A 55,001-nucleotide genomic window follows, 5' to 3' on the forward strand; every position below is an offset into this window, starting at 1 on the left:
CGAGGCGTCGTCGCCGTCACCGCCGCCGCACGCGGTCAGGGTCAGGGTGGCGGCGGCGAGCAGGGCCGCCGCCGCGAAGGTCTTCTTACGCATGTGCAGTCTCCCGGGGGACGCCCCCGGCCCCCGTCCGGCGTGTGGGCCGGACGGGAAGCCGGGGACGACCCGAGGTATGGGGTTCGGGACGGGTCAGGCGGCGGTGCGCCGACGGCCGGCGAGCACGCCGTAGGCCACGCCCAGCGCGCCGACGACGATGCCGACCACGCCCAGGACGCGGGCGGTGGTGTCGCTGCTGTCGGCGGGCTCGGCGGCGGACGTCTTCGCGGAGGCGGCCTCGGCGTCGCCGGAGCCCTTGTCGGCGGAGGCGGAGCCGTGGTGACCGCCCTCCTCGGCAGCGGACAGCTGGAGCACGGGCGCCGGGTTCTCGGGCTCCTCCTGGCCCTCCTGCGGCACCTCGATCCAGCGGACGACCTCCTTGTTGGAGTACGTCTGCACCGCCTTGAAGACGAGCTGGTCGGTGTCCTCGGGGAGGGTGCCGACGGACAGCGGGAACTTCTGGAAGAAGCCGGGCTCGACGCCCTTGCCGTCCGCGGTCCAGGTGACCTTGCTGACGGCCTCGGTGATCTTCTTGCCGTGCAGCTCCAGCGGCTTGTCCAGGGTGGACTTGGTGACCTCGGCCTTCCAGCCGGGCACCGGCTGCGGCATCACGGACGCCAGCGGGTGGTCGGTCGGGAAGGTGACCTCGAGCTTGGTGGTCGAGGCGTTGTCGCGCTCGTTGGGCACCTTGAAGTCGACGACCGCGTAGCCGCCCTTGGCGGCTTCGCCCTCCGGCTGCACGCTGACATGGGCGAACGCGGGCGCGGACAGGACGAGGACGGCGGTGCCGGCGAGGGTGCCGGCGGCGGCGAGACGAGAGGCCTTCATTCGGAGCACTCCACTGTGGGTGAGATACGGGATTTCCGGTGGTGAAGAGGAGTACGCGTGCGCGGAGGTGCCTGATCACGGGTGATCGGCGGGAAAACCGGTCACCGTGACCGGCGTGCCGGACCGCCCCTCGGTCGGGGCGGGCGCACGCGCGCGTGCCGCACGACGGCGGCCTCTTCACCCCCCCCCGATGGGTGGAGTGGTGGTCGCGTCGTGTCAGGCGGCGAGGCAGAGCGCGGCGGCGGCCGGCGGGCCGCGCCTGATCACGGTGTGCTGGAGCGCGACGGTGCGCGGGGCGGGGAGGGCGTGTCCCTCGGCCCGCGGAGGGCGCGGGCCCGCCTCGGGCGCGCCGGGCAGCCCGGCCCGCAGGGCGCGCACCAGCGCGAGCGCCCCGCGCAGGGAACGCACGAGCGCGCCCTCGGCGACCGCGTGCGCGGACAGCGCGGACATCTCGGCGAGCCGCAGCACCGCCAGGTCCCCGCGCCGCAGCAGCCACCCGGCGACGAGCGCCGCGAGCAGGTGGCCGAGCAGCATCGGCAGGGACGGCAGCAGCGACACGGACGTCGTGTCCACGGCCGAGGCCAGGGCGTCCGCGTGGACGTGCGCGGCGTGCGTCCCGGTCCCCGGGGCGACCCGGGCGTCGGTGAGGATCCGCTCGGCCTGGACCGGACTGATCGCCGCGGCGGCGGTCCCGCAGACGAGCCGCGCCGCCTGCTGGACGAGCGCCGCGTCGGACACCGGACCGGAGGAGCCGGAGGAGCCGGAGGAGCCGGAGGCCGCGGAGGACGCCCCGGCCGTCACCACCCCGTGCTGTCCGAGCCCGAACAACGTGTGCAGGACGGTCTGTCCGCCGGCGAGCAGCGCGGCCGTGCCGGGCAGCGAGCGCACCCGGCCGGTGAGCGGCACCGTGACGAGGAGGACCCCCAGGAACCCGGCGCCCAGCGTCCACAGCGGGACCGAGGCGCACGAGCCGAGCGTGTGCCCGACTCCGGCCAGCACGACGCAGACCGCGGCGAAGACCGCGGCCCGCGGTACCCGGAGATCGCTTCCGGCGCGCGCTGTGCGCGGGTGGGGGGCAGACATGGCGGGCTCATCATCGCACTGGCCCCACGGCCGCCATACGGCAGGTCCGCAAGATGACTTACGGCCGGAAGATCACGTTCTGGTGTGGCCCGCCACCACATACACCGATTCATGCATAGGCGCATCGACCATATGGGCGGCGTCACGTCACGGATGTGCTTACGGCCGGTCACTCGCGGCAATACGTATCGGTATGTCGAGCCGCGGCCAGGAGGCTGGAGCATGAGCATCTGGTGGTCACTCCATCTGCGGCGCGATGCCGCGAGCGTGCCGCTCGCCCGGCGCCTGCTCATGGGCACCATGGAGACCGCGGGGGTGGACCCGGACGTCTCCTACGACCTCTCCGTCGCCCTCAGCGAGGCCTGCGCGAACGCCGTCGAGCACGGCGGCGCCACCGCCCCCGACGGCTCGCCCCAGGCGTACCGCGTCACGGCCTACCTCGACGGCGAGCGGTGTCACATCGAGGTCGCCGACTCCGGCCCCGGCTTCACCCCACCACGCCGCGCCACCCGCCAGGTCGCCTCCGACGCCGAGCACGGCCGGGGCCTGTGCCTCATCGAGGAACTCGCGGACCACGTCCACTTCGGCAGCCCGACGGGCCGCAGCGGTGCCGTGGTCAGCTTCGAGAAGATCCTCAAGTGGAAGAAGGACCCGGCGCTCGTGGCCGTCTGAGCCACCCGGTCACGCCGCCGGCACGACCACCCGCTCCCCCGCCCGGCCCTCCTCCCGCCGCCCCAGGGCGTGCCGGGTCGCCGGGCCCATCGCGTAGGACGCCGCCAGCATCACCGCGCCCAGCGTCAGCCAGCCCGGTGTCCCCCAGTCGACGAGCAGCGACGTCAGCAGGAGCGGGCCGAGGGTCCGGGCGACGGTGACGCCGGTGCCGAACAGGCCCTGGTACTCCCCGGTGCGCCCCTGCGGGGCCAGGTCGAACGACAGCTGCCAGGACCCCGCCGACTGCCCCATCTCGGCGACCACCTGGAGCATCGCGCCCAGCACCAGCACGCCGACGCCCAGCCACAGCGGGGCCCCCGCGCTCGGGGCGAACGCCCCGCACGCGGCGAGCATCACCCAGCCGGCCCGGCGGATCGCCCGCGTCGCCGTCGCCGGTCCCGTGACGCCGCGCGCCACCCGCACCTGGAACGCCATCACAGCACCGGTGTTGAGCACGAACAGCGCGGAGACCATCCAGGCGGGGGCGTCGGTCCGCCGCGTGATCCACAGCGGCAGGACGAGACTGAGCAGCGGAAGCCGCAGCAGCAGCACGGTGTTGAGCAGCGCCAGCACCGCGTAGGGACGGTCCCGCAGCACCCCGAGTCCTCCGGTCCGCCGCGCGGCCCCGGCCCGGACGGCGGGCAGGCGCAGCAGCAGCCCGGCGCACAGCAGGAAGCTCAGCCCGTCCAGCGTGAACACCGCCAGGTACGCCGTCCGCGTCCCGGCGTGCAGCGCGAGCCCGCCGAGCCCGGCCCCCACCGCCAGACCGGCGTTCAGCGTCGACTGCAGATGCGCCAGCAGCCCCGTGCGCTCCCCGGCGGACACCAGCCCCGCGAGCAGCGCCTGACGGGCCGCCGCGAGGCCGGACTGCGCGGCGGCGTACACGCAGGCGACCAGGACGAACGGCACGAAGCCGCGCACCACCGTGAAGGACGCCACGGCCAGCCCGGTCGCCAGGGCCAGCAGCACCGCCGTCCCGCGCGGCCCGCGCCGGTCGGCGAGGCGCCCCAGCGGCACCCCGGCCAGCGAGCCGACCGCCCAGCCGACCGTCAGCCCGAGGCCCACGCGGGCGGGGCCGAGCCCCACGATCTGGGTGAAGTAGAGCGCGGACGTCGTGTAGTAGGCGCCGTCGCCGACCGAGTTGCTCAACTGGGCCAGGGCGAGGACGCGGCGGGGACCGGCGGGCGGGAGAAGTCGCGTGGTCATACGACGACCGTAGAGAGGCGGTGGGCCTGCAACGAGGCCCAATCCAGCGGCCTTTCAGGGGTCCAATCCGGCCTCGTCAAGGACCTGCGCCAGCACCTCCAGCGCTCCCCGGTACGCGCCCTCCCGGGGCGTGCCGTACCCCACGACCAGCCCCTGCGGCCTGCCCGTGTCCGGCGTGTGCCAGTGGTCGCCCAGCCGTCCCACCGCGAGCCCGTGCGCCCGCGCCCGCCCCAGCACGCGCTCCTCGTCGTCGACCTCCACGAGCGCGTGCAGCCCGGCCGCGATCCCCCGCACCCGTGCGCGCGCCCCCAGCCGGTCCAGGAGCTGGTCCCGGCGCCGCCGGTAGCGCAGCCGGCAGGACCGCACGTGCCGGTCGTAGGCGTGACTGTCGATCAGCTCGGCGAGTGCCAACTGCCCGAGGGACTCGGTGTGGTGGTCGCTGTGCAGCTTGACGTCGGCCACGGCGTCCACAAGGTGCGATGGCAGCACCATCCAGCCGAGCCGCAGCGCGGGCCCGAGCGTCTTCGACGCGGTCCCCAGATACGCCACCTGCCCCGGCGCCATGCCCTGGAGGGCGCCGACCGGCTGCCGGTCGTAGCGGAACTCCCCGTCGTAGTCGTCCTCCACGATCAGGGCGCCCCGCGCGCGGGCCCACTCGGTGAGCGCCCGCCGCCGCTCCGGGTGGAGCGTCACCCCTGTCGGGTACTGGTGGGCGGGCGTCACGACGACGGCCGCGCAGTCCCCGGCGGTGCGGGCGCCCCGCCCGTCGACCTCCAGCGGCACCACGGCACCCCCGTGCCGCCGTACGACCTCCCGGTGGAACGGCAGACCGGGGTCCTCCATGGCGACCGGGCCGCCGTCGAGCACCCGCGTGAGCAGCGCCAGCCCCTGCACGTACCCGGAGGTGATCACGATGCGCTCCGGGGGAGCGACCACCCCACGGGCCCGGCCCAGATAGCCCGACAGCGCGGTCCGCAGCTCGATCCGCCCCCGCGGGTCGCCGTAGTCGTAGGCGGGGGAGGGCGCCCTCGTGACCGCCGAGCGCAGCGCCCGCAGCCAGGCCGCCGCAGGGAACGTCCCGACGTCCGGGCTGCCGGGGCGCAGATCGAAGCGCGGCGCACGCGCGGGCTCCCGCGCCCCGGGCTGCCCCGCCTCGACGGGCGGCAGCGCGGCGACCCGGGTGCCCGACCCCTGGCGGGCGGTCAGGAACCCCTCCGCGACGAGCTGGTCGTAGGCGGCCTTCACGGTGTTCCGTGAGACGCCGAGCTCCCCGGCGAGCTGCCGGGTGGCGGGCAGCCGCTCCCCGGGCGCGAGCCGCCCGTCCCGTACGGCGTCCCGCAGGGCGCGCTCCAGGCCGGCCCGGCGCCCCTCGCCCGCGGCGACCGCGAGATGCAGGTCCACCCCCACCCCCCAGCAGAAGCGATGACGGCCGGGCGCCCCTCGGGGCACCCGGCCGTCCTCCGTCCGTCAGCCGCCGGACCTCAGCCCTTCAGCGCGGCCATCCAGCTCTCGACCTCGTCCGAGCGGCGCGGCAGCCCGGCGCTCAGGTTCCGGTTGCCGTCGGCGGTGACGAGGATGTCGTCCTCGATCCGCACGCCGATCCCGCGGTACTCCTCCGGCACGGTCAGGTCGTCGGCCTGGAAGTACAGACCCGGCTCGACGGTCAGCACCATGCCGGGCTCCAGCGTGCCGTCGACGTACGACTCCACGCGCGCGGCGGCGCAGTCGTGGACGTCCATGCCGAGCATGTGCCCGGTGCCGTGCAGCGTCCAGCGGCGCTGGAGACCCAGCTCCAGGACCCGCTCGACCGGACCCTCGACGAGCCCCCACTCGACGAGCCGCTCGGTGAGCACCCGCTGCGCGGCGTCGTGGAAGTCGCGGTACTTCGCGCCCGGCTTCACGGCCGCGATACCGGCCTCCTGCGCGTCGTACACCGCGTCGTAGATCTTCTTCTGGATCTCGGTGTACGTGCCGTCGATCGGCAGCGTCCGCGTGACGTCGGCGGTGTAGTACGTGTGCGTCTCGACACCGGCGTCCAGCAGCAGCAGGTCGCCGGAGCGGACGGGGCCGTCGTTGCGCACCCAGTGCAGGGTGCAGGCGTGCGGGCCGGCGGCGCAGATGGAGCCGTAGCCGACGTCGTTGCCCTCGACACGCGCGCGGAGGAAGAACGTGCCCTCGATGTAGCGCTCGGAGGTCGCCTCGGCCTTGTCGAGGACCTTCACGACGTCCTCGAAGCCGCGCACGGTCGAGTCGACGGCCTTCTGCAGCTCGCCGATCTCGAAGTCGTCCTTGAGGAGGCGCGCCTCGGACAGGAAGACCCGCAGCTCCTCGTCGCGCTCGGCGGTGACCTTGTCGGTCAGCGCGGCCTCGATGCCGGCGTCGTACCCGCGCACGACCCGGACCGGGCCGGTGGCCTCGCGCAGCGTGTCCGCCAGCTCGCGGACGTCGGAGGCGGGGATGCCGTACAGCTTCTCCGCCTCGGTGAGGGAGTGGCGCCGGCCGACCCACAGCTCGCCCTGGCCGGAGAGCCAGAACTCGCCGTTCTCCCGGTCGGAGCGCGGCAGCAGGTAGATCGTGGCGTCGTGGCCGCCGGCCACGGGCTCGAGGACGAGCACGCCGTCCTCGGTCTGGTTGCCGGTGAGGTACGCGTACTCGACGGAGGCCCGGAAGGGGTACTCGGTGTCGTTGGAGCGCGTCTTCAGGTTGCCCGCCGGGATCACCAGGCGCTCGCCCGGGAAGCGGGCGGACAGCGCCGCGCGGCGGGCGGCGGTCTCGGCGGCCTGCGGGATGGGCCGCAGGTCGTGCAGCTCCGTGTCGGCCCAGCCGGACTTCATGTTCTCGGCGAGCTCGTCGGACACGCCCGGGTACAGGCCGTTCTTGCGCTGCTTGATCGGCTCTTCCGTCTCTTCCGGGGTCTCCGGGGTGAGCTCGTCGGCCACGGTCATCCTCCTCGATACGGCATTCGACCCCGTCCATCGTACGGTCGCGCCCGCCCGTGCCGGGGGTGCGGGACGAGCCGTCCGCCGCTGCTATGGCGCAGGCCACGCGCCTGTTATGGGACGGTCACCGAGGGCCCGCGGGGCGTCACGCGAAGCGAGCGGCCAGCAGGACGACGTCCTCGTCGCTGTCGGTGCCGTCCAGTCCCTCGGGCAGCACGGTCCGCAGCACGTGGTCGGCGACCGCCTCCGGGTCCTGCCGCAGCGCCCGGGGCACCCCGGCGGCCGCCGAGTGCAGCCGCGCGAAGGCCCGGTCGGTGGGGTCGCCGGTGCGGTGCAGCAGCCCGTCGGTGTAGAGCAGCACCGTCTCGCCGGCCTCCACGGTCAGCTCCACGCTGGGCGCCTCCCAGCAGGCCAGCATCCCGAGCGGCGCGGACACCGACGTCTCCACGTACTCGGTGCGCCGGTCCCCGATCAGCAGCGGCGGGCTGTGGCCCGCGCCGGCCAGCGTGATCTTGCGCAGGGCGGGCTCGCAGTACGCGAACAGCGCGGTCGCGGACCGGGCCGGCTCGGTGAGCCGCAGCAGCAGCTCCAGGTCGGACAGGACCGCCACCGGGTCCTCGCCCTCCATCACGGCGTACGCCCGCAGGCTGGCCCGGAGCCGGCCCATGGCGGCGACGGCGCTCGGCCCCGACCCGGTCACCGAGCCGACCGCGAGGCCCAGCGCGGCGTCCGGCAGCGGCAGCGCGTCGTACCAGTCGCCGCCGCCGCGCGGCCCCGTGCCGTGCCGCACGGCGAGCTGCACACCGGCCGTGCGGGGCAGCCGGGCGGGCAGCAGCTCCTCGGTCATGGTCCGCATGGCCGCGCGGGTGCGCTCGACCTCGACGAGCCGGGCCAGGTGCGCGGCCGCGGACCGGGTGTAGAGGCCGACGAGGTGGCGCTGGCGCTCGGCCGGTTCGGCGGGCTCGTCGTACAGCCAGACGGCGGCGCCGAGGCGCCCGGCGCCGTCGGTGGACAGCGGCAGGGCGTAGCTGGCGGCGTAGCCGAGGCGGGCGGCGACCTCGCGGTGGCGCGGGTCCAGTCCGTCCTCGGCGAGCAGGTCGGGCTCGGTGATCTCGCCGTCGCCGCCGGGCAGCCCGTCGAGGATCCGTCCGTACGACATCGCGCTGCGCGGCACGGTCTCGATGTGCCCGAGGTCGGCGCGGGCGAGGCCCAGGCCGATGGTGGTGTCGGGTCCCTGTCCGTCGCCCGGTTCCAGGACGACGAGACCGCGCCGGGCGCCCACGAGGGCGGACCCGGCGCGCAGCAGTTCCTGGAGGGCTTCGTCGAGCGAGTCGGTGCGGACCAGGCGCTCGGTGAGTTCGTGCAGGGTCGTCAGGTCCGACACCCAGCCGGCGAGACGGTCCTGGAGCAGGGCGCCCGGCGGGTGCGGTGAGGCGACCGCCGGGGCGTCCGGGGCTGCGGGCGTGGGCGCGACAGTGTGTGCGGGTGAGGGAACCGTTGAATCGATTCCGGCCACTTTCGGAGGGTGAGGGGCGTTCATGGCGTCCGGCTTTCCGACCGGTGCGTACTGCTCAAAAGCATCGCAAACCCCCATGTCATTCTGCGCCGCCAGCAGTGTCTCCACATGTACACGCACTCGTGAGGGGATGTCCAGCATTGTCCTGCGGGGATTCCTGGTGTCCATGGGCTGCGTGAGCATTCCGCGTACACCTCTTGCGTCAAGGCGAAGTTGGCTTGAAACTGCCTCAGGGAACGGGGTATTGCGGTCGACTGGTTTCGCTCCACGGAGCGTCACAGCGGTCGTTATGGGTACGTACTCGGTGAAGACCAGGGGTGGTTGACGACCACCCGGAACCTGGTGACGGAGCCGAGCGTCCTAGCCACCGACGATCGTGCCCCATCCTCCCGTGGCGGAGGCGAAGAGAAATACGCGCGACGCAAAACGCCAGACTTCGCCACCCCACGCCATGCCCATGCTTCTGGTAGACGCAGTATGGACGAGGCCGCCACGGATGCAGTCCACGTTCGGCCCATAGGGGTGTCCCTTGCCCGGAGCAGGGGTGTGATGCGCCAACAGGTACGCACAGTGAAGTGATCGACACATGGTGTGATGTGGTCCTCGGTGTTGCCAGCGGTGCAACGGAAAGGAACGAGCGCTCATGCGCGAGATCCTCGGAAGGCGACGCAGGCTCCTGCGCGGTGACGGGAAGTCTGAGCTGATCAGCGCGGCCCTGACCTTCGCGACGCAATGGCGATGGCCCGTGCTCCCGGGCGTGACGGCACCCCCGCAGGGGCGGGGCCGCTGCGGATGTCCCGACCCCGAGTGCACGGTGCCCGGAGCCCATCCCTTCGACCCCGGCCTCCTCGCGGCCACCACCGACGAGCGCATGGTGCGCTGGTGGTGGGCCAACCGGCCGACGGCCCCGATCATCCTCGCCACGGGCGGCACGGCACCCTGCGCGGTCAGCCTCCCCGCCCTGCCGGCCGCCCACGCCCTGGCCGCGCTCGACCGGATGGGCATGCGCCTCGGCCCGGTCGTCGCCTCGCCGGCCCGCTGGTCGATCCTGGTGAAGCCCTACTCGATGGAACAGCTCGGCGAGCTGCTGTACGCCAAGGACTTCGTCCCCGGCTCGCTGCGCTTCCACGGCGAGGGCGGCTATCTCGCCCTGCCGCCCTCCGAAACGGGGCTGGGGCCGATCAGCTGGCAGCGCGCCCCGCTGCCCGGCTCCGCCTCGCCGTGGGTGCCGGACGTGGAGGCCGTGGTCGACGCGGTGGTCGAGGCCCTCACTCGTACGGGTGTGAGCGCGCCCGAGTTGTAGGGCTGTCCGGCGCGCGCGGACCGCGCGCGGGCCCCGGATCGTTAGATTCCGCCCTATGCCGCGTCATTCCAGGGGAAAAAGGGCACCGTCGTCACATCGTCGCGGGCCCCACCAGCGAAGAGTCCGTCTGATCGCCCTCGCGTCCGTCGCGGCGGCCGCGATCGCCCTGCCACTGGCCTGGGCGGCCGCCGGCCAGGTCGTCGAGGCCGGCCGGTCCACGGCCGACGCCCCCGCGAAGGACGCCCCGGCGCGCCCCTCGCGCGACGGCGCCGCAGACCCGTCCCCCCGCGCCGACGCGAAGGCGCCGTCGGTCGCGCCGTCCGGCCTGCTCGGGCTCGGCATCGCCACGGCCGTGCGCTGCGGACCCGAACTCACCTCGCCCGAGGGCGTCGAGGCGCAGACCTGTGTCCTCACGCAGGGCGAGGAGGCCTGGGCGCGCACCTACTACCGCAACGCCACGGGCGGCGCCCTGGACTCCGTGCTGAGCCTGATGGGGCCGGAGGGGCGCACGATCCGGATGCGCTGTGCGGTGGGCGCCGGGGACGACCCGGGGACCTGCGAGACGCCCCGTCAGCGCACCCGCGCGGGAGCCGACGGCTACACGGCGGTCACCGAGTTCGCGGAACGGGCCGGACGCCAGGCGCTGTTGCTGCGTTCCGCCAGCAACTCCGCTCCCGCGTCCGCGGGGTCGACCACGGGCGGTTGACACATGGCGGCGTTCCGTAAAGGGCCGCGCACATGGAAAGACCCGGTTGCTGGCGACGGGGGATGCACCAGCAACCGGGCTACTCGAACGGTAACAAGAAGTCGGCGGTTCGCAAATTCGATCCGGGCTTTCCAGTCACGGATTCCCTTGCTCCGCAGGGGAGTTGTGATCGGATTCACCCCGCGCGGGCGGGCGCGTCCCGCTGAACCGCCGTTCAGCCGGGGCGGGCCCGCCCCCTCTCGTCAGCTGAGGGTGACCTGCCGGTTGGTCAGCCCGCCGCGCGCGCGGCGCTCGTCCGGTGTCAGCGGGGTGTCGGTGGCCAGGGCGTCGGCCAGCCGCTCGGCGAACTCGGCCGCCGGCTTCTCCACGTCCTCGGCGCCGACACCGCTTGGCAGGTCCCAGACGGGCACGGTCAGGCCGTGAGCACGGAAGGAGCCCACCAGGCGGGTGCCCTCGCCGAGGCTCGACGCGCCCGCCGCGTGCAGCCGCGCGAGCGCGTCCAGAAGCTGCTCCTCGGGGTGCGGCATGACCCAGCGCAGGTGGTTCTTCTCCGGGGTCTCGCACCAGTAGGCGGAGTCCACGCCGGTCAGCTTCACGGTCGGGATGGCCGCGGCGTTGGCGCGCTCCAGGGAGGCGGTCACCTCGGCGGTGGCGTTCTCCGCGTCGGGGACCCAGAACTCGAAGCCCGGGTGCACAACTGGCTCGAACGCGCCTTCGGGGTCGAGCAGGTCCTGCAGCCGAGGGCCGTCGGCCGGGGCGCGGCGGCCCTGGACCGGCGTGCCCGGCTGGGCCGCGAGGGCCTGCTGCAGGGTGTCGGCGAGGTCGCGGCTGATGTCGCCGGAGGCCGTGTCGTTCTGCAGGCCGAGGAGGACCGAGCCGTCGTCGCGGCGCAGCGCCGGCCAGGCCATCGGGAGCACCGTGGCCAGGGTGACGGACGGGACGCCCTCGGGGAGGCCGCCCTTCAGGGTCAGCTCCGCCGTGGCGGCGGGCACCAGCTCACGCAGGGCGACCCAGTCGCACTCGCCCGGCAGCCCCTCGAACGGGCGCTGCACCAGCTCGGTCACCGCCTGCGCGGCGGCCCGGCCGTGACACGCCTTGTAGCGGCGGCCGCTTCCGCAGGGGCAGGGCTCGCGTGCGCCGACGACCGGGACCTCTCCGTCGGCGATCTGCGGGCGCTTGGCCTTGGTCTGGGGTCGCTTCTTGGCCATCGTGGGTGTCTCCCGGTTACGGCTCGTCTGGTACGGGCGCGAGCCTAGCCGTTTCCGCCATGGTCGACGGGAGCCTGTGGACGGAGCACATGGGCGTGCCGGGAGGAGCGGCGGTCCGGGGAGGCGCGCGTGCCGGGCGGAGTCGCGGTCCGGGGCCGTGGGCCGACGGCCCGTCAGTCCAGGTCGTCGAAGGCGTCCGTGAAGTCCAGGCCGGGGAGGGCGCTGACCGCCGGGGCGATGACGCGCGTAGCGAAGTCGTCGCGCCGGTGCCCGGCGTGCGCCGCGCGTACGTCGTCGTGGACGACCACCCAGACCGTGACCTCGCCCAGCACGTCGTCGCGTACGCCCCAGTCGTCGGACAGGGCGCTGATGATGTTCAGCCCGCGGCCGCCGTGCGCGGTGACCGAGGGTGTCGCCGGGGCGGGGCGGGTGGGTCCGCCGCCGTCCGTCACCTCCACGGTGAGCCTGCCGCCGCTGTCCACCCGCCAGGCCGCGCGGACGTCGCCGTCCCCCGCCAGGGAGTCGCCGAGCGGCCGGCCGTGTTTGCACGCGTTGCTCAAGAGCTCGGACAGAATCAGTACGGCGTCGTCGATGACCGATTCCGGGACCCCGCCGCTGCGCAGCTGCGCCCGCATGCGGTGCCTCGCCTTCCCCACGCCCGCAGGACCATGGGGTACGGCCATGCTCGACGACGTGGGCACCTCCTGTGCCACCACCAACGCCACCCCCGAGACCTCCTTCGCCCCACGCCACGGAGTGGATGCCCTCTTGGCCTGGACCGGAAACCGGCCAAACAAGGTCCGGTGACGCATTCGCACGACCGAACACGCAGCGAACGCGCCGGAGCACTCCCTGTCACCGGGATGGCTGAAATCCGACGGTGTGGCTGAGAGTGGAGGATGAGGCCCCCGGGACCACCGGGTCAAGAGGTCGTACGGGGATGAGGTCGTACGGGGATTGCGGCGCACCCGCCGGGGCTTCAGCGTCCGAGCTGGTCCAGCACCGCGCGCGGGCGGTTGGTGATGATGCCGTCGACGCCCAGCCGCACGCAGAGATCCACGTCCTCGGGCTCGTTCACCGTCCACACGTGCACCTGGTGGCCGGCCGCCTTCAGACGCCGTACGTACGCGGGGTGGCTGCGCACGATCCGGATCGAGGGACCGGCGATGTGCACGCCCGCGGGCAGCCGCCCGTCCCGCAGCCGGGGCGAGACGAACTGCATCAGATAGACGGTCGGCAGGGTCGGCGATGCGGCGCGCACACGGTGCAGCGAACGCGCCGAGAAGCTCATGACGCGTACCGGCGACTCGGCCGGCGCGGCCGGAGCGTCCAGTCCGAACCGTTTCAGCAGATGCAGCAGGCGCTCCTCGACCTGGCCCGCCCAGCGGGTGGGGTGCTTGGTCTCGATCGCCAGCTCCACCCGGCGTCCCGCGTCGGCGACGAGCTCCAGCAGCCGCTCCAGGGTGAGGACGGAGGTGTCCTCCGGGTCCTCGGGCCGGACCTCCCAGTCCGGCTCCTCCGCGCGGTTCTTCCAGGAGTCGCGGTTCCTGCGGGAGCCGAAGTCCAGGGCGGCCAGCTCGGCGAGCTCCAGGGCGGAGACCGCGCCGCGGCCGTTGGAGGTGCGGTTGACGCGGCGGTCGTGGACGCAGACGAGATGGCCGTCGGCGGTGAGGCGGACGTCGCACTCGAGGGCGTCGGCGCCGTCCTCGATCGCCTTGCGGTACGCGGCCAGGGTGTGTTCGGGGGCGTCCTCGGAGGCTCCGCGGTGGGCGACGACCTGGATCTGGTGCTGCCGTGCGTGGGTCACCGCGTCATGGTGCCACCGTGCGGGGGTACGCGTCCGACCGCGGTGGTCGCGCAAAGGCTGGGATTGAGCCCGTTTAGTGAGAAATGACCTATATAAAGAGTGGCCGTGGACCCACAGGTACCGCTTATGGTGCTCTGACGGCCGTTGGGAAAAGCTGACCGCATACACATAGGCGTGCAAGCTGAGCGCACCGACCGCCGAGGATCGAGCGTGACGGGCGTGCCCGCGTGCGACCGAAGACACCAGCCGTGGATCGAGGAGAGAAGCTGTGAGCACCGAGAACGAGGGCGCCGCGGTACCCCCGGCCCCGTCCGCACCCCCCGTACCGGTGGACGCTCCCGCTGCTCCGGCCTCCCAGGAGCACCCCGCTCCCGAGAGCGCGACGGCGCCGCTCCCGCCGGTGCCGGCCGGCAGCCCGTACGCCGCCGACGCCCAGGCACACGGCGGTGGCGACGGCTTCCACACCCCCGCTGCACCCGCCGCCTCCTCGGGCTCCGCCCCGGACGCCTCCTGGCCGCCCCCGCCCTCGGGCACGTCCCCCACGTCCCCGTACGGCGACGGCACCGGCGGCGGCATGGGCGCCGGTGGCTGGGGCAGCACCTACCAACAGCCCGCGCCCCGTTCGGGCCGCGGCGGGATGCTCGCCGCGATCCTCATCGCCGCGCTGGTCGCGGGCGGTCTGGGCGGCGGCCTCGGCTACACCCTGGCCAAGAACGACGACAACACCTCCTCCACGACCGTCTCCGCCCCCGACAGCGGCGGCTCGGTCAAGCGCGACCCGGGCACCGTCGCGGGTGTGGCCGCCAAGGCGCTGCCCAGCACCGTCACGATCCAGGCGGAGAGCAGCAGCGGCGAGGGCGGCACCGGCACCGGGTTCGTCTTCGACACCGAGGGCCACATCGTCACCAACAACCACGTCGTGGCCGACGCGGTGGACGGTGGCAAGCTCACGGCGACCTTCCCGAGCGGCAAGAAGTACGACGCCGAGGTCGTCGGGCACGCGCAGGGCTACGACGTCGCGGTGATCAAGCTCAAGAGCGCCCCGTCCGACCTCAAGCCGCTCACGCTGGGCGACTCCGACAAGGTGGCCGTCGGCGACTCGACGATCGCCATCGGCGCGCCCTTCGGCCTGTCGGACACGGTCACCACCGGCATCATCAGCGCCAAGAACCGCCCGGTGGCCTCCAGCGACGGCACCGGCAGCAACGCCTCGTACATGAGCGCCCTGCAGACCGACGCGTCGATCAACCCGGGCAACTCCGGCGGCCCGCTGCTGGACGCGCAGGGCAACGTCATCGGCATCAACTCGGCGATCCAGTCCACCGCCAACGGCATGGGCGGCACCGCCCAGTCCGGCTCCATCGGCCTCGGCTTCGCGATCCCGATCAACCAGGCCAAGTACGTCGCCCAGCAGCTGATCAAGACGGGCAAGCCGGTGTACGCCAAGATCGGGGCCTCCGTCTCCCTGGAGGACACCAGCGACGGCGCCAAGATCACCGACCAGGGCGCCGGCGGCTCGGACGCGGTCGATCCGGGCGGCCCCGCCGCCAAGGCCGGCCTCAAGCCCGGCGACGTCATCACCAAGCTCGACGGCACGGTGATCGACTCCGGCCCCACTCTGATCGGCGAGATCTGGACCCACAAGCCCGGCGACAAGGTGACGATCACCTACGAACGGGACGGCCGCACCCGCACGGTCGACCTGACCCTCGGCGCCCGCTCCGGCGACAGCTGACCTGCCGCCCGGGCCCCACGGTACGCTGTACCCGCTCCGCCCCGGGCGGGCCGGAGCACTGGTGGGTTGCCCGAGCGGCCTAAGGGAACGGTCTTGAAAACCGTCGTGGCGGCGACGTCACCGTGGGTTCAAATCCCACACCCACCGCGGGTGAACGGCCCCTGACCAGGAACATCGGTCGGGGGCCTTCACCTTGCGTGGTGCCCGTTGATGACCGTGGTCCCCCGTGAGTTCCCGGTCGACCGGGCACGGATGCGGCACAGGCTTCAGTCACGCTGAAACAACAAGAAGCTGCCTGGGGTGCCGGCGCACTGCTCCAGCAACCTTGCGAGATCGTCCAAGGCGGCGAGCTGACGCTCATCGGTGCACCGTGCGTCCGGCTACCGTCCACCACCCTCTGGCCCCCGTGGTCCGGCCAGTTCCGGCAGTGGTGATGATGGTCGGATGAAGGAAGCTTCGCGTGTCCCGGCGCCGGTCATCCTCGGCATAGACGATCTTCGGCTACTGCCGTGGACCACGCGGATCGCACGCAGCAGCCGCGAAGGTGTCGAGCTCCTGCAGGAGTACCGCGACAGCCTGATCGATGAACTCTGGCTCGACCATGATCTCGGCGGCGACGACAGCATCCTGCCCGTGGTGACTCTCCTGGAGGAAGCCGCTTTCAGCGGGCGGCCCTTCCGGATCGGCACGGTCTACGTGCACAGCGCCAACCCCATCGGCGCTGAGACCGTCGTCCGGTCGCTCACGCGCTGGAACTACCGGGCCCGGCGGGCGACGGTCTAGGAAACCGTCGTGGCGGCGACAAGCACCAGGGTCGAACTCCACGCCCACCGCACGTGAACGGCCCCGACCAGGTCGCTGGTCGGGGCTGTTCGTATGCCCGCGCGGTCGGCTGCTACCAGCCCGTCATCACTGCGCCGAGTGGCAGCGGTGCGGCCAGCAGCACCAGTGCCTTGACTCGCAGGGGTTCACGCTCGCCCCTCATGGTCGCGCGGCAGACCACGAACGCCGCGACGATGCCCAGCGGGAACAGGATCGGGACGCTTTCCGACAGTGGGCCGCGGGTCCCGCCCACATATGCCGCCAGATACGACCCCGCGAGGCCGGCCAACACGGTGAAGAACACCTTGCCGGCGCTGAACCACTCACGCTCCATCAGTTCGGCGAGCTCACCGAAGCGGGCTCCAGCGCGGTGACGGCGCGCTGCGGCGAAGGCGAAGGAGACCAGCAGGACCGTTCCGGCTGCGAAGAACCCCCAGCGCAGGACGCTTGCTGCGATGTCCATGATCAGGGCACCTCCCATTCGTCCACTGACTCGTCACCAGCAGTTCTTGATGACACCGTCGATGCCGAGAATCTCCGCAGCGATGCCGCCGAGGCCGGAACCGGCCTCCTCGAAGACCTCCATGATTCCCTTCTTGAAGGTCTTGCCCGCCTTCTTCTTGGAGCGGATCTTGGCGACGACCTTCTTGATGCCCCCGAGCTTGTCGATCGCCTTCTTCATCTTGTAGATCTTGGCGACAGCGAAGATGTTGGACCCGATGGCGAGCAGGATTCCGCGCGCACAACCGCCCGCGTTGAAGGACCGCTTTCCGCTGGTCTCGGCTATGCGCTCGTTCAGCCACTGCTTGGTGGCGTCCTAGCCCTGGGCCAGCACCTCGTCCGGGATCTCTGTGAAGAGGCTCAGCGCCTCCTCGATACCGGCCAGGACCTCGTCCTCCGTGCCGATGCCGTCCAGCGAGGAGAGGACGACGGACGACGCCGCGGCCTCGGGTCGCGGCTGGTTCTGGGCGGCGTGAGCGGCGCCGGTCGTGACGAAGACGGCGGTAGCAGCGATTCCGGCCACGATCATGGATCGGCGTCGGAGCGGAGCGCCGGTCTGCGAGCTCATGAAAGCAGACATGCTGAGGTTCCCCCTCTGTTCATGTGATAGGCGTTCACATTCCGCGCACCACCGTGATTGCCCTGGTCAGGGGCCGAGTTGGGCGCGGAAGCATGGTGATCATCGCCAAGCACGGCGACGGTTATCAACAGAGCTGAGGATCATCTGAGGTAGTCGGCGCGGGCGTTCGATTCCGTACCGGCCGGCGCTCAGCTGAAGTAGGCGATCTTGTCGTCGAGGACGCCGATGGCCCGGCGCAGGGCGTCCACGCGTTGTTCCAGGGCGGCGCGGCGGTCGCGGAGGAAGGCGACGCGGTGGTGCGGGGGGTGGTCGGCGCGGAGCATGGCGACGAACTCGCGCAGATCCGCGATGCCGAGGCCCGCTTCGCGGAAGCAGGTGACCATGCCGATCCAGAACAGGTCGTCCTCGGTGTACTCCCGGTGCCCGCCGGCGGAGCGGCGGATCGGTCCGATGAGTCCTTCGCGCTCGTAGTACCGCAGGGTGTCGAGGGAGACGCCGGTGCGTTCGGCGGCCGTCGCCGGGCTGACGGTGGTCATGGGGGCCGGCTCCTCGGGAAGTGTCACCGGGCTTCGGTGAATCGGGTCATGTGCGCCTCGGTGAGGCGTACGTGGCGGGCCGTGAGCGCCTCCTCGAGTTGTTCCACCCGGCTCACGCCGACGATCGGGTCGATGCCCTGCCTCATCAGCCATGCGAGGACGACCTGGTTGCGTGTGGCCGTGAGCTCCTCGGCGATCTCGTCCAGTACGGCCAGCACCCGGGCGGTGCCGGGGTGATCGTAGGCCGTCGGCAGCGGCTTGTCGGGGCGGACGTAGGAACCCCACATCAGCGCGCTGTACGCCCACACGGCGAGCCCTTCGGAGCGGGCGAGGTCCAGGTCCTCGGGGGCGAGCAGGCGGTGGCCGGCCTCCGGGAGCGGGGTGAGGGGACGCGGCTGGACGAGGGAGTGGCGCAGTTGCAGGGCCGTGTACGGCTCCACGCGCTGCTCACGCGCCAGGGACCGGGCGCGTTCGACCCGCCAGGCGGCGTGGTTCGCCGCCCCGACCCGAAGGGCCACCCCCTTCGCGACGAGCTCGCCGAACGCGCCGACCGTCTCCTCCAGCGGTACGGCGCGGTCCTCGGCGTGCGCCCACAGCAGGTCGACGTGGTCGACGCCCAGCCGTCCCAGGCTCTCCTCCACACCGGCGTGGACGGCCCGCGCGGACAGCCCCTCGGCGCTCTGCGGCCAGGAGTGCGGGACGAGCGGGTTCTGCCGGACCTTCGTCGCGATCCGCACCGTGTCGCGCGCGCCCGGGCGGGCCCGCAGCCATGCCCCGATCACCCGCTCGCTGGCCCCGCCGGCACCGCTGGGGTCGTTCCAGAAGGAGTAGCAGTTCGCCGTGTCCAGCCAGACACCACCGCCGGCGACGAAGGAGTCGAGGATCGCGAAGGCCCGGTCGGCGTCCACGCGCGTGCCGAAGTCCATGGTGCCCAGAACGAGTTGAGGGCTGTTGGTCGTCGTCATGCGACTCATGCTGGTATCTGGAGCGCGCTCCAGGTCAAGAGCGTTCCTTCCCGCCTACAGCTCGTGGTCCTCCGCCAGCCCTTCCCAGTCGATCCTCCGCAGCGATTCCTCCGCGTCCTCGCCGGACGGCACCCGGGTCGTGGGCTGGAACCAGACGACCGTGAGGGACGAGCGGTGCAGGGCCGGGTCGTGGGTGGGGTCGAGGGCCGTCGAGCGGAAGGAGCCGACGCAGGCCACGGGCGGCAGGATCTCGACCGGGCCGAAGTGGCCCGCCGGCTGGTCGGGGCGGTCCAGGTCCGGTGGGACCAGGTGGACCGGCGAGGACGGGTGGGTGTGCCGGGCGCTGCTCAGGAGACCGTGGACCGTCATGTCGTTGACGAGCTTGCAGGGGTAGCCCTCCAGCATGCCCCCGTACGTCGACGTCAGCCGGAGTTCGGCGAGGTCGAGGGAGCGGCCGGACGTGAGGAGCACACGGGTCAGGGACATGGCGGCACTGTAGGGCGGGGGTGCGGGCCGGGTCGCCCGGGTTTTCCAGCCGTCCCTCCCGGTGACGGTGTCAGGGGTGGTGGCCCGTCAGGCGCGCCGCCGAGGCCAGCGTGGCGCGGGCCTCCCGTTCGGTGAGGCCGGTGTCGAGGGCCGCCTCGACGAGGGGTTCGACCAGGGCGGGCCCGATGCCGTCCTCGTAGGCCCGGCAGGCGGCCCAGAAGAGGCGGGTGTTGCGCTGGCCCTCGTGGGCGGCCAGCACGAACTGGACGAGGCCCTGCCCGTGGCCGCCGGCCGACGCGGGCGTGGGGTGGTGCGTGCGCGGTGGCGGGAGCAGCAGGCGCAGCAGCGCGCGCGGGCAGGGCGCCGGGCCGATGTGGGCGGTGCCGGGGGCGGTGCGGTAGACGCCGTGCTCGGTGCGGGAGCCGGGGCCGACCAGGTAGCCGCCGGCGCCGCGGATGTCGATGCCGGGCGCGAGCCGCCCCGCGGAGTTCGGCACGACCACGTCCGGCGGGCCCGTCAGCCATAGGTGCCGGCCGCCGCTCGGCGTCAGGACGACGACGGTCGGCGGGATGGTGAACAGGTGCCGCAGTGCCAGTTCGCGCAGGGCCGCCGAGGAGTCCGCGTCGGACTTGACGTCCAGGTCGACGCCGATCAGCTGGTGCGGCGGCAGTCCGCAGGCGATGCCGTAGCCGGTGGCCCAGGGGGCGGCGGCGAAGAGTTCGCGGATGCGGGCGGGGTCGGTGGAGGCGTCGTAGACACCGTGGCCGGGGCGGCCGCACTCGCCGTGGCAGGGCGTGGGCGTGGGCGTGGGGTCGTCGCGGTGCGGGGAGCGCAGGGCCGGGAGCTTCGTCCGGGACAGGGGGATGACGGCCAGTCCGCGTTCGGCGGCTGACAGGGCGTGTGCGAGGGCCAGCGTCGTGGCCTGCCGGTCGGTGGTGGCCATGCCTCTATGTTCGTACGAGTGTTCGAAAAAAGGAAGAGGGGGCGGTGTGTGCCGGCCGGGGACACGCCGGTCGGCGCGAGTGGTCCGAGCGCCTGATGGAACCTTTCGTCCCTTGTGGAGCTTGAGGCGGGACTGTCCATGACTGTCCCGACTGCGCGGTAAGTGTGGTGAAAGGGGTTTATCGACTTGTCATCACGCTTGAGGGCGAATAGGGCTGTCCGGGGTGGTTCGCGGGGGTCCCGCTGGGCAACTCTGATCTCGCGACGTCGTGCAGGACTCCGGGGCGGTCGGCCAACTACCCGGAGAGAAGCAGTACTTCACGCACCACCACTGCGTCCGGCGGGGAGCCTGGACGCACCTGTTCTGGAGGAACAACATGGCAAGCATCCGTACCGCCCGCGTCGTCGCAGCCGTCACCGCACTCCCGCTCGCCGCCGCCCTGTTCGCCGGGGTGGCCAGCGCGGACAACGGCGCATTCGCGGACGACGGATCCAGCGCGGCCGTCTCGACCGCCGTCCAGGGCCTCCTGGGCAGCGGGGTCGGCGGCGACAACTTCGGCACCTCGTCGACCACCCAGCAGCAGGCGACCGGGTCCGGGGCCTCGAACCAGAGCAACACGGCCCAGGTCAACGGCTCCGCGTTCACCTCGGTCAACCAGGGCAACGACAACACGTCCGTCACCTTCACCCCGCTCTGGTGGTGAGCTGAGAGGGCCGGTGCCCCGGTGCTCAGGCACCGGCCCTCTCTGTCCGTGGGTGTGTCTGTGGGGTTTCACATGGCTGCGCGGCGGTGCTCCGGTACCGCCGCGCAGGCGTGTCCGCACCCGTGGCGCACCGCAGCGCCCTTGGCAGTCCCTCGTGTCCGATGGGCAGTCGGAAACCGTCGAGTCCGGCCAAGGCCCGGAGCATTCCCGGCGGGGTGTTCATAAGGGACATCCCTCAGTGGGAGGGCGGGCGTTCGTCCACCTTCAGGAGGTGGAGCAGGCCCCACCCCTACAACCTGAGGCGGACGCGGCTTCGGCACCTGCGGCCGATCCGCCGGAGCGGGGTCCGCTCATAGCGTGGAGCCATGACCCCACCCGTCTGCACCAGCGCCTCCGACGCCGCGACGCGGTCCCTGCCGAACGCGACGTACCCCTCCTTCTCGTCGTACGTACGCGCCCGGCAGCCGGTGCTGCTGCGCACGGCCCGCTCGCTCACCGCGAACCCGAGCGACGCCGAGGACCTGCTGCAGACGGCGCTGACCAAGACGTACGTGGCCTGGGAGCGCATCGAGGACCACCGCGCGCTCGACGGCTATGTGCGCCGGGCCCTGCTGAACACGCGCACCTCGCAGTGGCGCAAGCGCAAGGTCGACGAGTTCGCCTGCGACGAGCTGCCCGAGCCGGAGCCGCTGCCCGGCCACACCGACGACCCGGCGGAACGCCAGGCGCTGCGCGACGCCATGTGGCGCGCGATCATGCGCCTCCCGGCGCGGCAGCGGGCGATGGTCGTCCTGCGGTACTACGAGGACCTCAGCGAGGTCCAGACGGCCGAGGTGCTCGGCGTCTCGGTCGGCACGGTGAAGTCGGCGGTGTCGCGGGCGCTCGGCAAGCTGCGTGAGGACCCGGAGCTGGTGCCGGTCCGGTGACCGCCACGAGGGGCCGCGCCGGTGGGACTCCTCCCTCCCGCCCGTAGCCGCGGAGCGTCACCCCCGTAGCCGCAGAGTCCCGTGAACGCAACGTGACATGATCGATCACCCGGGCCTAGTGACATACCGCGCGGTATGCGCGCAGAATCTCCGCAACCCTTACCACCGCGTAGGCAATGTCGCCCCCGGGAGGACGCCGTGCTGAGCACCATGCAGGACGTACCGCTGCTGATCTCGAGGATCCTGGCCCACGGGTCGACGATCCACGGCACATCGCAGGTCATCACCTGGACAGGCGAGGCCGAACCGCACCGCCGCTCCTTCGCCGAGGTCGGAGCCCGCGCCGCCCAGCTGGCGCACGCCCTGCGCGACGAACTGGGCGTGACCGACGACGAGCGGGTCGCGACCCTCATGTGGAACAACGCCGAGCACGTCGAGGCGTACTTCGCGATCCCCTCCATGGGCGCGGTCCTGCACACCCTGAACCTGCGGCTGCCGGCCGAGCAGCTGGCCTGGATCGTCGACCACGCGGCCGACCGGGTGGTCATCGCCAACGGTTCGCTCCTCCCCCTGCTCGCCCCGCTGCTGCCGCACCTGAAGACGGTGAAGCACGTCGTGGTGTCGGGCCCCGGTGACCGGTCCGCCCTCGCGGACGCCTCCGTCCAGGTGCACGACTACGAGGAGCTGATCGCCGGCAGGCCGACGGCGTACGAGTGGCCCGCGCTGGAGGAGACCCAGGCCGCCGCCATGTGCTACACCTCCGGCACCACGGGCGACCCCAAGGGCGTCGTCTACTCGCACCGCTCGATCTACCTGCACTCCATGCAGGTGAACATGACCCAGTCGATGGGGCTGACCGACCAGGACACCTCGCTCGTCGTGGTCCCCCAGTTCCACGTCAACGCCTGGGGCCTGCCGCACGCCACCTTCATGACCGGCGTCAACATGCTGATGCCCGACCGCTTCCTGCAGCCCGCCCCCCTCGCCGAGATGATCGAGCTGGTGAAGCCGACGCACGCGGCGGCCGTGCCCACCATCTGGCAGGGCCTGCTCGCCGAGCTGACGGCCAAGCCCCGGGACGTCTCCTCCCTGACCCAGGTCACCATCGGCGGCTCCGCCTGCCCGCCCTCGCTCATGGAGGCGTTCGACCGGCTGGGCATGCGGGTCTGCCACGCCTGGGGCATGACGGAGACCTCGCCGCTCGGCACGGTCGCCCGGCCGCCGGCCCACGCCGTCGGCACCGACGAGGAGTTCGCCTACCGGCTCACCCAGGGCCGCTTCCCGGCGGGTGTCGAGGCGCGGCTCACCGGCCCCGGCGGCGAGCGCCTTCCCTGGGACGGCGAGTCGGCGGGCGAGCTGGAGGTGCGCGGCCCGTGGATCGCGGGCGCCTACTACAACGGCCCGGACGCCGAGCCGCTGCGCCCCGCCGACAAGTTCAGCGAGGACGGCTGGCTGAAGACCGGGGACGTCGGCACGATCTCCCCCGACGGCTTCCTCACCCTCACCGACCGCGCCAAGGACGTCATCAAGTCCGGCGGCGAGTGGATCTCCTCGGTGGACCTGGAGAACGCGCTGATGTCCCACCCGGACGTCGCCGAGGCGGCCGTGGTCGCCGTTCCGGACGACAAGTGGGGCGAGCGGCCGCTCGCCACGGTCGTCCTCAAGGAGGGGGCCACCGCCGACTTCACGACCCTGCGGGCCTTCCTCGCCGAGGAGGGGCGGATCGCCAAGTGGCAGCTGCCGGAGCGGTGGACGGTGATCGAGGCGGTGCCGAAGACGAGCGTGGGCAAGTTCGACAAGAAGGTGCTGCGCAGGCAGTACGCGGAGGGTGGGCTGGACGTCACCCGGCTCTGACGGGGGCCTTTTGGGCGGGGGACTGTCGTCGGTCGGCTGCGGGTACGCCGTGGCCGGTCGCGCAGTTCCCCGCGCCCCTTTGGGCGGGGGACTGTCGTCGGTCGGGTGCGGGTTCGCCGTGGCCGGTCGCGCAGTTCCCCGCGCCCCTTTGGGGGTGTGCTGTCGTCGGTCGGGTGCGGGTTCGCCGTGGCCGGTCGCGCAGTTCCCCGCGCCCCTTCCTGGGGCGCCGGGTCAGTTCGTTCCGATTCTCGACAGCAGGTCCACGATGCGGCTCTGGACCTCGGGGCTCGTGGAACGCTCCGCCAGGAACAGGACCGTCTCGCCCGAGGCCAGACTCGGCAGGTCGGCCTGGTCGACGGCGGCCGTGTAGACGACCAGCGGCGTGCGGTTGAGCTGCCCGTTGGCGCGCAGCCAGTCCACGATCCCGGCCCGGCGCCGATGCACCTGCAGCAGGTCCATCACGACCAGGTTCGGCCGGAAGTCCCCGGCCAGCGCCACCGCGTCGGCGTCGCTCGCCGCACGGGCCACCTGCATGCCCCGCCGTTCCAGCGTCGCCGTCAGCGCCAGCGCGATCTCCGCGTGCTCCTCGATCAGCAGCACCCGCGGCGGATGCTGCTCGCTGTCCCGGGGTGCCAGCGCCTTGAGCAGGACGGCGGGGTCGGCGCCGTACGCGGCCTCCCGCGACGCCTGCCCGAGTCCCGCGGTCACCATCACCGGCACGGACGCGGCGACCGCCGCCTGCCGCAGCGACTGGAGCGCGGTCCGGGTGATCGGGCCGGTCAGCGGGTCGACGAACAGCGCGGCCGGGAACGCCGCGATCTGCGCGTCCACCTCCTCGCGCGAGTGCACCACCACCGGCCGGTAACCGCGGTCGCTCAGCGCCTGCTGGGTCGTCACGTCCGGCGCGGGCCAGACCAGCAGCCGCCGCGGGTTGTCCAGCGGCTCAGGGGGCAGCTCGTCGTCCATGGGCTGCGGGCGCGGCGGATCGGCGACCTCGACGGCCCCGCCCGGCCCGTCCAGCGGCTCGGGCCCCTCGGCGGCGTTCTCGTCCGGGGCGCCTATGGCGTACGACCGGCCGGCCGCCTCCGCCACCGGCGCGAGCCGGTTCTGCCCCGCTCCCGACGGCGGGGAGGGCTGCGGCTGGGGCGCGGCGGGCGCCGCCTGCTCGGCGGTCGGCGGATGCGGGCGCGCGGGCTGCTCGGCCGCGCCGGCACGCGCGGCGGGGTCGGGCGGCGTGCCCAGTTTGCGGCGCCTTCCGCCGTTCGTCTGGTGCGGCGGGGGCGTGGCCGGCGAGGGCTGCTGCACCTGCGCCGCCTGCCGGGTGAACGGCACGCCCTGCCCCAGCGTGCGCACGCTGATCGCGCGCCCCTGGGTGGAGTTGGGGTCGACGGGGGCGCCGGGCGCCTCGGCGGGCAACGGCTGCGCGGCCCGCTGCACCCGCCCGGCCACCGCCTCCGGCGGCAAGGGGGTCCCGGGCGCGGGAGTGCCCTGCGGCACCTGCGGCTGGACGGGCTGGACAGCGCCCCGCGGTGGTACGGCGCCGCCCCCGGCGGTGCCGTCGGCGGCGGCCCACTGCTGCGGGACCGGGGCGGGGACGCCCTGCGCCGGGACGCCCTGCGCGGGGGTGCCGTGCGCCGGGGTGCCCTGGCCCGTCGGCGCCTCGGCCGGGAGCGGACCGCCGGGAATGGCGGCGGGCGGCACGGGCTGGGCCGGAGCCGCCTGCGCGGCCGGGGCCGTGACGGGAGCGGGCGCGGGAGCGGCGGCCGGGACGGGCTGTGTCTGCGGCACGCCTTGCTGTGCCGGCACGGGTGCGGCCACGGGCACCCCCGGTGCCGCCTCCTCCGGCGGGCGCGCCACGGCACGGCGGCGCCGTCCGGTCGGCGCGGTCGTGGGGTGCGGCTGCGGCGGGGTGTGGTCCTCGGCCGGGTCGTGCGCGACGGCGTGCCCCTCGTCCGGAACGGCCTCCGGTACGGCGGCCTGCGCGGCGGCGACGGGGGCGGCACCGGTGCCGGGCGCGCGGTCCGCGTCGGCCGGGGGCAGCGCGAACACCTGGCGGGGGCCCGCCTCCTGGGCCTGTGCGGCGGCGGCCCGTTCGGCCGCGGCGGCCAGCGCACGCCGGCGCCGTCCGGTCGGCTGCGGGGCGTCACCGGCCGCGGAGGCGTCCTGCGCCGCGGGCTGCTGGGCGGCGTCACCGGCCGCCGGAAGCGCGGCGGCGGGCGCGGGCGCCAGGGCCGGTTGCTGTCCGCCGTCGCGCCGGGCGCGGCGTCCGCCGGACGCGGGCACACCCTGTGGCGGCACGGTCCCGCCCAGGTTGTTCCCGGCTGCGGCGGTGCCCGCGGACTGCTCGCCGGCCATGACGACGGCGCCCTCGGAGACGGCGTCCGCGCCGGCCTCGGCCGGGCGTCCACGGCGCCGCCCGGTGCCGCCGGAGACCTCCGGGGCGTTCTCCGCGGAGGCGGAGGCGGAGGCGGAGGCGGAGGCGGCGACCGGGGCCTGGGGGAGCGCGGGCGCGGCGGCCCGCCTGCGCCGCCGTCCGGTCGGCGCGGCACCCTCCTCCGCACCGGCGGCTGCCTCGGCCTCGGGGGCCTCGCTCTCCAGGAAGGCGTCGACGGAGGAGCGCCGGGCCCGGCGCCGGCCCCCGCCACCGGTCTGCCCGGCGTCGTCGGAGCCGGCCGGTTCCTCGGCCGGGACCTCCGCCGGAGCGGCGGGAACGGCTCCCGCGCCGCCTCCGATGGGCACTTCGAGGACGAACGCGCTGCCGCTCATCCCCGGCACCTCGTGCGTCTGCAGGACACCGCCGTGCGCGCGGACGATCCCCCGCACGATCGGCTCGTGCACCGGGTCTCCCCCGGTGTACGGCCCGCGCACCTCGATGCGGACGACCTCGCCGCGCTGCGCCGCCGCGACGACGACCGTGTTGTCCAGGTAACCGCCCGCCGACACCGGTGAGTTGCCGGTGGCGTCCACCCCGGCGACGTCCGCGACGAGGTGCGCGAGCGCGGTCGCCAGGCGCTGCGGGTCGACCTCGGCCTCGATGGGCGGGGCGTGCACGGCGAACTGCACGCGGCCAGGACCGATCAGCTCGACGGCGCCGTCGACGCCCGCCGCGACGACCGCGTCGAGCATCACCTTCGTGCGCTGTATCCGGTCGGCCCCGGCGTCGAGCCGCTGGTAGCCGAGGACGTTGTCGATGAGGGTGGTGATCCGCGAGTAGCCCGCCGACAGGTGGTGCAGCACCTGGTTGGCCTCGGGCCACAACTGCCCCGCGTCGTCCGCCGCCAGGGCCGCCAGCTCGCGGCGCAGCTCGTCCAGCGGGCCGCGCAGGGAGCCCCCGAGCAGCGTCAGCAGCTGCTCGTGCCGCATGGCCAGCGCCTCGTGCCGGTCCTTCTCGCGCTCACCGAGGGCGGCGTACCGCTCCTCACCGGCGGCGAGTTCCTCCGCGTGCCGCTCCTCGAGCTCCTCGATCTCGGCGACGTGCTTCTGGCGCAGCGCGGTCAGCTCGGAGGCGTGCTCCTCGGCGAGGCGCTCCAGCTCCTCCTCGTGCTGCCGCCGCGCGGCCTCCTTCTCCTCGGCGAGGGCGTCGTAGGCTCGCCGGTCGGTGAAGGTCATCACGGCACCGACGAGCTGGTCGCCGTCGCGCACGGGGGCCGTCGTCAGGTCGACGGAGACCTGGTCGCCGCTCTTGGACCACAGCACCTGCCCGCGCACCCGGTGCTTGCGCCCGGAGCGCAGGGTGTCGGCGAGCGGGGACTCCTGGTACGGGAAGGGGGAGCCGTCGGCGCGGGAGTGCGCCACGAGGGTGTGCAGCTCGCGGCCGCCGAGGTCGCTGGCCCGGTACCCGAGGATCTGTGCGGCGGCCGGGTTGACGAGGACGATCCGCCCGTCGGTGTCGGTGCCGACGACGCCCTCGGAGGCGGCCCGCAGGATCATCTCCGTCTGCCGCTGCGAACGTGCCAGCTCGGCCTCGGTGTCGACGGTGCCGGTCAGGTCCCGGACGACGAGCATCAGCAGCTCGTCGCCGCTGTAGCCGTGGCCGTCGTAGGCCTGCTGGCCGTTCTCCAGATTCGCGGACGTGACCTCGACCGGGAACTCGGTGCCGTCGGTGCGGCGGGCCGTCATCCGGGTCGGCTTGGTCCGGCCCTGCGGGTCCATGTGGTCCGGCCGGCGCATCGAGCCGGGGATCAGCTTGGAGTCGAACTGGGGCAGGAGGTCGAGCAGCCCGCGCCCCACCAGCGCGGTGCCCGGCGCCTCGAAGGCCTCCAGGGCGATGGTGTTCGCGTTGACGACGGTCCCATTGGCGTTGACCAGCACCAACGCATCGGGAAGCGCGTCGAGTATGGCTGCGAGGCGAGCAGCGCCTCGGGATGGCCTGCTGCTCACGAGACGCTTCCTCCCTGTTACCGCACCTAGCCGACCGCTCCGGCCATCTTGCCAATCGGTCCGCAGCGTGTCACGCGAGGGAGTCTAAGGGCTGGGGTTGCGCTCGCGACGCCGGATGAGAGCGAGGTCGCACCAGGCGGTGACGTAGAACGTATGACCGCCCGCCGCTGCGTCCCTCCGGCCTGCGCCCCTTGTCCCACGGGGCTTCGCGACACCTTCGCGGGACCTTTACGGACCCGGTGCCTCCGGTATGCCGAAGCCGTGCGTCGACGTACGGCCGCCCTACGTCCCCAGCCCGTGCGCCCGCACGTCCGGCAGGAGCGGCACGAACCGGTTCCACCGGGCGATCGCGCAGCCGTCGCCCCGGTCGAACCGGGCGTCGACCGGACGCCCGGCCCACGTCCCGGTGACATGCGCGGTCGCCGGTCCGCCGTACTGCATCGTGCACAGGCCGCCGGGCGCGTCGGGGGCGAAGAGGTCCCGGCCCCACCGGGTCCCGCCGTCGAGCGCGGCGCAGGCGCCGGCCGGGTCCGGGTGATCGCCGCCGGCCGGGTGGCACGTCAGCTCGTGGGTGCCGTCGCCGGCGCCGGTGCCGGTGACCGTGACGGTGAGGTGATCGCCGGAGCGGGTGAGGGCCGGACTGTGTGCCTGAGCGGCGGCGGGGACGACGGTCCCGGAGACGACGGCGACGAGGGAGCCGGCCGTGAGGAGCAGCCGGGCGGAGACGGAACGGTTCACCTGCGACATGCCCTGCCTAACGCCGCGCCGGGCCGGACGTTGCGCGCGCAGCACGCCGGGAAGAGCTTTGCCCTGCGGGCTCTCCGCCTAGTACCGTGGAGGTCGATTGGTGACAGCACGCTCGACTGTGTCATCATCTGCACGCACCGAACGCGCTCGCGCGGGCGGTTGTGCTGGAGGCGTCGCCTAGTCCGGTCTATGGCGCCGCACTGCTAATGCGGTTTGGGCCTTAAAGCCCATCGAGGGTTCAAATCCCTCCGCCTCCGCCCTCCGACAGGGAGCCCGGCTGATCTCAGCCAGGCTCCCTGTCCGCGTTCGGGGCCCCATGCCCCCGCAGAACCCGCCTCAGCGTATTTCCGCAGGTCACAAGGGGTGCGGCAAACGGATTTCACATGGCGGCGGCAGTCATGTAATGTTCTTCCTGTCGCCGCGAGCGGGCCGGAAGGGCCGGGAGCGGCGAAAAAACAGAACAAGCACTCGTAGCTTAACGGATAGAGCATCTGACTACGGATCAGAAGGTTGCAGGTTCGAATCCTGCCGAGTGCACACAGGTGAGAGGCCCCGCCGGTTCGCCCGGCGGGGCCTTTGACATCACCGGTGACATCAACGCCTACGTCGGCCGCAGTGATGACGTCATCAATGCGTCCGGCTACAAGATTCGTCTTGAGCTCGTCGCCCAGCGCGTCGTCCATCCGGTCGGCGGCAGCCTTGAGAGTCGTGCTCATGACGTGCGCGTAGGTGTCGAGCGTCATCGTGATCGCGTTGTGCCCGAGCGTTTCGATGATCGTGCGAGGGTCCACCCCTTGTGCGAGCAGGAGCGAGGCGCAGGTGTGCCGAAGGCCGTGCACGCGCACGCGACGCACGCCGGCGTCCCGGCACAGGATGGTCAGCATCCGGTTGAGGCTGCGCGGGTCCGTCACGCGACCGGTCGTCGTGGTGAAGATCAGTCCGTCCGGCTGTCCGGGTGCGGGTTGCCACTTCTTCCCTGCCACCGTGGCTCCCGGGCCTGTTGGGCCCGGTGCTGGGGTGAGCGCCTGAATACAGCGCTTCGGGAGGGACACCGTGCGAATGGAGCGCATGGTCTTGGGGCTGCCGAAGATCAATTCACGCCGGATGCGCTGGACGTTCCGGCGGACACGGAGATGACCGTTCGTGAAGTCGACGTCCGCCCGCATGAGGGCGAGCGCCTCGCCACGTCGCAGGCCGGTCGACATGAGCAACAGCCACAGGGCGTATTGCGGGCCGGTGAGGAACGGGGCGGGGACGGGCACGGACGGCTCTAGGCAGCCGATGAGCCACGCGATGGCCAGGGCCTCGGTCTTGGCGTCGGCGAAGTTGCACAGCCGCATCAGCAGGTCGATGCCCCTGCCGTTGGTGTCCTTGGCGGGCAGGGGGAGTTCCCCGGTGAGCTGGGTGCGCCGCCAGCAGACCTCTGCGGGGTCGGGGATGCGGGTGTCCCAGCCGGTGGGCTGGATGCGCACGGACCGGCCGTCGTCGCGGCCAACGAGCCAGGTGGCCCCGTCGAATCCGGTGGCCACTCGGATGTGGGTGGGCTGTACCTGCTCGGTGGGGGCGAGTGCCTCGATCAAGTCCAACGCCTCCTTGAGGGCGGTTCCGTTGAAGACGCCGACCCCGTCGCGGAAGAGGCCGACCATGCGTTCCTGGCGGTGGCTGCCGGTGGTGTCCTGGGAGCGGATCGGGCGGGCCACGGGGTGGCCTGCGCAGCGCGTACACGGTCCCGTCCACGGTGCGGAAGTACCGGAAGTGCGCCTGTGCGTAGTAGGTGATGACCTGCCGGGCGGGTTCTTCTCGTCGTCGGACACGGCCACAGTCCCAACGTGGTGCGGGCGTTGGTCCACGCGTCCGTGCAATGCCGGGGAGTCTCGCCCTTGGCTTGCGCGGCAGTGAACAGCCGGTTGACGTGGGTCTCGGTGAGACAGCCGCACCGCCCGTGCCGGGACAGCACGGCGAGGAACGTGCGGTACACGGTGGCGTGGACGGCGCTGCGGGCCTCGCTGATGCGCTGCTCGGCCATGGTGATCCCGCGCTTCAGGTAGGCGGGCGTGCGGTGCCTGCACTCGCCCCATGGCTCCTCAGAGGCGCTGTGAGGCTCTGTGGCGTCCTATGAGCCGTGGACGGGTCCTTTTAACTGCCAGCGCGCGCACAGAGTCCGGGAGAGCGGCTGCGGAGCCAGTGCCGGGTCCGAGCCAACGCGCATGTGCCATAAGGGACTCGATGTCGACGCCGGGCCATACGGCGTTCGGTGACGGCATGGTGCCCCGGTAGATCCAGTGCTCGCCCCGGGGGGGGGCACGGTCCGGGTCGCGGGCAGAGTGGCGCGGGCCCAGTCGACGGCCGCGGCGTCGTCCAGGTCGACCACGGTCACGCCGGCACCGCCGGGGTGGTAGGCGACGGCGGCAGCCCGGCGCCACGCCGTGGCCCACTCCGGGGAGGTGAGGACGGTCGGGTCGGTGGTGGCGGCCACCCAGCCGTGGCACGGGTACGGGCAAGAGCAAGGACCCGTGGCTTTCATGTTCGACCGGCCGCCGCATACGTTCCCGGCGCACGCGGCGCAGTTCCCGAACGGTGCCTTCCCCGCCCGCAGGGGCAGGGGCGGGACGCCGTGGGCGGCCAGCATGAGCGCAGTGTCCAGCAGAGCTGCGACGGCAGTCATGCGGCCGCCCCCAGAACAGGGGCGTGGGCGGCGAGGAACGCGCGGCCGATCCATTCGGTGTAGGCGGGCGGGAGCGCCTCGCGCAGCCTGAGGTGGTCGGTGGACCAGTCGATCCGCTTCGCGTCGCGGATGCCCCTTGGGGTGTGAATGACGTGCGATGGGTGACCCCATCGGCTGCTTACATTCGCTTCCTTGCCTCCGGGCTTCTGACGGACGGCGCTTGGGATGCCGATGCGGTCGCCTTTTACGTCGCCGCTTATCCCGGGGCGTCCGACCACTGGTCGGAAGATGCCATCGCGGCCTTGTTGCGTTAAGGGGGAGACGGCGCCACGCGCTGAACACCCGCCGAGGCCACTTGCTGCGGCGGGTGCTTGAGGGGGAGGTCGCGAACGGTGGTCCCCGGGTTTCTGGCTGACTTGCCCAACGTTCAATGCGTCCGGCTGATCACGAGTTGATCGACGGGACTAGGTGCCGCGCCGGGTAGGTGATCTATGGGACAACGGTATTGGCTGAGCAGACGCCAGGTCCGGACTATCGTTTCCACTCTGCCGCTTACTGCGGGGTGGCTGAGGAACCTACATAGGCAAAGCGTCCAGATGCTTTGATTGCAGGCGTTGCCAGGCCACCGCAATATGGCGGTCGGTGAAAATCTCTGCCTTGCGACGACTCCACTTCTGGAGCGTTGCGATTACGTCACTCTGAGATGCGCCTGGGCCAAGTTCACGCATTACCCAATGCGTTGTGCAGAGTAGCTCAAGCCCATACGGAGAGGCGAAACCATCGATCAACTCGAGGACTCTATTAATAGAGTCCTTGAGATCTGTGTCGCGATTCTCCGCAATCCAAGACTCCGCTAGAGCTTCTGCCCCTGAAGTAAGCTTTATTGGGTGGAAGTCGAGGACGCGTTGAGTCCGATCTCCGTATCCCCGAACCAAATGACCTTCCATGCACTGCAGTTGATGGTTCAGGTTTTCTGCGTAAGGCCCATATCGAGCCTTCTGGTAGCTGAGGCGCATTGGCGTACCTACGGCCTGAAGTAGATACATCAGTTTTTGCAGTTCGAGTAGCGAAGCTCCGTCAGACGCTTCGACCCGCTCTGATTTTGATTGCTCCACATAGCCGCTCAACAGGGAGACAACGGCCGCCCTGCCCCGTGTCATATTTGGCGCCGTTGTATGAACAGGCATCGAGCTAGGTGCCGGCGCGCCCGTGGGAGGGAAGAGTAGAACTTTGACTGAAGGCAAGGACTCAAAAGCTGCGTAAATCATCGGACGCACATTGTCCCAGTCGAGTCCACCGTTTCCGCACCCCAATGCAGGGACTGCGATGGATTCAATCTTGTGCTTCTCGATTACCTCAACCAAAGCGTCGAGTCCCGCTTGAATGTCTTCAATGCGGGACTTTCCTCGCCAGTGGCGTTTGGTCGGGAAGTTGAGGATGTACCGTCGGGGGCCAAGGTGATGCGCGTCATGAACGAAGATCTCACCGATCTTCACTTCGCCTCGGTCGCAGGCTGCCTTGTACTGCTTGAAGTTCTCGGGGAATGCCTGCTTGATCTGCAGGGCGATTCCCTTTCCCATCACGCCAACAGTATTAACGGTGTTGACGATGGCTTCCACGTCTGCCTCAAGCAAGTTTCCTTGCGATTCCTGGATCACCGTCTTCACCCCTCCACTCCCTAGTAGTACCACTGAGGATACACCATCGTCGGAATCGAAGTGTTGTATTCGGCGAGAATATCGCGCACTTCGGTTGCTCGACGTTCGTTACGGGTAACGATCGATCCTACGAGCTGCACCGGGAAGAATTGGTGCACGAGATATTCGGCTTGGCGTCGACTTGCTCGGTTTGGGTCGTCCGGTATGTCATGCCACCACTTCTCTTTCATCAACGGCCAGTCGATCAGCTTCTCGCAAAGTTCGGGATCGTCGGCGTGGAAATCTACGAAGGTTGCTCCGGCGTTGCCCTCGCTGAATACGGCTGGGAGTCCGGCATTTCGCACCGTTGTCAGGCTTGATGTCAAATAGATGACCGGCTCCTGTCCCTCGCGATATGTAGGAACGTTGCCGCTGTGGATCGAGAGGAGCATGGGTGAGCGGTATCCGAAATAAAAGGGAACGTAGTCTGCTGGGGTGCCACCGGGCCCACAGTTGACGACAGTTGAACGGCGGCGCTGCTTGATGCTTGGCATGCCGATTTCGGTGTCGGTGAGATTATTAAGAGCAGCAGCGTTGTCGCTGAATAGTCCGCCTCGCTCTAGGATGCCACGCAAATTGCGAATGTGAGTGATATGGTAAATTGGCCTATTTGGTACCGGGTTCTGCACTGCTGCGGCTCCTTTGGCCAACTGATCGCCATGGATACGGCAGTAGTCTACTACCGATCGTGCGCGAACAGTCACAATGTGCGATCGGATGCCTAGAGCTTGGAGCGGATCATAGGGCCGTAGGCCCCTTGTGGGCAGTGGTCGTGCGACGGAATGTGCCCGCGCAGCCTGACATCATCGGTCGACATCAACAGGGGCGTACGTTCGCGGACGGTGGCAGCCAGTAGCGCCAGCGCTCAGGCCCTGGGGGGCCTGCAACTTGTGGAGTCCGCCTTGCAAGGCACCCGCCTACGGATCAGAAGGTTGCAGGTTCGAATCCTGCCGAGTGCACACAGGTGAGAGGCCCCGGAGAGATCCGGGGCCTCTTGCATTTCGTGGGCGTACAGCACCGAAGTACGGCAACCACGTCAGCCGGTACCGCCCCTCGCGTCCGACGGCTCGCGTTCGTTGCACCGGTCCGGGGTGGCGTGTTTGGGTCGGGTGATGAAGTGTCTGTTGACGGCCGGCGGGCTGCGGAACGAGTCGTTGCGGGAAGCCCTGCGGGACATGCTGGGCAAGCCGTTCGGGGAGGCGAACGTCGTGTACGTGCCCACGGCGTCGGTCGCCGAGAGCGGGGATCACGGATGGCTCCTCGCCGACATGAACCGGGTGCACGCCCTCGGCTGGCGGGAGTTCGACGTCCTGGAGCTGAACGGTCTGCCTCCGGGGACGGTGCTCGACCGGCTGCGCCGCGCCGACGTCGTGTACGTCAGCGGCGGGAATCACTACCACCTCGCGCGCAGCATCACCCGTAACGGGCTGGCCGACGGCTTTCTGGAGGCGCTGGAGAGCAGGGTCTACGTCGGGCTCAGCGCCGGGTCGATGATCTTCAGCCGGCATCTCGACGAGCACTCGGCCGACGTCATCGGGGACGCCCGGGATCTGCGGGTGCTCGGGGCGACCACCCTGGAGCCGCCGTTCGGGCTCTTCGACTGGTACCTCAAGCCCCACCTGTACTCACCGGACTTCCCCGAGCGGGACGACGCCTGGGCCGACCGCATCGTCGCGCGGGCGGACTTCCCGATCTACTTCCTCGACGACGACACGGCCGTCCGCGTCCGGGACGGCGAGGTGGACGTCGTCTCCGAGGGACGGTGGCGGTTCCACCCGTGACCGGGCGGGTGGGTGGTCAGCGGCCGGTGCCCGCCATCTCGGAGCGGGGGGCGTGGGCGGACCCCGTCCGCAGGACCCCGGCGCCCACGGCCGTCGTCACGCACAGCAGCGTCAGCAGGACGAACGTGTGGTTGAGGGCCACGAGGTGGGTCAGCCAGCCGATGACGGCGGGCCCGGCCAGCATGCCGACGTAGCCGAGCCCGGCGACACGGGAGACGTTCGCGCCGGCCGCCGCCGGGTCGGCGTGCCCGGCCGCGCTGAACAGTTGCGGGACACACCCGGACAGGCCCAGGCCGAACAGGGCCCAGCCCGTGAACGCGGCCCACAGCCAGGGGCCGAAGGCCACGAGCGTGATGCCGACGCCCGCCACGGCCGCGCCGTACCGCAGGACCGCCAGGGAGCCGAACCGGGCGGCGAGCCGGTCGGCCAGCAGCCGGCCGGTGGTCATGGCCGCCGCGAACGTGCCGTAGCCGAAGGCGGCCGTACTGGCGGACGCCCCGAGGACGTCCTTCAGGTGCAGGGCGCTCCAGTCGTTGGCGGCGCCCTCGCACAGCATGACCATCAGCGCCAGGACGGCGAGGAGCCAGACGCGCCCCGCCGTGCCGCGGCGTGCGGAGGCCGGTGACGACTGCTCCGTGGCGGTCTCCCCGGCGGCGGCGTGAGCGGCCGGCATGAGGGAGCGCGCCGAGGCCACGGCGATCACGATGCCCACCGCTCCGACACCGGCCAGCGTCACGACCGGTCCGGCACCGGCGGCGGTCGCCCCCGCCGCCACGAGCGCGGCGAGCACCCCGCCGACGGAGAACGTGGCGTGGAAGCCCGACATCACGGGCCGGCCGTACGCCTTCTCCACGTGCACGGCGTGGGCGTTCATGCTCACGTCCAGGCCGCCGTTGCAGAAGCCGAAGACCAGCAGGGCGCCGGCCAGCGTCCATGGGTCGCGGGCGAGAGCGGGCAGCACCAGGGCCGCGCCGCACAGCACGCCGGTGGCGGGGACGACGACGCGTGCGCCGAGGCGGTCGGTCAGGGGGCCGGCCACCTGCATCCCGGCGAAGGCGCCGAGGCCGAGCAGCACCAGCAGGCCGCCCAGCGTCGCGTGGCTGACGCCCACCCGCTCCTCGACGGCGGGGATGTGCACCACCCAGGCGCCCATCAGCGTGCCGCAGAGGACGAAGTAGACATAGGTCGCCACACGGGCGCCGAAGAGCGAGCGTTCCATGGCTCGCCACCGTAACGAACAAGCGGTGTGTTTGAAAGGGTTCCTATCGAACGTCTTGCGTGTGCGTTTTCGCGTGGTGTTCAATCCCCCGTATGAGCAACGCAGACCGGCACGGGCTGATCGCGAAGGCCGTCAGGGACTCCGGCGGTGCCACGGTCCAGGAGCTCGCCGAGCTGACCGGCGCCTCGGAGATGACCATCCGGCGCGACCTCGACACCCTGGCCGCACAAGGTGTCCTCGAACGGGTCCGCGGCGGCGCCCGCACCCTGCTCCTCCGCGGCGAGGAGCCGCCGTTCGCGCTGCGCGCCCACGAGGCGGTCGACGCCAAGCGCCGGATCGCCTCCGAGGTCTGCGCACTCGTCGCCGACGGCGAGAGCGTCGTACTGGACAGCGGCACCACCTGCCTGGAGGTCGCCCGGCTGCTGCGCGAGCGGCCCGTCACCGTGATGCCCCTGTCCCTCCAGGCCATCCAGCTGTTCGGCGAGGCGCCCGGCCCCGCCACGCTGGTGGTGCCCGGTGGGCAGCCCCGCGCCGCCGAGGGGGCGCTCACCGGCCCGCTCACCCTCGCCTCCCTGGCGGCCCTGCGCTTCGACACCGCCGTCATCGGCTGCTGCGGTCTGAGCGCGGCCGACGGCCTGACCGCCTACGACCTCGACGACGCGGCGGTGAAGAAGGCGGCCATCGCCTCCGCCCGCAGGGTCGTCGTCGCCTCGGACGGCGGCAAGCTCGGCCACACCGCCTACGCGTACGTGGGCCCCTCCGCCGGCCTGCACACCCTCGTGACCGACGGCACCGCCCCCGCCGGCGAGGTGGCCGCGCTCGAGAGTGCCGGCACGGTCGTCAGGACCGTCTGACCGGGCCGGGGTGCGCGGCGCCCTCCGCTCCGTCAGGCGTACTTCCAGCGCCAGGCGTTCGCGCTGTAGACGCATCGGATCCGGGCGCCGCTCGCCGTCGTCGTGGTGGCGCCGTGGTCGCTGTTGCGGCAGAACTGGCCCGCCGAGTAGCAGTTGCCCGAGTTGGAGACGATCGAGCAGGTGCCGGTGCTGTCCCCGCCTGCGCCGCCACCGCTGCCGTCCTCCGTGCCGGCCGCCGCCACAGTGGCCGTCTTCGTGACCGTGACCGTGGGAGCGGGCTTGGCCTTGGCCTTGACCGTCTCGGTGACCGTCGGGCCGGGCTCGGGCGTGGTCGTCACGGTCGCCGTGACGGTCGGCCCCGCCTTCACCTTCGTCTGGACGGGTTGCTGTTCGTCGCCGCTGCCCGGAGTGGCGACCAGGAGGCCCGCCAGGAACAGGCCCGAGCCGCCGAGCCAGACGCGCTTGCGTCGGCGCAGGGGGCGGGTGTCCGGCGGGCGCGGCGCGGGTGGCGGCGGCGGTGCGGTATACGGGTTGGCCATGTCGTCCCCCCAGAGCGATACGGATGGGGCGACGGTAAGGCTCCGCGAGCCGGGGTGTGAAGAGAAGGTGAACGGTGTGACTGTCCTGTGACGGGCGCTCAGGTCTCGTCCCGCTCCCGGAGCTCGTCGATGTACGTCTGCGCGAGCCCGGTGGCGCGGGTGAACCAGTCCGTGAGGACGGCGATCTCGTCCGCCGAGTAGGAGGCGAACAGCTCGATGAGGCGGACGTAGTAGGGGCCGTACAGTTCCTCGACCCGGGTCAGCGCGTCGGGGACGGCGGCCACCCGGACGCGGCGCCGGTCGCCTGGGTCCGGGCGGCGGGTGACGAAGCCCGCGCGCTCCAGGCGGTTGAGGATGCCGGTCATCGCGCCGGTCGTGACGTGCACCTGCTCCGCGAGGGCCCCCGCGCCGAGCAGGTCGTCGCCCGCCTTCACCACGAAGCCGAAGCACAGCAGGTCGGTGATGTTCAGCCCGAGCCGCTGGGCCATCTCCTGCTGCCCGAGCAGATGGGCGGCGATGAGCGAGTCCATCGCCTCCAGAGCCTGGGCGGGGCTGGCGGTGGGGCGTGGCGTGGCTGACATCTTCCCTTTTACCTTAGCTCGTGAGAGATTTAGTCCATGAAATTCTCGCGTCGTAAGGGATTCGGGGTCCCTTCGACGCGCCGGGTTCCGCTGCCCTCGGACGGAGTGGGAGTGGAGGAGAGCAGGAGGAGCGGGCGGCATGAGCCAGTATGACGAGGGGCACACGCTTGCCGGATGGATCGGGGTCGCCGTCGCGACCGTCGGATGTTCGGTGCTGGGCGCGGGGATCTGCGTCACGTCGGCCCCGCTGATCGTGGCCGGGTCCGCCGTCACGGTGGCGAGCGTCCTGGTGACCTGGATCCTCCATCTGACCGGCTGGGGCAAGCCCTCGGGGATCCGCCCGCGCGACCAGTGGGGGATGCGGGTGCGGGACCTCGGCGCGCTCGAAGGGCACCCCGACTGCTGGGGATGCCGGCTGGCCGGGCGCGGACGGCGTACGGCCGCGTCGCCGGCGCAGGCGCCGGTGGGCTCCCCGGCGGCCGGGGAACGGGAGCCCGTCGCCGTCGGCGCCGACCGGTAGGACCCGGGGGCCCCTCGGCCCGGCCGCGTTGTCAGTGCCGCCCCCTACTCTCGTCGGTGATGGCACAGGCATGGAGATGCTCGGGTCTGCGCTGGTCGGCCCACGGGCCCGAGCTGGTCTGGGACGGCGGTCGGCGGTCGGCGCTGACCTGGGGGAAACGGGTGGCCTTCGCGGTCGCGGAAGGGGGAGTGCGGACATGTGTGGGAGCCCGCCGGCATCCCTGTCCGACGCGCGCGGCGGTGCCGGGGCGGGGCACGGGGGCGCGGTGCGAGGAGTGCGCGCGGCTGGACCGGGCGCACTCGGTGGCCGCGGACACCCTGGCGGACGACCCTCGGCCGTACCACGTGTATCTGGCCTGGTTCGGTCCCGGCATGACCAAGGTCGGCATCACCGCCGTCGAGCGGGGCTCGGCGCGGCTGCTGGAGCAGGGGGCGGTCTGCTTCAGCTGGCTGGGCGCCGGCCCGTTGATGGCGGCCCGGCGCACGGAGGAGCTGCTGCGGGCGGCCCTGGGCGTGCCGGACCGCATCCCGTACGCCGCCAAGCGGGCCGTGCGCTCGGCGCTGTCTCCGTCGGCGGCCGGGCGGGCGGCCGAGGTGGCGGAGCTGCACGCCCGGGCGCTGGCGCTCGACGGCTGGCCCGAGTCGCTGGCCCCCGCGCCGTGCCGGACCGTCGATCACGCGGAGGTGTTCGGGCTCGCCGGGCTGCCACCGGCGGCAGGCGTGGTGGGTGAACTCGTCGCGGGCGGGGCGGTGAGCGGGGAGCTGGTGGCGGCCGCGGGTCCGGACCTGCATCTGCGGACGGGCCGCGGGGTGGTGGTCGTCGACACACGGCTGATGACGGGGTGGGAGCTGGTGGCCGCGGGCGCGGACGCCGAACTGTCCGTGCCGGTGGTGGAGTTCGGGGCGGGCGAGGGGAGCGTGCAGGACGGGCTGTTCTGACGGGCGGGGGCCGACCCCCTGGGCCACCGGCACACGGCCCGGTCGCGGGTCGCGCCCAGGGGCCGCCCGGGAGGAACCTGTGTGTTTCTCAGATGATTCACAGGTGGGGGAAAGGGTCTTCTCAGGGGCTGTCGACAGGGTGTGCCCATGACCACGACCTCGCCCCAGGGGCGCTCCGAACTGCTGAGGCCGGACGGGAGCCCGGTCCGCGTGCTGGTGGTGGACGACGAGCAGTCGATCACCGAGCTGCTGTCCATGGCCCTGCGCTACGAGGGCTGGCAGATCCGCAGCGCCGGGGACGGCGCGGGCGCCCTGCAGGCCGCGCGTGAGTCCCGGCCCGACGCCGTCGTCCTCGACATGATGCTGCCGGACATGGACGGGCTGACCGTCCTCGGGCGGCTGCGCCGGGAACTGCCGGACGTGCCGGTGCTCTTCCTGACCGCGAAGGACGCCGTCGAGGACCGGATCGCCGGGCTCACGGCGGGCGGGGACGACTACGTCACCAAGCCGTTCAGCCTGGAGGAGGTCGTCGCCCGGCTGCGGGGGCTCATCCGGCGCTCCGGCGCGGCCGACCGGCGGGCCGAGTCGGTGCTGGTCGTCGGCGACCTCACCCTCGACGAGGACAGCCACGAGGTCACGCGGGCGGGGGACGGCATCCACCTGACCGCGACCGAGTTCGAGCTGCTGCGCTTCCTGATGCGCAACCCGCGGCGCGTGCTCAGCAAGGCGCAGATCCTCGACCGCGTGTGGTCCTACGACTTCGGCGGCCAGGCCAACGTCGTCGAGCTCTACATCTCCTATCTGCGCCGGAAGATCGACGCCGGACGGGAGCCGATGATCCACACGCGGCGCGGCGCCGGGTACCTGATCAAGCCGGCCGTGTCGTGACCGGTCGGCGACGGCCGTGGACGCGGCGGGCGGGCCGGCCGCGCACGCTGCGCTCCCGGCTCGTCGTCGCCTGTGTGACGCTGATCGCCGTGGTGTGCGCGGTGATCGGCACGGTCACCACGCTCGCCCTGCGCGAGCATCTGGACGACCAGCTGAACGGGCAGGTCGAGGACGCGGGCAAACGGCTGTCCGCGCCGTTCAAGCCGGGGGGCGGGGCTCCCCCGGCGAGCGACGACCGGATCGAGGGCTTCGTCACCAAGGGGCCCGTGCAGACGGGCACCGTCGCCGCCGAGTCCGGCACCGGCACCCGGGTCACCCGGGCCGTCATGGCCGAGCGGCAGCCGGACGAGTCGACGGGCTTCGAGGGCCGGGCCATCGAGCTGGGCGACGCCGTGAAGGACGCGCTCTCCGGCGTCCCCGACGACGGGAGCCCCCACACCGTGACGCTGCCCGGCCTCGGCGAGTACCGGGCCCTGCACGTCCACCGTCTCGACGGCGGCTACTACGTGGCCCTGCCGACCACGACGGTCACCGGCACCCTGCGGACCCTCGTCCTCATCGAGGCCATCGTCACCGCCGCCGCCCTCGTGGCCGCCGGACTCGCCGGCACCGCCATCGTCGGCGTGGCCACCCGCCCCCTGCGCCGGGTCGCCGCCACGGCCACCCGGGTCTCCGAACTCCCCCTGCACACCGGTGAGGTCAACCTCAGCGAGCGCGTCCCCGAGTCCGAGACGGACCCGCACACCGAGGTCGGCCGGGTCGGCGCGGCCCTCAACCGGATGCTGGACCACGTCCACGGCGCCCTGCACTCCCGCCAGCAGAGCGAGACGCGGGTACGGCAGTTCGTCGCGGACGCCGGCCACGAGCTGCGCACCCCGCTCGCCTCCATCCGCGGTTACGCCGAGCTCACCCGGCGCGGACGCGAGGACGTCGGCCCCGACACCCGGCACGCGCTCAGCCGTATCGAGTCCGAGGCCGCCCGGATGACCCTCCTCGTGGAGGATCTGCTGCTGCTCGCCCGGCTGGACGCCGGACGCCCCCTCCAGATCGAGCGGACCGACCTGGTCCCGCTCGTCGTGGACACCGTCAGCGATGCCCGCGCCGCGGGCATGGACCACACCTGGCGTCTCGACCTGCCCGACGAGCCCGCCGTCGTCCCGGCGGACGCGGCCCGCGTGCAGCAGGTCCTCGTCAACCTGCTCGCCAACGCCCGCACCCACACCCCGCCGGGCACCACGATCACCGCCCGCGTCCAGCGACGGGGCGTGTGGGTGTGCGTGGACGTCGTGGACGACGGGCCGGGCATCCCGGCGGACCTGCTTCCCCGGGTCTTCGAGCGGTTCGCGCGCGGCGACTCCGCGCGCTCCCGCGCCACCGGCTCGACCGGGCTGGGCCTGGCGATCGTGCGGGCCGTGGTCGGCGCGCACGGCGGCTCGGTGACCGTCGACAGCGTGCCCGGGCGGACCGTCTTCACCGTGCGCCTGCCCGCGCCGCCCAGCGGGAACACCACGCACGCGAGGAACGCCGGGAACACCGGCAACGGCCTCGCTCAGCCCAGGGACGCGGTGGCCGCGCGCAGGTCCTCCAAGGCCGCGAGCGCGTAGGGCGCGAGCGCCTCGTCGTCGTCCCGGTCGCCCTCGGACCACCGGGCGTACCCCTGCTTGAACGCGAGGACACCCATCTCCGCCGCGAGGTGTGCGGTCGGTTCCGGCACCCCGCGGGCGACGAGCGCCGTCGTCATGGCGGCGGCCAGACCGACGCTCTTGAGGGCGTCGCGCTCCTGGAGTTCGGTGCTGGCCGCGACGGCCGCCTTCAGTCGCGGGCCGAGCTCGCGATTGGCCGGTCCCATGGCGCTCGACGCGCGTTCGAGTCCGGCCGCCACCGCCCGCAGCGGGGTGGCGTCGGCGGGCGCCTCGGCGACGCCCTCCGCGAGCAGCCGGCTGAGCGTCTCCTGACCGGCCACGAGCAGTTCGCGCTTGTCGGAGAAGTGCCGGAAGAACGTGCTCTTGGTGACGCCGGCGCGCTCGGCGATCTGCGCCACCGTCGTGGCGTCGTACCCCTGCTCGGTGAACAGGTCGACCGCCGCGACGACGAGTCGCTGGGCCGCTCCCGGTTGCCATCTAGCCATGCGACCCAGGATAGGTGAGGGGACTCTTGTCCCATCGCGGTGTAGGGTCGGTGATGGGACAAGAGTCCCATCACTTGTGAGGAGTACTCATGCACGTCTTCATCACGGGCGGCACCGGCACCATCGGCTCCGCCGTCGTCACCGAACTGCTCGCCCACGGCCACACCGTCCTCGCCCTGGCCCGCTCGGACGCCTCCGAACGGACCCTCCGGGACGCCGGCGCAGACGTGCTGCGCGGGGAGATCGCGGACCTCGACGTCCTGCGCTCCGGCGCCGCGCGGAGCGACGGCGTGATCAACCTGGCCTTCGGACGCGACTACGGCACCCCGGAGGCACTCGCGCGCTCGATCCGCGAGGAGGGCGCCGCGCTGACCGCGCTGGCGGAGGAGCTCACGGGGACCGACCGGCCGCTCGTCACCGTCTCGGGCACGCCGTGGATCCTGGGACGCGCCTCCACCGAGGCCGACCCGGTGCCCACCGACGGCCCCGTGGGCGAGCGGGGCCGCAAGGTCACGGAACTCCTCGGCCTGGCCGGGCGGGGACTGCGGAGCATGGCCGTCCGGATGCCGCGCACGGTCCACGCCGACGGGCAGGGCGGGTTCGCCGGCCTGCTGACCGAGGCCGCGCGCCGCACCGGCGTCGCCGGCTACCCGGGCGACGGCACCCAGCGCTGGCCGGCCGTGCACGCGGCGGACGCGGCCGCGCTGTTCCGCCTGGTCCTCGAATCGGCACCGGCCGGGACCGCCTGGCACGCCGTGGCCGACGAGGGGGACGCCGTGCGGGACATCGCCGAGGTCGTCGGCCGGCGGCTCGGCCTGCCCGTGAAGCCGGTGCCGGAGGAGACCTTCGGCCCGTTCGGCCCGATCTTCGCCGCCGACCAGCCCGCGTCCAGCGCCCACACCCGCGACACCCTCGGCTGGCGGCCGAAGCACCCGAGCCTCCTGGAGGATCTGGAGAACATCCGGCCCTGACCCGACCGGACCCCCGTCCAGGACACCCGTACTCACAGGTGCGGGACAGCCCCAGCACACCGTCGGAACAGGGCAGCCGACGACAGTCGGTCCCATGCGAACCGACTCTTCTCCCGGCACCCTGCCGGCGCGGGAGCATCTCCCGGCCGCGGACGCCGGCACGCCTGTCCTGGACGTAGTGATCCCCGTCCACAACGAGGAGAAGGACCTCCAGCCCTGCGTACGGAGACTGCGCGACCACCTCGCGCGCACCTTCCCGTACGCCTTCCGGATCACCATCGCGGACAACGCGTCGACCGACGCCACCCCGCAGGTCTCCCGCCGTCTGGCGGCGGAGCTGCCCGAGGTCGGAGCCGTACGGCTCGAGCAGAAGGGACGCGGACGCGCGCTGCGGGCGGTCTGGTCCGCCTCGGACGCCCCGGTCCTCGCCTACATGGACGTGGACCTGTCCACGGACCTCAACGCGCTGCTCCCGCTGGTGGCCCCGCTGATCTCCGGCCACTCCGACCTCGCGATCGGCTCCCGGCTCAGCCACGGCTCACGCGTGGTGCGCGGCACCCGGCGCGAGTTCATCAGCCGCGGCTACAACCTGATCCTGCGCGGCTCGCTCCAGGCGCGGTTCTCCGACGCCCAGTGCGGGTTCAAGGCGATACGCCGTGACGTGGCCCAGGTGCTGCTGCCGCTGATCGAGGACACCTCCTGGTTCTTCGACACGGAGATGCTGGTGCTCGCCGAACGGGCGGGTCTGCGGATCCACGAGGTACCGGTCGACTGGGTCGACGACCCCGACTCCAGCGTCCGCATCGTGCGGACGGCGACCGACGACCTCAAGGGCGTGTGGCGGGTGGGCCGGGCCCTGGCGACAGGTTCCCTGCCGCTGGACCGGCTCACCCGCCCCTTCGGCGACGACCCGCGCGACCGCGAGGTCGAGGACGTGCCGCGGCACCTGCCCCGCCAACTCGTCGGCTTCTGCGCGGTCGGCGCGCTGTCCACCGTCTTCTACCTGCTGCTCTACAGCGCCTTCCGCACCTTCGCGGGCTCCCAGACCGCGAACGCGCTCGCCCTGCTGGTCTGCGCGATCGCCAACACCGCAGCCAACCGGCGCCTCACCTTCGGGGTGCGCGGCCGCGCCGGGGCCGTCCGCCACCAGGCGCAGGGCCTGGTCGTGTTCGGCATCGGGCTCGCCCTCACCAGCGGCTCGCTCGCCGCACTCGACGCGGCGGGCGGCCGCCCCGCGCACTCCACCGAACTCGCCGTCCTGATCGCCGCCAACCTCGCGGCGACGGTCCTGCGCTTCCTGCTCCTGCGGGCCTGGGTCTTCCCGGACCGGGGCGGGCCCACGGCACCCTGCATCCCCGGCCCGTCCGCGGCCGGCCTGCACGACACCGAAGCGGGGGACCACCGATGACCGTCCACGAGCCCTTCGTACGGCGGCTGTGGCGCGGCCGGCCCGAGGACCCCCGGTGGGCCCGCCCGGCGTTCCTCGCCCTCCTGCTCGCCACGCTGCTCCTCTACCTCGTGAATCTGAGCGCCTCCGGCTACGCCAACTCCTTCTACTCGGCGGCCGTCCAGGCGGGCAGCCGGTCCTGGAAGGCGTTCTTCTTCGGCTCGCTCGACGCGGCGAACGCCATCACCGTCGACAAGCCCCCGGCCGCCCTGTGGCCGATGGCGCTGTCGGTCCGGCTGTTCGGACTGCACTCCTGGGCGATCCTGCTGCCCGAAGTCCTCATGGGCGTGGGCACGGTGGCCGTGGTGTACGGGTCCGTGCGCCGCCGCTTCGGCCCCGGGGCCGGTCTGATCGCGGGCGCGGTGCTCGCGCTCACCCCCGTCGCGGCACTGATGTTCCGCTTCAACAACCCGGACGCGATGCTCGCCCTGCTGATGGCGGCGGCCTGCTCCCTCGTCATCCGGTCCCTGGAGGACGGCCGTACGCGGTGGATCGTGTGGGCCGGCGTCGCGATCGGCTTCGCGTTCCTCGCCAAGACCCTCCAGGCGTTCCTGATCCTGCCGCCGCTCGCGCTCGTCCACGCGGTCTGCGCGCCGGTGCCGCTGCGCAGGCGGGTCGGTCAACTGGCCGCGGGGCTCGCCGCGATCGTCGTGTCGGGCGGCTGGTGGGTGGCGGTCGTCGAGCTGTGGCCGGCGTCCTCCCGCCCCTACATCGGAGGCTCGCAGGACAACTCCTTCCTGGAGCTGACCTTCGGCTACAACGGCCTCGGCCGGCTGAACGGCGACGAGACCGGCAGCGTCGGCGGTGGCGGCGGCCCGGGCGGCGGAGGCGGGGCCTGGGGCGAGACCGGCTGGGACCGGATGTTCGGCTCGGCCATCGGCGGCCAGATCTCCTGGCTGATCCCGGCCGCGCTGATCCTGCTGGCCGCCGGGCTGGTGGCCACGCGGAAGGCGGAACGCGCCTCGGCGACACGCGGCGCGTTCCTGGTCTGGGGCGGCGCCCTGCTCACGACGATGCTGGTCTTCAGCTACATGCGGGGCATCTTCCACGAGTACTACACGGTGGCCCTCGCCCCCTACGTCGCGCCGCTGGTCGGCATGGGCGCCGCGCTGCTCTGGGAGCGGCGCGGCCGGACGTGGGCGGCGCTGACCCTGACGGCCGCCATGACGGCGACCGCCGCCTGGGGCTACGTCCTGCTGAACCGCTCCTCGGGCTACCAGCCCTGGCTGAAGTGGCTGGTCCTGGTCGGGGGCCTCGCGGCGGCGCTCGGCCTGCTCTTCGCGGCCCGGCTGGGACGCCGGCTCGCTCTCGCCGTCGCCGGCCTCGCCCTGGTGACCGCGCTGGCCGGTCCGGCGGCGTACACCCTCACCACGGTCGGTGAGGCCCACACCGGTTCGATCGTCACGGCGGGCCCGACGGTCACGGGCGGCAGGGGCGGCGGCCCGGGCGGCGGCGGCATGCCGGGCCGGCTGGGCCAGGGCCGGCCGAACCAGAACCCCCCGGGAGGCACGCCCGACGGCATGCCCCTGCCCGACGGCCCGCCCGGCGACGGCCGCGGCGCGGGCGGCGGCATGGGCGGTCTGCTCGACGGCGTCGGCGTCGGCGACGAGGCCGAGGAACTGCTGGAGGACGACGCGCGGGCGTACACCTGGGTCGCCGCGGCGGTGGGCGCCCAGAACGCGGCGAGCTACCAACTCGCCACGGGTGACCCGGTCATGGCGATCGGCGGCTTCAACGGCACGGACCCGTCCCCGACCCTGGCCCAGTTCAAGAAGTACGTGGCGGACGGCGACCTCCACTACTTCATCGCGGGCGGCGGCGGCATGGGCGGCGCGAGCGACAGCACGTCCTCGCGGATCAGCTCCTGGGTCCAGGACACCTTCACGGCCGTGACGGCCGACGGCACGACGTTCTACGACCTGACGAAACCGGCGAGCGGGAGCTGAGGTGCGGGTCGCCGGGGCGTTGCCGCGGGCGGAGCGGGCAGACAAGAGCTGAGTGCCGCTCGGGTGACCCCCGGGCCGCGGGGGGCACCTGGCATTCTGAGCAGCCGATGACGGAGCCGGAGGAAGGTGCGCCATGGCCAGGGCAGCCCGGCGGTCCCCGCGGACCAGTGTCTGGCTGGAGGACAGGCCCCGCCCGGGCGGCCGTCGCGGCGGGAGCCGGCCCTCCGGCCTCGACCGGGACCGGATCACCGAGGCGACCGTACGGCTGCTGGACGCCGAGGGCCTGGCCACGTTCTCGATGCGCCGGCTCGCCGCCGAGCTGAACGTCACCGCGATGTCCGTGTACTGGTACGTGGACACCAAGGACGACCTTCTCGAACTCGCCCTGGACGCCGCCTTCGGCGAACTCGGCCTGCCCGACGCCGGCACGGACGCCGACGCCGGCACGGGGACCGGCACCGGCGCGGACTGGCGCGACGAGCTGCGCGCGCTGGCCCGCGCCTACCGGGGGCTGCTGGTGCGCCACTCCTGGCTGTCCCCGCTGATCGGCACCTACGTCAACATCGGCCCGAACAGCCTCAGGTTCTCCCGGCAGGTGCGGCGCGTCGTGCGCCGCACCGGCCTCCCCGCGCACGGCCTGGTGGCGGCGATCTCCGCCGTCCTCCAGTTCGTGTACGGCTTCGGCACGATCGAGGGCCACTTCCTCGCCCGCAGCGCGGCGTTCGGCATGAGCCCGGACGCCTGCTTCCGGCACGCGATGAGCTCGGTGACCGGCTCCGCCGAGGCCGCCGACGTCGTCCAGGACTCCGCCGAGCTCATGGCGGCCCGCGGCGGCGACACCGTCGAGGAGATGTGGGAGCGGGACTTCGACTTCGCCCTCGACCTGCTGGTGGCCGGCATCGAGGCGATGGCCGACCGGGCCCGCCCGGGAACTCCCTAGGTCGTGTCCTAGCGGCTCAGTCGCCCTCGACCAGCCGCGCGGGGAAGCCGCCCGTCGCCACCGGCCCCCACCGCTCGGGGGTGACCCGGATGATCGACTTGCCCTGCTTCACCATCGCCGCCCGGTACTCGTCCCAGTCCGGGTGCTCCCCGGCGATGTTCCGGTAGTACTCGACGAGCGGTTCCACGGAGTCCGGCGCGTCGACGACCTCCGCGGTCCCGTCGATCTGCACCCAGGGCCCGTTCCAGTCGTCGCTGAGCACGACCAGGCTCACCCGCGGGTCCCGCTTGGCGTTGCGCGTCTTCGCCCGCTCCGGGTACGTGGAGACCACGATCCGTCCCGAGTCGTCCACCCCGCAGGTCAGCGGACTGGCCTGCGGGCCGCCGTCGGACCGGCGGGTCAGCAGCAGCGCCCGGTGCCGTGGCCGTACGAAATCGAGCAACTCTTCGAGGGAGACGCGGGTGTTGGTCGCGATGTTCGGTGCCATGGGACGAGCCTAGGGTGCCCCCGGCCGTATCAGCCTGACCCTGCTGTGCTCAGGCTCCCGGGAGTGTCCCGCCCTGCACGGCCTGGATGTCGAGCTCCACCTTCAGCGTCGTGCCGATCGCGGCGATGCCCGCCTGGACCACCTGGTTGTAGTTCATGGCGAAGTCCTCCCGGCGCAGTTCGGCCGTCGCCCGGAACGCGGCGCGGGTGCCGCCCCACGGGTCGGCGCCCGTGCCGAGGTAGGCGAGGTCGAGGTCCACGGGACGGACGACCCCGCGCATCTCCAGCTCCCCGTGCACGGTCCAGCGGTCGGTGCCGCCGGCCGCCGTGACGCCCGTCGAGCGGTAGACGATCCGCGGGTGCCGCTCGACGTCCAGGAAGTCCGGCGACCGCAGATGCCCGTCGCGCATGTCGTTGCCGGTGTCGATCGAGGCGGCCTCGATCACCGCCTCCACCCGGGATTTGGTCACGTCGTCCGGCGCGATCTCGACGGCGCCGGAGAACCGCGTGAACCGGCCGTGCACGCTGGAGATCCCCAGATGCTGGGCGACCGCGGCGACCGTGGAGTGCGCCGGGTCGACGGTCCACGGGCCGGGCGGCGGCAGTTCCGTGCCGCCCTGGCGGGCCAGCGTGACCGTACCGACCTCGGCCCGCCCGCTCGCGGTCACCAGCGCGCTAGCGGCGGCCGGCGCGTAGCCGACGGCGGTGACGATGACGGTGTACGCCCCCGGCGGCAGCGGGTTCGTGTCGCGGACCGCGCCCTCGGGGTCCGCCTCGAGCCGCAGCACCTGCGCCCCGGTCATGTCCGTCACCGTGACGACCGCGTGCGGCACGGCCCATCCGTCCCGCGTGCGGACCCTCGCGGTCAGTCCCATCTCACGTACTCCTCGGAAGTCTTCGAAAAATACCGGCCCGTGGCGGCGGCACGCCTCCGCTCGGAGCGCGCTCGCCACCACGGGCCGGGTCGGGTCACTCGCCGGGGTGGGCGAGTTCGATGTCGTGGCCGTCGGTGCCGCGGCCGGTGACCGTCAGCGCCGTCGCGACCGGCGGGTAGCCCGTCGCGATGACCGTGTACTCGCCGCCGTCCAGGTCGGTGAAGGCGTACGCCCCGTCCGCCCCGGTCGTCGCCGTGCCGACGACGTTGCCGGCCGCGTCGACCAGGGTCACGCGGGCGTCGGCCAGCGGGCCGTGCGGCGCCCGGACGACGCCCTGGACCTGGGCCCCGGCCTCCAGCTCGACCTCGATCCGGGTGACCCCGGTGCCGGCGACCTCGACGGGCAGGGCGCGCGGCCGGTAGCCGTCGGCGTTGACCGCGACGGTCACGGCGCCGGGCACCAGCTCGGCGAGGCTGAACTCGCCCTGCTCACCGGTGGCGGCGGTGGCCAGCAGGTCCCCGCGCACATCGGTCACGATGACCATGGCGCCGGCGACCGGCTCGGCGCCCTGCGCGGCGCGCACGACACCGCTCAGGCCGCTGGTGCCGCTGAGCAGGATGTCGTAGGCCACCGGCTCGTCGCCGTCGACGACGATCGTGGAGGCCTGCGGCTGGAAGCCGTCGGCGGAGGCGATCAGGACGTAGGAGCCCGCGCCCGGCGCGTCCACCGCGTAGGCGCCGTCGGCCTGCGCGACCGAGCGGCCCAGCTGCCGTCCGGCCAGGGAGATCAGCGTGACGGCGGCCTGCGGAACCGGCGCGCTCTCGGCGCCCCGCACGAAGCCGCGCACCGGGATCCCGCCGGAGGCGGCGCCCCCGTTCGCCTCGGCGTCGGCGACGGTGGCCACGGCCGCGAGGGCCTGGGTGGTGCCGGGGGCGGTCTCGGCCCGCGCGGTGACCGGGGACCCGGACTGCTGCGGGGCGGCCTCGGCGGCGACGGCGGCGGCCGGGTTCTCGTCCTCGGCGGCCTGGGCCAGGGCTCCCTTGGTCTTCAGGGGGACCTCCTTGATGAACACGGCGAACAGGAGGGCGAGCAGGGCGATCGGCGCCGCGTACAGGAAGACGTCGGCGACACCGTGGCCGTACGCGCCCTCGACGACCGCGCGGACCGGCGCGGGCAGGGAGTCCAGGTCGGGGATCTCACCGTGACCGGAGGAGGAGCCCCGCACCCCCAGTTCGGCCAGGCCGTCCTGGACGTAGTGGGTGATCCGGTGGCTGAGGACCGCGCCGAGCGCCGAGACGCCCATGGCACCGCCGAGGGACCGGAAGAAGTTCACGACGGAGCTCGCGGCGCCCAGGTCGCTCGGGTCGACCTGGTTCTGCGTGGCGAGGACCAGGTTCTGCATCATCATGCCGACGCCGAGACCCAGCAGCGCCATGAAGATCGCGACGTGCCAGTACGCCGTGTCGTAGCGGATGGTGCCGAGCAGGCCGAGGCCCGCCGTGACCAGCACACCGCCGCCCAGCAGCCAGGCCTTCCAGCGGCCCGTGCGGGTGATGACCTGGCCGGAGACCGTCGAGGAGACGAACAGGCCGAGGATCATGGGAATGGTCAGGACGCCGGACATGGTCGGCGACTCGCCGCGGGCCAGCTGGAAGTACTGGCTGAAGAAGATCGTGCCCGCGAACATCGCGATGCCGACGAACAGCGAGGCCAGCGACGCGAGGGTGATGGTGCGGTTGCGGAACAGCCGCAGCGGGACGATCGGCTCGCTGGCCCTGGACTCGACGAACACGAAAATCAGCAGCAGCACGAGCGCGCCACCGGTCATCGCGCCGGTCTGCCAGGACATCCAGTCGTACTTGTCACCGGCGAAGGTCACCCAGACGAGCAGCAGGCAGACCGCGGCGGTGATGAAGAAGGCGCCGGCCCAGTCGACCCTGACCTTCCGCTTCACGACGGGCAGGTGCAGGGTGCGCTGCAGCACGATGAGGGCGAGGACGGCGAAGGGCACGCCGACGTAGAAGCACCAGCGCCAGCCGAGCCAGTCGGTGTCGGTGATGACGCCGCCGATCAGCGGGCCGCCGACCATCGCGGTGGCGAAGGTGGCGCCGAGGTAGCCGTTGTACCGGCCGCGCTCACGGGGCGAGATCATCGCCGCGAGGATGATCTGGGCCAGCGAGGACAGACCGCCCATGCCGATGCCCTGGACCACGCGGAAGGAGATCAGCATGGCCGGGTTCTGCGACAGACCGGCCAGCGCGGAGCCGGCCACGAAGACCACCAGGGCCAGCTGTATCAGCAGCTTCTTGGAGAACAGGTCGGCGAGCTTGCCCCACAGCGGTGTGGACGCGGTCATCGCCAGCAGCGACGCGGTCACCACCCAGGTGTAGGCGCTCTGACCGCCGCCGAGGTCCTTGATGATGTCGGGCAGGGCGTTGGAGACGATCGTCGACGACAGGATCGCGACGAACATGCCGAGCAGCAGCCCGGTCAGGGCCTCCATGATCTGCCGGTGGGACATGGGAGCGCCGTCCGGGGCTCCCGAATGCCTGGCGTGGGCCCGCACACCGGCTGGTGTGGTCGTTGCCATGAACTTCCTTCTCTTACTGGGTGATCGCGGGTGTACGGCAGTCGTCGAAGCTGGCCCTCAGCCGGGCCATGAGCCGGATGAGCGCGGCGACGTCGTCGTCGGACCAGTCGCTCAGGCGCTCCTCGAGCAGCCGCGTGGTCCGGTGGGACATCTCCCGCACCCGTTCCTCGCCGCTCGGGGTGAGGCGCACGATGCGGCTTCGCTTGTCCGCGGGGTCGGGGGAGCGCTCGATCCAGCCGCGCTCGGCCACATGGGCGACATGCCGGCTCGTGACCGACATGTCCACGGCGAGCAGCTCGGCGAGCTTGCTCATGCGCATCTCTCCGTGGCGGACCAGCAACGTGAGTACGGCGGCGGACCCGGAGGGGCAGTCGGACGGCAGGGTGCGTCCCATCTCCCGCTTCACGGCGCCGAAGGCACTGAACTGGCGGACCAGCTCCTCGTACTGTGCCGTTTCGGCCATCACACCTCCCGTGTTTGTTGCTCAGGGCAACTATAGACAGTGCTTGGTTGCTACAGGCAAACAAATCCGGGGGTGCCGCCGCAAAAAGTTGGCAAAGGCAAGTATTGCGACCGTAAATGTGCAGGTGGAGTGGGGTGTGTGGACCGTTGTGCGGAGCGGTGTCCCCCACTTGGGCCTCAACCGCACATTCGCTAGGGTCTCGGGCCATGGCTAACACCCAGGGCCCCCAGGGCCACCACGACCCCGCAGGCAGCACCCAGATGTTCCGCGCCTTCGTCGACGAGGGCCCGCAGGGCGGCGGACGGCAGCGGGCGGCCTCCTCCGGCCCCCGCATCGGCCTGATCGTCGGTGTGATCGCCGCCGTGGTGATCGTCGCCGCGGTCGCCTGGCTCGCGCTGAAGTAGCACCGCGGGCGTCACCTTCCCGCAGCGGCGCCGGCCGGCGGGCCCGCGCACCGGCTCGCCCACGACGAGCCGCGCCGGAGAGGCGGGCGACGCGCTCGTGGGAATTGGCGGTCCCGGACGGCATCCGACCGGGACCGCCCGTCGCGCGCGCCACCGCGCCGGTCGGCCCGGTCGCCTCGTGTGAGACCGGTCGCGGCGCTCCCGAGACGGACGACGGCCGCCGACGCGCCCATCAGGGCACACCGACGGCCGGTGTCGAGTCGTCCACATCGCGCGGAGCATCGGGCCATGCCGGCTGACGCTCCGTCGGATATGAGGGGTCAGTCGGAGATCAGGCCCTCGCGCAGCTGGGCCAGGGTCCGGGTCAGCAGCCGGGAGACGTGCATCTGGGAGATGCCGACCTCCTCGCCGATCTGCGACTGGGTCATGTTGGCGAAGAAGCGCAGCATGATGATGCGGCGCTCACGGGGCGGCAGCTTGGCCAGCAGCGGCTTCAGCGACTCCCGGTACTCGACGCCCTCCAGCGCGGTGTCCTCGTAGCCGAGCCGGTCGGCCAGCGAGCCCTCTCCGCCGTCGTCCTCCGGGGCCGGCGAGTCCAGCGAGGAGGCGGTGTAGGCGTTCCCGACCGCGAGGCCGTCGACGACGTCCTCCTCGGACACGCCCAGCACGGCGGCCAGTTCGGCGACGGTCGGCGAGCGGTCCAGCTTCTGGGACAGCTCGTCGCTGGCCTTGGTCAGCGCCAGGCGCAGCTCCTGGAGGCGGCGCGGGACGCGCACCGACCAGGACGTGTCGCGGAAGAACCGCTTGATCTCACCCACGACCGTCGGCATCGCGAAGGTCGGGAACTCCACGCCCCGCTCGCAGTCGAAGCGGTCGATCGCCTTGATCAGGCCGATGGTGCCGACCTGGACGATGTCCTCCATCGGCTCGTTGCGCGAGCGGAAGCGGGCCGCCGCGTAGCGCACGAGCGGGAGGTTCAGCTCGATCAGGGTGTCCCGGACGTACGCGCGCTCTGGGCTGTTCTCGTCCAGCGCGGCGAGCCGCAGGAACAGGGAGCGGGACAGGGTGCGGGTGTCGATGTCCGCCGAAGCCGGGACGGCTGTGATGTCGGATGCCGGAAGAGCCGGGGCCGGAACGGCCTCGAGAGCCGAAACGTCGAGCGCGGCGTCGGGCGACTCGCTCTTCATGAGCGTGAGCACCTTCGAGCTGCCCTGGTCTGCGGACATGCCACCCCCTCTGGGTCGCGGGACGGTCGTGGCGAACGCTCCGAACGAGGAACGCCAGCCTTCACCTGAATACCGGAGCCGAAGCCGCGGCAAACGCGCTAGCGGAAGAATGTCACATGTCGGCAACACGCTGTAGTGACATGTCGACATGTGAGATCCGAATCGGCCCTGCTTACAGGGGGTCTGACGGTGTTTCGGCTCTCAACTGTCGGCATCCGCCCTGGTGAGCGATTCGCTCCCGCAGGTTATGGCTCGCTCGTGTATGCGGTTATGCGTCGATGCGATTCGCCGAGCGGAGCCGCTGGAAGCTACGCGCGAGTAGCCTCGAGACGTGCATCTGGGAAACCCCGAGTTCCGCACTGATCTGCGACTGGGTGAGATTGCTGTAGTAGCGCAGCAGCAGGATTCTCTGTTCCCGCTCGGGCAGTTGCACGAGGAGGTGGCGGACCAGGTCGCGGTGCTCCACGCCGTCCAGGGCGGGGTCCTCGTAGCCGAGCCGGTCCAGGAGCCCGGGCAGCCCGTCGCCCTCCTGGGCGGCCTCCAGCGAGGTCGCGTGGTACGACCGCCCGGCCTCGATGCAGGAGAGGACCTCGTCCTCGGTGATGCGCAGCCGCTCGGCGATCTCGGCGGTGGTGGGGGTGCGCCCGAAGGCGGTCGTGAGGTCCTCGGTCGCGCTGTTGACCTGCACCCACAGCTCGTGCAGCCGGCGCGGCACATGGACCGTGCGCACGTTGTCGCGGAAGTACCGCTTGATCTCGCCGACCACCGTCGGCATCGCGAAGGTCGGGAACTGCACGCCCCGGTCCGGGTCGAAGCGGTCGATGGCGTTGATGAGGCCGATGGTGCCGACCTGGATCACGTCCTCCATCGGCTCGTTGCGGGAGCGGAAGCGGGCGGCCGCGTAGCGCACGAGCGGGAGGTTCGCCTCGATGAGCGCCGCGCGCACGCGGTTGTGCTCCGGCGTGCCCGGCTGGAGTTCCTTCAGCTCCCCGAAGAGGACCTGGGTGAGGGCCCGGGTGTCGGCGCCACGGCTGCGCGGCGGGGACGCGGGTGTTTCCTCCTGCGTCGGGGCTTGAGGCGCAGTACTGGCCGGCACGGTCAACTCCACCTCGTGATCCATCAACTCATCCGTCAAAAGCGGTCATAGCATCACAAGACAGTTCATTGTGTTCAAGTACCGCATAATCCCGTGTTGAGGAGCCGGCGCGGCGGCGGACACGCGAAAGCCCCCCGCCGGGGGGCGGAGGGCTCGGGAAGCGACGGGG

At 72.2% G+C, this 55,001-nt stretch carries 50 protein-coding genes, 3 tRNA genes and 2 pseudogenes (1 of these 55 only partly in view); 22 read left to right on the top strand and 33 right to left on the bottom strand.

Annotated elements, in window-relative coordinates:
• The 3 genes from ACFV46_RS24825 to ACFV46_RS24835 form a co-directional block, all read right to left on the bottom strand.
• Positions 1-93 carry the start of an SCO family protein gene (locus ACFV46_RS24825; RefSeq protein WP_385499731.1) on the bottom strand. Its footprint begins 564 nt before the window's first position, so only the first 93 of its 657 coding nucleotides appear in the window; the start codon lies at positions 91-93; the stop codon falls past the left edge of the window.
• A 93-nt stretch (positions 94-186) separates the two neighbouring features.
• Positions 187-921 carry a YcnI family protein gene (locus ACFV46_RS24830; protein ID WP_361928317.1) on the bottom strand — a complete coding sequence of 245 codons (735 nt, stop codon included), beginning with the start codon at positions 919-921 and terminating at the stop codon, positions 187-189.
• A 216-nt stretch (positions 922-1,137) separates the two neighbouring features.
• Positions 1,138-2,004, bottom strand: a complete 867-nt coding sequence (locus ACFV46_RS24835; RefSeq protein ID WP_385499734.1) for a hypothetical protein — start codon at positions 2,002-2,004, stop codon at positions 1,138-1,140.
• A gap of 222 nt (positions 2,005-2,226) precedes the next feature.
• Between ACFV46_RS24835 and ACFV46_RS24840 the strand changes: the two genes are divergently transcribed.
• Positions 2,227-2,676, top strand: coding sequence for an ATP-binding protein (locus ACFV46_RS24840; RefSeq protein WP_361928322.1), 450 nt, complete (start codon positions 2,227-2,229; stop codon positions 2,674-2,676).
• Between the two features lie 9 nt (positions 2,677-2,685).
• Here ACFV46_RS24840 and ACFV46_RS24845 read toward each other — a convergent pair whose 3' ends face one another.
• From ACFV46_RS24845 to ACFV46_RS24860, 4 genes are all read right to left on the bottom strand, one after another.
• Complete coding sequence (locus tag ACFV46_RS24845; protein ID WP_385499735.1) at positions 2,686-3,921, bottom strand: MFS transporter; 1,236 nt, start codon at positions 3,919-3,921, stop codon at positions 2,686-2,688.
• Between the two features lie 54 nt (positions 3,922-3,975).
• Positions 3,976-5,322, bottom strand: coding sequence for a PLP-dependent aminotransferase family protein (locus ACFV46_RS24850; RefSeq protein ID WP_385499736.1), 1,347 nt, complete (start codon positions 5,320-5,322; stop codon positions 3,976-3,978).
• A gap of 80 nt (positions 5,323-5,402) precedes the next feature.
• Positions 5,403-6,860, bottom strand: a complete 1,458-nt coding sequence (locus ACFV46_RS24855; RefSeq protein WP_385499737.1) for an aminopeptidase P family protein — start codon at positions 6,858-6,860, stop codon at positions 5,403-5,405.
• Positions 6,861-7,005: 145 nt separating this feature from the next.
• On the bottom strand, positions 7,006-8,517 hold the full coding sequence (locus tag ACFV46_RS24860; protein ID WP_385499784.1) for a PP2C family protein-serine/threonine phosphatase: 1,512 nt from the start codon (positions 8,515-8,517) through the stop codon (positions 7,006-7,008).
• A 502-nt stretch (positions 8,518-9,019) separates the two neighbouring features.
• On the opposite strand from ACFV46_RS24860, the gene ACFV46_RS24865 reads away from it, so the two are divergent.
• A complete protein-coding gene (locus ACFV46_RS24865) occupies positions 9,020-9,679 on the top strand; it encodes a bifunctional DNA primase/polymerase (protein ID WP_151784872.1) in 660 nt (219 codons plus the stop codon).
• A 55-nt stretch (positions 9,680-9,734) separates the two neighbouring features.
• Positions 9,735-10,385: a hypothetical protein gene (locus ACFV46_RS24870; protein WP_385499739.1), complete on the top strand. Its 651-nt coding sequence runs from the start codon at positions 9,735-9,737 to the stop codon at positions 10,383-10,385.
• A 242-nt stretch (positions 10,386-10,627) separates the two neighbouring features.
• Here the strand turns inward: ACFV46_RS24870 and ACFV46_RS24875 are convergent, their stop codons facing one another.
• From ACFV46_RS24875 to ACFV46_RS24885, 3 genes are all read right to left on the bottom strand, one after another.
• Positions 10,628-11,593 (bottom strand): DUF5926 family protein, encoded by a 966-nt coding sequence (locus ACFV46_RS24875; RefSeq protein WP_385499740.1) that lies wholly within the window; start codon positions 11,591-11,593, stop codon positions 10,628-10,630.
• Positions 11,594-11,766: 173 nt separating this feature from the next.
• A complete protein-coding gene (locus tag ACFV46_RS24880; RefSeq protein ID WP_361928339.1) occupies positions 11,767-12,405 on the bottom strand; it encodes an ATP-binding protein in 639 nt (212 codons plus the stop codon).
• A gap of 167 nt (positions 12,406-12,572) precedes the next feature.
• Positions 12,573-13,400 (bottom strand): glycerophosphodiester phosphodiesterase, encoded by an 828-nt coding sequence (locus ACFV46_RS24885; protein ID WP_361928342.1) that lies wholly within the window; start codon positions 13,398-13,400, stop codon positions 12,573-12,575.
• Between the two features lie 268 nt (positions 13,401-13,668).
• Here ACFV46_RS24885 and ACFV46_RS24890 point away from each other — a divergent pair, with 268 nt between their 5' ends.
• The 3 genes from ACFV46_RS24890 (at position 13,669) to ACFV46_RS24900 (ending at position 15,918) form a co-directional block, all read left to right on the top strand.
• Entirely contained in the window at positions 13,669-15,135 is a 1,467-nt protein-coding gene (locus tag ACFV46_RS24890; protein WP_361928345.1) for a trypsin-like peptidase domain-containing protein, read from the top strand.
• A gap of 60 nt (positions 15,136-15,195) precedes the next feature.
• A tRNA-Ser gene (locus ACFV46_RS24895) sits at positions 15,196-15,282 on the top strand.
• Between the two features lie 297 nt (positions 15,283-15,579).
• Complete coding sequence (locus ACFV46_RS24900; RefSeq protein WP_361928347.1) at positions 15,580-15,918, top strand: cyclic-phosphate processing receiver domain-containing protein; 339 nt, start codon at positions 15,580-15,582, stop codon at positions 15,916-15,918.
• Between the two features lie 112 nt (positions 15,919-16,030).
• On the opposite strand, the gene ACFV46_RS24905 is transcribed toward ACFV46_RS24900, so the two are convergent.
• The 7 genes from ACFV46_RS24905 to ACFV46_RS24935 all read right to left on the bottom strand — a co-directional run bounded on the left by ACFV46_RS24905 (position 16,031) and on the right by ACFV46_RS24935 (position 19,968).
• Positions 16,031-16,420, bottom strand: a complete 390-nt coding sequence (locus tag ACFV46_RS24905) for a hypothetical protein (protein WP_361928350.1) — start codon at positions 16,418-16,420, stop codon at positions 16,031-16,033.
• A gap of 33 nt (positions 16,421-16,453) precedes the next feature.
• A complete protein-coding gene (locus ACFV46_RS24910; RefSeq protein ID WP_385499742.1) occupies positions 16,454-16,639 on the bottom strand; it encodes a hypothetical protein in 186 nt (61 codons plus the stop codon).
• 135 nt (positions 16,640-16,774) lie between these two features.
• Complete coding sequence (locus ACFV46_RS24915) at positions 16,775-17,026, bottom strand: hypothetical protein (RefSeq protein WP_385499743.1); 252 nt, start codon at positions 17,024-17,026, stop codon at positions 16,775-16,777.
• 200 nt (positions 17,027-17,226) lie between these two features.
• Complete coding sequence (locus tag ACFV46_RS24920) at positions 17,227-17,574, bottom strand: MerR family transcriptional regulator (protein WP_385499744.1); 348 nt, start codon at positions 17,572-17,574, stop codon at positions 17,227-17,229.
• A 23-nt stretch (positions 17,575-17,597) separates the two neighbouring features.
• A complete protein-coding gene (locus ACFV46_RS24925) occupies positions 17,598-18,539 on the bottom strand; it encodes an aldo/keto reductase (protein ID WP_385499746.1) in 942 nt (313 codons plus the stop codon).
• A 54-nt stretch (positions 18,540-18,593) separates the two neighbouring features.
• Positions 18,594-19,025, bottom strand: a complete 432-nt coding sequence (locus ACFV46_RS24930; RefSeq protein WP_385499748.1) for a hypothetical protein — start codon at positions 19,023-19,025, stop codon at positions 18,594-18,596.
• Positions 19,026-19,095: 70 nt separating this feature from the next.
• The gene (locus ACFV46_RS24935; protein ID WP_385499749.1) at positions 19,096-19,968 is read right to left on the bottom strand and encodes a bifunctional DNA primase/polymerase; all 873 of its coding nucleotides are present in this window, start codon (positions 19,966-19,968) and stop codon (positions 19,096-19,098) included.
• Positions 19,969-20,344: 376 nt separating this feature from the next.
• On the opposite strand from ACFV46_RS24935, the gene ACFV46_RS24940 reads away from it, so the two are divergent.
• The 3 genes from ACFV46_RS24940 to ACFV46_RS24950 all read left to right on the top strand — a co-directional run bounded on the left by ACFV46_RS24940 (position 20,345) and on the right by ACFV46_RS24950 (position 23,451).
• A complete protein-coding gene (locus ACFV46_RS24940) occupies positions 20,345-20,671 on the top strand; it encodes a hypothetical protein (protein WP_151784846.1) in 327 nt (108 codons plus the stop codon).
• Positions 20,672-21,036: 365 nt separating this feature from the next.
• Entirely contained in the window at positions 21,037-21,597 is a 561-nt protein-coding gene (locus ACFV46_RS24945; RefSeq protein WP_361928369.1) for a SigE family RNA polymerase sigma factor, read from the top strand.
• A gap of 210 nt (positions 21,598-21,807) precedes the next feature.
• Entirely contained in the window at positions 21,808-23,451 is a 1,644-nt protein-coding gene (locus ACFV46_RS24950; RefSeq protein WP_361928689.1) for a long-chain fatty acid--CoA ligase, read from the top strand.
• A 231-nt stretch (positions 23,452-23,682) separates the two neighbouring features.
• On the opposite strand, the gene ACFV46_RS24955 is transcribed toward ACFV46_RS24950, so the two are convergent.
• Both ACFV46_RS24955 and ACFV46_RS24960 read right to left on the bottom strand, forming a co-directional pair.
• A complete protein-coding gene (locus ACFV46_RS24955) occupies positions 23,683-27,831 on the bottom strand; it encodes a PAS domain-containing protein (RefSeq protein WP_385499751.1) in 4,149 nt (1,382 codons plus the stop codon).
• 282 nt (positions 27,832-28,113) lie between these two features.
• Complete coding sequence (locus tag ACFV46_RS24960; RefSeq protein WP_361928375.1) at positions 28,114-28,578, bottom strand: SSI family serine proteinase inhibitor; 465 nt, start codon at positions 28,576-28,578, stop codon at positions 28,114-28,116.
• 166 nt (positions 28,579-28,744) lie between these two features.
• Here ACFV46_RS24960 and ACFV46_RS24965 point away from each other — a divergent pair.
• Both ACFV46_RS24965 and ACFV46_RS24970 read left to right on the top strand, forming a co-directional pair.
• Positions 28,745-28,835: transfer RNA gene (locus ACFV46_RS24965), tRNA-Ser, on the top strand.
• Between the two features lie 207 nt (positions 28,836-29,042).
• A tRNA-Arg gene (locus ACFV46_RS24970) sits at positions 29,043-29,115 on the top strand.
• Between the two features lie 239 nt (positions 29,116-29,354).
• Here ACFV46_RS24970 and ACFV46_RS24975 read toward each other — a convergent pair.
• The 4 genes and pseudogenes from ACFV46_RS24975 to ACFV46_RS24990 form a co-directional block, all read right to left on the bottom strand.
• Positions 29,355-30,224 (bottom strand): annotated as a pseudogene (locus ACFV46_RS24975) (site-specific integrase); the annotation flags it as partial.
• A gap of 173 nt (positions 30,225-30,397) precedes the next feature.
• A pseudogene (locus ACFV46_RS24980) lies at positions 30,398-31,243 on the bottom strand (DNA primase); the annotation flags it as partial.
• Positions 31,244-31,818: 575 nt separating this feature from the next.
• A complete protein-coding gene (locus ACFV46_RS24985) occupies positions 31,819-32,910 on the bottom strand; it encodes a macro domain-containing protein (protein ID WP_385499752.1) in 1,092 nt (363 codons plus the stop codon).
• An 11-nt stretch (positions 32,911-32,921) separates the two neighbouring features.
• Entirely contained in the window at positions 32,922-33,569 is a 648-nt protein-coding gene (locus ACFV46_RS24990; protein WP_385499754.1) for a DUF4433 domain-containing protein, read from the bottom strand.
• Between the two features lie 483 nt (positions 33,570-34,052).
• On the opposite strand from ACFV46_RS24990, the gene ACFV46_RS24995 reads away from it, so the two are divergent.
• Positions 34,053-34,721, top strand: coding sequence for a Type 1 glutamine amidotransferase-like domain-containing protein (locus tag ACFV46_RS24995; RefSeq protein ID WP_361928426.1), 669 nt, complete (start codon positions 34,053-34,055; stop codon positions 34,719-34,721).
• Positions 34,722-34,737: 16 nt separating this feature from the next.
• Here the strand turns inward: ACFV46_RS24995 and ACFV46_RS25000 are convergent, their stop codons facing one another.
• Entirely contained in the window at positions 34,738-35,940 is a 1,203-nt protein-coding gene (locus ACFV46_RS25000) for an MFS transporter (RefSeq protein ID WP_385499755.1), read from the bottom strand.
• A gap of 92 nt (positions 35,941-36,032) precedes the next feature.
• Here ACFV46_RS25000 and ACFV46_RS25005 point away from each other — a divergent pair, with 92 nt between their 5' ends.
• Positions 36,033-36,794, top strand: a complete 762-nt coding sequence (locus ACFV46_RS25005) for a DeoR/GlpR family DNA-binding transcription regulator (RefSeq protein ID WP_385499756.1) — start codon at positions 36,033-36,035, stop codon at positions 36,792-36,794.
• A gap of 32 nt (positions 36,795-36,826) precedes the next feature.
• Here ACFV46_RS25005 and ACFV46_RS25010 read toward each other — a convergent pair whose 3' ends face one another.
• The gene (locus ACFV46_RS25010; RefSeq protein ID WP_385499758.1) at positions 36,827-37,333 is read right to left on the bottom strand and encodes a hypothetical protein; all 507 of its coding nucleotides are present in this window, start codon (positions 37,331-37,333) and stop codon (positions 36,827-36,829) included.
• Positions 37,334-37,431: 98 nt separating this feature from the next.
• The gene (locus ACFV46_RS25015) at positions 37,432-37,914 is read right to left on the bottom strand and encodes a MarR family transcriptional regulator (RefSeq protein WP_361928437.1); all 483 of its coding nucleotides are present in this window, start codon (positions 37,912-37,914) and stop codon (positions 37,432-37,434) included.
• A 139-nt stretch (positions 37,915-38,053) separates the two neighbouring features.
• On the opposite strand from ACFV46_RS25015, the gene ACFV46_RS25020 reads away from it, so the two are divergent.
• The 4 genes from ACFV46_RS25020 (at position 38,054) to ACFV46_RS25035 (ending at position 41,864) form a co-directional block, all read left to right on the top strand.
• Positions 38,054-38,434, top strand: coding sequence for an HGxxPAAW family protein (locus tag ACFV46_RS25020; protein ID WP_361928440.1), 381 nt, complete (start codon positions 38,054-38,056; stop codon positions 38,432-38,434).
• Positions 38,435-38,493: 59 nt separating this feature from the next.
• The gene (locus ACFV46_RS25025; protein WP_385499760.1) at positions 38,494-39,372 is read left to right on the top strand and encodes a DUF2797 domain-containing protein; all 879 of its coding nucleotides are present in this window, start codon (positions 38,494-38,496) and stop codon (positions 39,370-39,372) included.
• A 147-nt stretch (positions 39,373-39,519) separates the two neighbouring features.
• Positions 39,520-40,260: a response regulator transcription factor gene (locus tag ACFV46_RS25030; protein ID WP_376727506.1), complete on the top strand. Its 741-nt coding sequence runs from the start codon at positions 39,520-39,522 to the stop codon at positions 40,258-40,260.
• Positions 40,257-41,864: an ATP-binding protein gene (locus tag ACFV46_RS25035; protein ID WP_376727505.1), complete on the top strand. Its 1,608-nt coding sequence runs from the start codon at positions 40,257-40,259 to the stop codon at positions 41,862-41,864. Before ACFV46_RS25030 ends, ACFV46_RS25035 begins: the two co-directional genes overlap by 4 nt.
• On the opposite strand, the gene ACFV46_RS25040 is transcribed toward ACFV46_RS25035, so the two are convergent.
• On the bottom strand, positions 41,810-42,388 hold the full coding sequence (locus ACFV46_RS25040) for a TetR/AcrR family transcriptional regulator (protein ID WP_376727504.1): 579 nt from the start codon (positions 42,386-42,388) through the stop codon (positions 41,810-41,812). The two genes, ACFV46_RS25035 and ACFV46_RS25040, sit on opposite strands and share 55 nt — an antisense overlap.
• Positions 42,389-42,477: 89 nt before the next feature.
• Between ACFV46_RS25040 and ACFV46_RS25045 the strand changes: the two genes are divergently transcribed.
• From ACFV46_RS25045 to ACFV46_RS25060, 4 genes are all read left to right on the top strand, one after another.
• On the top strand, positions 42,478-43,359 hold the full coding sequence (locus ACFV46_RS25045) for an SDR family oxidoreductase (RefSeq protein WP_376727503.1): 882 nt from the start codon (positions 42,478-42,480) through the stop codon (positions 43,357-43,359).
• A 94-nt stretch (positions 43,360-43,453) separates the two neighbouring features.
• The gene (locus ACFV46_RS25050) at positions 43,454-44,767 is read left to right on the top strand and encodes a glycosyltransferase (protein ID WP_385499762.1); all 1,314 of its coding nucleotides are present in this window, start codon (positions 43,454-43,456) and stop codon (positions 44,765-44,767) included.
• Positions 44,764-46,752 carry an ArnT family glycosyltransferase gene (locus ACFV46_RS25055; RefSeq protein ID WP_385499763.1) on the top strand — a complete coding sequence of 663 codons (1,989 nt, stop codon included), beginning with the start codon at positions 44,764-44,766 and terminating at the stop codon, positions 46,750-46,752. The genes ACFV46_RS25050 and ACFV46_RS25055 overlap by 4 nt, the downstream gene beginning before the upstream one ends.
• A gap of 133 nt (positions 46,753-46,885) precedes the next feature.
• Positions 46,886-47,692, top strand: coding sequence for a TetR/AcrR family transcriptional regulator (locus ACFV46_RS25060; RefSeq protein ID WP_385499765.1), 807 nt, complete (start codon positions 46,886-46,888; stop codon positions 47,690-47,692).
• A gap of 16 nt (positions 47,693-47,708) precedes the next feature.
• Here the strand turns inward: ACFV46_RS25060 and ACFV46_RS25065 are convergent, their stop codons facing one another.
• The 4 genes from ACFV46_RS25065 to ACFV46_RS25080 form a co-directional block, all read right to left on the bottom strand.
• Positions 47,709-48,179 (bottom strand): PPOX class F420-dependent oxidoreductase, encoded by a 471-nt coding sequence (locus tag ACFV46_RS25065; RefSeq protein ID WP_361928463.1) that lies wholly within the window; start codon positions 48,177-48,179, stop codon positions 47,709-47,711.
• Positions 48,180-48,228: 49 nt separating this feature from the next.
• Positions 48,229-49,053: a YceI family protein gene (locus ACFV46_RS25070; RefSeq protein WP_361928465.1), complete on the bottom strand. Its 825-nt coding sequence runs from the start codon at positions 49,051-49,053 to the stop codon at positions 48,229-48,231.
• Between the two features lie 94 nt (positions 49,054-49,147).
• A complete protein-coding gene (locus ACFV46_RS25075) occupies positions 49,148-51,643 on the bottom strand; it encodes an MFS transporter (RefSeq protein ID WP_385499767.1) in 2,496 nt (831 codons plus the stop codon).
• 13 nt (positions 51,644-51,656) lie between these two features.
• Positions 51,657-52,106, bottom strand: coding sequence for a MarR family winged helix-turn-helix transcriptional regulator (locus ACFV46_RS25080; RefSeq protein ID WP_151784815.1), 450 nt, complete (start codon positions 52,104-52,106; stop codon positions 51,657-51,659).
• Positions 52,107-52,312: 206 nt separating this feature from the next.
• On the opposite strand from ACFV46_RS25080, the gene ACFV46_RS25085 reads away from it, so the two are divergent.
• Positions 52,313-52,510 carry a hypothetical protein gene (locus ACFV46_RS25085; RefSeq protein WP_385499768.1) on the top strand — a complete coding sequence of 66 codons (198 nt, stop codon included), beginning with the start codon at positions 52,313-52,315 and terminating at the stop codon, positions 52,508-52,510.
• A gap of 320 nt (positions 52,511-52,830) precedes the next feature.
• On the opposite strand, the gene ACFV46_RS25090 is transcribed toward ACFV46_RS25085, so the two are convergent.
• On the bottom strand, positions 52,831-53,736 hold the full coding sequence (locus ACFV46_RS25090; RefSeq protein WP_361928475.1) for an RNA polymerase sigma factor SigF: 906 nt from the start codon (positions 53,734-53,736) through the stop codon (positions 52,831-52,833).
• 268 nt (positions 53,737-54,004) lie between these two features.
• The gene (locus tag ACFV46_RS25095) at positions 54,005-54,856 is read right to left on the bottom strand and encodes an RNA polymerase sigma factor SigF (protein ID WP_361348033.1); all 852 of its coding nucleotides are present in this window, start codon (positions 54,854-54,856) and stop codon (positions 54,005-54,007) included.
• Between the last annotated feature and the right edge of the window lie 145 nt (positions 54,857-55,001).

It is taken from the genome of Streptomyces sp. NPDC059852 (assembly GCF_042731455.1).
Classification (GTDB): Bacteria; Actinomycetota; Actinomycetes; order Streptomycetales; family Streptomycetaceae; genus Streptomyces.

Coding starts and splice junctions, on each gene's coding strand:
- ACFV46_RS25085 (WP_385499768.1), top strand. CDS start 52,313: ATGGCTAACACCCAGGGCCCCCAGGGCCACCACGACCCCGCAGGCAGC.
- ACFV46_RS25040 (WP_376727504.1), bottom strand. CDS start 42,388: ATGGCTAGATGGCAACCGGGAGCGGCCCAGCGACTCGTCGTCGCGGCG.
- ACFV46_RS24920 (WP_385499744.1), bottom strand. CDS start 17,574: ATGACCACCGTCAGCCCGGCGACGGCCGCCGAACGCACCGGCGTCTCC.
- ACFV46_RS25045 (WP_376727503.1), top strand. CDS start 42,478: ATGCACGTCTTCATCACGGGCGGCACCGGCACCATCGGCTCCGCCGTC.
- ACFV46_RS24925 (WP_385499746.1), bottom strand. CDS start 18,539: ATGACGACGACCAACAGCCCTCAACTCGTTCTGGGCACCATGGACTTC.
- ACFV46_RS24860 (WP_385499784.1), bottom strand. CDS start 8,517: ATGCTGGACATCCCCTCACGAGTGCGTGTACATGTGGAGACACTGCTG.
- ACFV46_RS25020 (WP_361928440.1), top strand. CDS start 38,054: ATGAGCCAGTATGACGAGGGGCACACGCTTGCCGGATGGATCGGGGTC.
- ACFV46_RS24870 (WP_385499739.1), top strand. CDS start 9,735: ATGCCGCGTCATTCCAGGGGAAAAAGGGCACCGTCGTCACATCGTCGC.
- ACFV46_RS25050 (WP_385499762.1), top strand. CDS start 43,454: ATGCGAACCGACTCTTCTCCCGGCACCCTGCCGGCGCGGGAGCATCTC.
- ACFV46_RS25090 (WP_361928475.1), bottom strand. CDS start 53,736: ATGTCCGCAGACCAGGGCAGCTCGAAGGTGCTCACGCTCATGAAGAGC.
- ACFV46_RS24950 (WP_361928689.1), top strand. CDS start 21,808: ATGCAGGACGTACCGCTGCTGATCTCGAGGATCCTGGCCCACGGGTCG.
- ACFV46_RS24995 (WP_361928426.1), top strand. CDS start 34,053: ATGAAGTGTCTGTTGACGGCCGGCGGGCTGCGGAACGAGTCGTTGCGG.
- ACFV46_RS25060 (WP_385499765.1), top strand. CDS start 46,886: ATGGCCAGGGCAGCCCGGCGGTCCCCGCGGACCAGTGTCTGGCTGGAG.
- ACFV46_RS25015 (WP_361928437.1), bottom strand. CDS start 37,914: ATGTCAGCCACGCCACGCCCCACCGCCAGCCCCGCCCAGGCTCTGGAG.
- ACFV46_RS24865 (WP_151784872.1), top strand. CDS start 9,020: ATGCGCGAGATCCTCGGAAGGCGACGCAGGCTCCTGCGCGGTGACGGG.
- ACFV46_RS24830 (WP_361928317.1), bottom strand. CDS start 921: ATGAAGGCCTCTCGTCTCGCCGCCGCCGGCACCCTCGCCGGCACCGCC.
- ACFV46_RS24935 (WP_385499749.1), bottom strand. CDS start 19,968: ATGGCCACCACCGACCGGCAGGCCACGACGCTGGCCCTCGCACACGCC.
- ACFV46_RS24930 (WP_385499748.1), bottom strand. CDS start 19,025: ATGTCCCTGACCCGTGTGCTCCTCACGTCCGGCCGCTCCCTCGACCTC.
- ACFV46_RS24845 (WP_385499735.1), bottom strand. CDS start 3,921: ATGACCACGCGACTTCTCCCGCCCGCCGGTCCCCGCCGCGTCCTCGCC.
- ACFV46_RS25010 (WP_385499758.1), bottom strand. CDS start 37,333: ATGGCCAACCCGTATACCGCACCGCCGCCGCCACCCGCGCCGCGCCCG.
- ACFV46_RS25000 (WP_385499755.1), bottom strand. CDS start 35,940: ATGGAACGCTCGCTCTTCGGCGCCCGTGTGGCGACCTATGTCTACTTC.
- ACFV46_RS24945 (WP_361928369.1), top strand. CDS start 21,037: ATGACCCCACCCGTCTGCACCAGCGCCTCCGACGCCGCGACGCGGTCC.
- ACFV46_RS24905 (WP_361928350.1), bottom strand. CDS start 16,420: ATGGACATCGCAGCAAGCGTCCTGCGCTGGGGGTTCTTCGCAGCCGGA.
- ACFV46_RS25080 (WP_151784815.1), bottom strand. CDS start 52,106: ATGGCCGAAACGGCACAGTACGAGGAGCTGGTCCGCCAGTTCAGTGCC.
- ACFV46_RS25055 (WP_385499763.1), top strand. CDS start 44,764: ATGACCGTCCACGAGCCCTTCGTACGGCGGCTGTGGCGCGGCCGGCCC.
- ACFV46_RS25075 (WP_385499767.1), bottom strand. CDS start 51,643: ATGGCAACGACCACACCAGCCGGTGTGCGGGCCCACGCCAGGCATTCG.
- ACFV46_RS25095 (WP_361348033.1), bottom strand. CDS start 54,856: ATGGATCACGAGGTGGAGTTGACCGTGCCGGCCAGTACTGCGCCTCAA.
- ACFV46_RS25070 (WP_361928465.1), bottom strand. CDS start 49,053: ATGGGACTGACCGCGAGGGTCCGCACGCGGGACGGATGGGCCGTGCCG.
- ACFV46_RS24960 (WP_361928375.1), bottom strand. CDS start 28,578: ATGTCGCAGGTGAACCGTTCCGTCTCCGCCCGGCTGCTCCTCACGGCC.
- ACFV46_RS24900 (WP_361928347.1), top strand. CDS start 15,580: ATGAAGGAAGCTTCGCGTGTCCCGGCGCCGGTCATCCTCGGCATAGAC.
- ACFV46_RS24840 (WP_361928322.1), top strand. CDS start 2,227: ATGAGCATCTGGTGGTCACTCCATCTGCGGCGCGATGCCGCGAGCGTG.
- ACFV46_RS25005 (WP_385499756.1), top strand. CDS start 36,033: ATGAGCAACGCAGACCGGCACGGGCTGATCGCGAAGGCCGTCAGGGAC.
- ACFV46_RS24875 (WP_385499740.1), bottom strand. CDS start 11,593: ATGGCCAAGAAGCGACCCCAGACCAAGGCCAAGCGCCCGCAGATCGCC.
- ACFV46_RS24940 (WP_151784846.1), top strand. CDS start 20,345: ATGGCAAGCATCCGTACCGCCCGCGTCGTCGCAGCCGTCACCGCACTC.
- ACFV46_RS24835 (WP_385499734.1), bottom strand. CDS start 2,004: ATGTCTGCCCCCCACCCGCGCACAGCGCGCGCCGGAAGCGATCTCCGG.
- ACFV46_RS25025 (WP_385499760.1), top strand. CDS start 38,494: ATGGCACAGGCATGGAGATGCTCGGGTCTGCGCTGGTCGGCCCACGGG.
- ACFV46_RS25065 (WP_361928463.1), bottom strand. CDS start 48,179: ATGGCACCGAACATCGCGACCAACACCCGCGTCTCCCTCGAAGAGTTG.
- ACFV46_RS24910 (WP_385499742.1), bottom strand. CDS start 16,639: ATGAAGAAGGCGATCGACAAGCTCGGGGGCATCAAGAAGGTCGTCGCC.
- ACFV46_RS25030 (WP_376727506.1), top strand. CDS start 39,520: ATGACCACGACCTCGCCCCAGGGGCGCTCCGAACTGCTGAGGCCGGAC.
- ACFV46_RS24880 (WP_361928339.1), bottom strand. CDS start 12,405: ATGCGTCACCGGACCTTGTTTGGCCGGTTTCCGGTCCAGGCCAAGAGG.
- ACFV46_RS24915 (WP_385499743.1), bottom strand. CDS start 17,026: ATGAGCTCGCAGACCGGCGCTCCGCTCCGACGCCGATCCATGATCGTG.